This window comes from Nocardiopsis sp. SBT366 (assembly GCF_001083815.1).
GTDB classification, from domain to species: Bacteria; Actinomycetota; Actinomycetes; order Streptosporangiales; family Streptosporangiaceae; genus Nocardiopsis; species Nocardiopsis prasina.
Genome location: NZ_LAVM01000037.1, coordinates 1 through 55,903, shown reverse-complemented (window position 1 = coordinate 55,903; position 55,903 = coordinate 1). Strand labels below are relative to the sequence as shown.

Here is a 55,903-nt window from a genome sequence, read left to right as displayed (position 1 = left end):
GCGCACAGCAGCACGCAGGAGTGCTCGTCCACCGCCTCGATGACGCCGTGACGCGCGGCGGGGCCCTCCATGGCCGTCTCGGCGGACACCCCCAGTCGCACACGCGCCTTGATCGGCCACATGTGCAGGTTCATCCGGTCGGCGAGATAGGCGGCCACCCCACGCTCCGGTGGGTCGCGCGGCGGCACCCGCGGGCCGGTGGGAGTGAGCGGGCGCATGCGGTCCAGCCTGAAGGTGCGCCAGTCGTCGCGGTCGGTGTCCCAGGAAACCAGGTACCAGCGGCGCCCATGGGAGACCAGGCGGTGCGGCTCCACGATCCGACGTCCGGTCGACCCGTCGTGGCGTTCGTAGTCGAAGCGCAGCAGCTCGCTGTCACGGCAGGCCGAGGCCACCAGGGTGAGGGTCGCGGAGTCGACCGAGGGGCCCTCGCCCGGCATCGGGACAGTGAAGGTCCCCAGCGCGTCCACACGGCGGCGCAAACGGGAGGGAAGTACCTGAAGGAGCTTGGCCAGGGCCCGCACCGAGGTCTCCTCGATCCCCGAGACCCCGCCCTGCGCGGCGGTGCGCAGGCCCACAGCGACCGCCACCGCCTCGTCGTCGTCCAGGAGGAGCGGTGGCAGGGCCGCACCCGCTCCCAGCTGGTATCCGCCACCGGTGCCCATGGTCGCCTGGATGGGGTAGCCCAGGTCGCGGAGGCGGTCCACGTCGCGCCGGATGGTACGCGGGCTGACCTCGAGGCGATCGGCGAGGTCGGCCCCCGGCCAGTCCTTACGGGTCTGGAGGAGGGACAGGAGCTGGAGCAGCCGGGCCGATGTCGACTTCATGCCCCGAGTCTGCCAGGAGTGGAGGTCCGTTCCTGGCCTCCACCTGCCAGGCCGAACGCCCGGACCGTCACGGCAGCCGCCGCCGCGACCCGCGCCGTTGCGCCTCCTGGGGCGGGGGGGTAGCGGCGGACAGGGCCCGTGACCGGGCACGGTCAGACCCCGACCCCGGCACTCCACGGCTCGGGCAGTTCCAGGCCCAGGTGGTCCGGGGAAAGGGACCGCAACAGGTCCCCGGCGTCGAAGAGGGCTCCGGGTGCGTGTACTCCGGCGCCGGCGCGGACCCGTCCGTCGATGGCCCGAAGGGTGGCCTCCGCGACCAGGGGAGCGGTGACCGCGTAGATGTCACGGCCAAAGGCCCGCGCCCTCCTCCGCTCCCCGCCCCGGTGCACGACCGCGTCCACGACGAAGGTCTGCGCCGAGCGTCCGCTGTCGTCTGCCGCCTCGGGCGCCGGTGTGGCCGGGTCCCGAACGTCCCGCAGGGGCGCCAGGTTCATGTGCGCGCGCACGTCGGGCGTGCGCACGTGCCGGGAGATGGTGACCTGGTCGGCGGTGGGGAACTCGGTGACCTCCGTGAGGCCCAGCGGCTGGGGGAACTCCCAGGTGGTCACCTCGGCCTGCCTCGAAGGCGCGTGGAACCGGCCACCGGAGTACACCATGTGGCGCCCGGCGTTGCGCCTGCCGGTGAGCCGGGTCCCCGAGGTCGGTTCCCACCCGTCCAGGCCGTAGGCGAGGTCGACCGCGTCCGCCTCGGATGCGGCACCCATCGCCGTGGTCGCCAACAGATCGCCGAGCCCGCCGAAGAAGGCCAGGGACGGGACAACCGTCACCCCCGCGGCGCGGGCGGGCTCCTGCCAGTCCTGGAAGATCTCCAGGGCCACGGCCTGTTCCGCGCCCACGTCCAGGTAGGGGACGCGGGCTCGCAGGGCGGCGTCGAGCACGGCGGGCGCGGTGTCGGCGAAGGGACCCGCGCAGTTGATCACCGCCGCCGTCCCGGTGAGGGCGCGGTCCAGGGAGAGCGGGTCGTCGACCGAGGCCACTCGGATCGGGGAGTCGGGGTGGTCGGTCGCCAAAGTTCGCAGGCGGTCAGGGTCACGGCCCACAAGGACCGGGAGGAGGCCCCGTCGACGGAGTTCGGAGAGGACGAAGACGGCGGTGTGCCCGTAGGCCCCGAAGACGGCGACCGCTCGGTGAGGGAGGTTCATGAGTCCATGGTCGAGGTCGCCGAAGGGGAACACGAGTGCCGGAAACGACCACATGCGTACAGTTTCGGACATGACTTCGACTGTGAGGCTGGCGCTGTACGACGGAGCGATGCCGTTCGAGGCCGCTGCCGCCCTGGAGGTGTTCGGGGTCGACCGAGGGTTGGCGGACCCCTGGTACGACTTCGGCGTCTGCTGCCCTCGCCCGACGCGGCTCGGCGCGTGGTTGCGCGTCGAGGCCACGGACGGGTACGACGCCCTCGCCGAGGCCGACACCGTGATCGTCGCGGCCTTCGACGACGTCGGGGCCCATCCGCCCGCCGACCTCGTCCACGCCGTGCGCGCGGCCCACGGCCGAGGGGCCAGGATCGTGTCGCTCTGCACCGGGGCGTTCGTGCTGGCGGCCGCGGGACTCCTGGACGGGCGCCGCGCGACCACCCACTGGATGCACACCGACGCCCTGGCCGACCGGTACCCCCGGGTCCGGGTGGAACCGGACGTCCTCTACACCGATGAGGGCACGGTGCTGACCTCGGCTGGCAAGGCGGCCGGAATGGACCTGTGCCTGCACATCGTCCGTACCGACCACGGCGCCGGGGTCGCCAACGCCCTCGCTCGCCGCCTCGTCGTGCCACCGCACCGGGAGGGTGGTCAGGCCCAGTTCGTCACGGCACCGGCAGCCGTTCAGCCAGGCCACGCCCTCACCGAACTCCTCCAGTGGGCGGCTGGCCGACTGGACCAGCCGTTGACCGTCGCGGACCTGGCGCGACGTTCCAGCACGAGCCCCCGCAACCTCACCCGACGCTTCGTGGCGGTCACGGGTGTGACCCCGCTGCGCTGGCTGAACGACCAGCGTGTGCGCCGCGCCCAGGAACTCCTCGAGACCACCGACGATTCGGTGGAGGTCATCGCCTCCCGTACCGGGACGGGCACCGCCGCCACGCTGCGCAGGCACTTCCGGCGCGCCCTCGGGGTGCCGCCGGACACCTACCGGCGCACCTTCCGCGCGGCCCGCCCCGACCGTTTGCCGGGGCGGGGCGCGTGAGGGCAGGCGCACCTCCCGCGCCGGTCAGGCGGACGGGGACGCGGGGCGGTCGGGGATCAGCACGCTCAGGCAGGTCACGCAGGCCTCCAACTTCTCGAACTCGGAGATGTCGACCGGCAGTACCCGCCAGTGGTCCGCGGTCAGCTGGTGGATGGTCTCGTGCGCGGCGGCACTGACCAGCACGTCACGACCGCCCAGGGGCAGCACGTGCGCGCCCGGTTCCTCGGGGGCCTGGCGGATCGGTGGCAGGCCGCTGGCATCGATCAACTCGGGCAGGCCGACCAAAGTGCCGTCCGGCAGGGCGGTCACGGCCGACTTCAGGTGCAGGGCCCGACCCAGCGCGATCCTGCGGACCTTGCGGCCCAGCGGGGCCAGATGCTGTTCGAGCTGGTCGGCGCCGTCCTCGTTGGTCCGCCCGCCGACCCCCACGTACACGGTCTCCCCGACCTGGAGGACGTCACCGCCGTCGAGGGTCCCGGGATCCTCGATCCGCACCACCCTCAACCCCAGGGCGCTGACCGTGGCCTCCACCCCCGCCACCTCGCCCCGCCGCTCCGTCGCCCCCGAACGGGTCAGGACCGCCAGATCCTCGCACACCACCAACGGGTCCTCCACGAACACCGAGTCCGGGTGCTCCGGGGCCGGATCCACCTCGTGCACCCGCCAACCGGCCGAGGCCACCGTCTCCTGGTAGATGGTGAACTGACGGGCGGCCAGCACCGGATCCACCGAGGCCCGCTCGATGTGCGTGACGATGCCGTCGGCCAGGCGAGGGCTGGGGCGACGCATCAGGGCGACCCCGAAATAGGTGTAACCGTCCATACGACCTCCAGGAAAGGAAAGGGGAAGGGGGCCGGGCTCCGTCAAGGAAAGCCGCAGCGTATCGCGACTCCCTACCCCGTTTCGCGGACCGGCACGCGGGGCGAACGGCTTGTCCGTCGGCGCGGGTGGCGGCAGGGTGGACGTATGGACGTGATCGTTGTCGGCGGCGGGGTCGTGGGGGCCAGCGCGGCCTTCCACCTGACGAAGAAGGGTGTGTCCACGGCTCTGGTGGACGCCTCCCACCTGGGACAGGCCACTGCGGCCGGGACGGGGGTGGTGTTCCCGTGGCCGTTCCCCTGGGACGCGCCACCGGTGTGGGACTTCAAGGCCCGCGCCGCCGAGCACTACCCGGGGCTCATGGCGGAGCTGGCCGAGGACGGGCAGACCACCGGATACGAGGTGGTCGGTGGGATGTCGGTGGACCGCGAGGGCGGCGACGCGGGCTTCGAGCTCCTGCGCACGCTCTCCGAGCGCCCCGAGTTCGCCACCATGGGCCGTGTGGAGCGGTTGGCGGAGGGGGAGCCCCGGCGCCACTTCCCGCTGCTGCCCGAACCCTACGCGGGCGTGCACATCGGCGGCATGGCCCGGATCGACGGGCGCCGTGTCCGGTCCGCCCTGTTCACCGCCGCGGGGGAGCGCGGACTGCACTACTACAAGGGCGACTCCAGCCTGCTGTGGAACGGCCACCGCGTCACCGGTGTACGGGTGGGCAACGAGGACCTGGAGGCGCCGATCGTGATCGTGGCGGCCGGGGCCTGGTCCGCGGGTCTGCTGTCGGTCGCCGGGGTCGAGCTGGGGGTGCACCCGGTGCGCGGTCAGATGACCCACTTCGCACTCCCGGAGCGGGACACCCGCTCCTGGCCGGTGGTGCGGTTCGGGGAATGCGACTACTACGTGAGCGCCTTCGCGCCCAACCGGGTGGTCACCGGGGGCACGACCGAGCCCGAGGCGGGGTTCGACCGCAGGGTGACCGCGGCCGGGCTCTCGCACAACCTGTCCACCGCGCTGGAACTGCTCCCGGAGCTGGCCGAGGCCAGCGTGGTCGAGACGCGTGTGGGGTTCCGTCCCGGCACCCACGACGGCCAGCAGCTGCTCGGTCCCATCGAGCGGCTGCCCGGCGTGCTGGTGGCCACGGGGTTGGGCTCCCAGGGGCTCACCTTCGGCCCGTACCAGGGTGTGGTCGCCGCCCGGCTCGCGATGGGAGAGGACCCCGGGGTGGACCTGTCCGCCTTCGTTCCCGACCGGAGCCAGACCCCCTCCGTGGACTGACCCCGGGCCGGAGCGGGGACGAGGGCCTCGGTGAGGGCGCTGCGGAGCGCGCGGCGCCCACCGGGCCCGGTCAGGCGTTGGGCGGCAGGTCGGTTCCGGCCCCCCGCTGGCGGGTCCGCAGCAGGTCGTGGCGCTCGCCCGGAAGGGTCGGCTCGCCCGCGTCCTGCACCACGAACCCGGCGTCCGCGATCATCTCCAGGTCGTCCCGGCCCGCCTGTCCCTCGCTGGTGAGGTAGTCGCCGAGGAAGATCGAGTTGGCGATGTGCAGGGCCAGGGGCTGGAGGGAGCGCAGGTGGATCTCGCGCCCGCCGGCCAGGCGCACCTCCACGTCCGGGAAGACGAAGCGGGTGGCGGCCAGCACGCGCAGGCAACGCTGCGGGGTCAGTTCCCAGGTGCCCTCCAGGGGCGTGCCGTCGAACGGCATGAGGAAGTTGACCGGGACCGAGTCCGGGGCCAGCTCACGCAGCGCGAACAGGGCGTCGACGAGGTCGTCGTCGCTCTCGCGCATGCCCGCGATCAGCCCCGAGCAGGGGGACAACCCGGCGTGCTTGGCCCGTTGGACCGTGTCGACCCGGTCGGCGAACTCGTGTGTGGTGCAGATGTCGGAGTAGCGCTCCTCCGAGGTGTTGAGGTTGTGGTTGTAGGCGTCGACCCCGGCCTCGCGGAGCCTGTCGGCCTGTCCCTCGGAGAGCAGGCCGAGGCAGGCGCACACCTCCACTCCGGGGTGTTCCTCCTTGATCCCGGCCACGGCGGGGGCAAGGCGGTCCACGTCGCGGTCGGTGGGTCCGCGCCCGCTGGCCACCAGGCACACGCGGCTGGCCCCGGCCTTCACCCCGTGCGAGACGGCCTCTCGGGTCTGGTCGGGCTTGAGCCACGTGTACTTGACGATCTCGGCCTGGGACCCGAGCCGCTGGGAGCAGTAGAAGCAGTCCTCCGGGCACAGGCCGCTCTTCATGTTGACGAGGTAGTTGAGCTTGACCCGGCGGCCGAAGTAGCGACGGCGGACCCGCGAGGCGGCGGCGACCAGGTCCATCAGGTCGTCGTCGGAGCTGTTCAACACCTTCAGGAGTTCGTCGCGGGTGGGGGTCTCACGGCGCAGGGCCTTCTCGGACAGTGCGTGGAGGCAAGCGTGGAAAGTCGTCACGGGAATGATCCTGGGGGCTGGGGGCACGTTCACGCAGTGCCGGAACCCGCCAAGAAACCGATCGAAGTCTTGTGTGCCGTGGCAGGGCCGCAGTGGCTCAACTCGGCCGGTGAGCGGTCTCGTCCGCTCCCGTCCACCGGCCCATGGGCGGCAGCGGGTCGTCCGTGACCGGAAGCGGAGTGAACCCGGCGGCGCGGAAGAACGCGAGCCTTCCCTCCACGCCCTCACCGCCCTCCGGCAGTAGGAACACCCACCTGACCCCGGCCTCGCGCGCCCTGTGCACGTACCGGTCCAGCAGGGCGCACCCGATCCCACGCCTGCGTCGCTCGGGGTCCACGACGACCGCGAGCACGTACCCGTGGGGCGGGGGAGCGGGCGCGCCGGGACCCGTGTACGCCCAGTCGAGCACGGCCTCCAACCAGCCGACGACTCGACCCTCCTCCTCCGCGACGAGGACCACCATCCCGGGAGGCAGGAGCTGCTCCGGGTAGCCCTTCGTGTCGAAATGCGGCGCGGCGCGGATCATGAGGTCACTGATCGCGGGCCCGTCGCGGCCGGTGGCGTTCCGGACGATCATCCACCCAGGGTAATGGAAGAGATCGGTTCGTCGTCCGGCAATTCACGCATGAATTCCCTGTTTGAGCTGCTTACGCCGGGTTTCGCGGTCACTTGCTCCTTTCGGGGTGTCGGGTTGCCACGAACACTCCGAGGCCAGGATCATCACGTTCGGTAATTCCCATGGAAAGGTCACGTTCGCATGATCCGAAGTTCGGCAGCACTCGCCCTGCTCCCTTTCGCCGCCGCTCTTATGCTGGCACCCGCCCCCGCGTACGCCGCCCCCACCCCTCTCACTGAGGCGATCGAAGCCCTCACTGTGGCCGAGGAGTCCAGGGACGGGTACGACCGAAGCCTCTTCCCCCACTGGGTCGACGCCGACAGAAACGGCTGCAACACCCGGGCGGAGGTGCTGCTGGAGGAGGCCGTCACCGCGCCCGAGGTCGGCGAGCGGTGCCGCCTGAGCGGAGGCGAGTGGCACTCCTACTACGACGACCGCACCTTCACCGACGCCCGCGGGCTGGACATCGACCACATGGTGCCGCTGGCGGAGGCCTGGGACTCGGGTGCGTCTCAGTGGAGCACCCAGCGCCGTCAGGCCTACGCCAACGACCTGGACGAGCCCGTCGCGCTGGTCGCGGTCAGCGCGGCGTCGAACCGTTCCAAGTCCGACAAGGACCCGGCCCAGTGGCTGCCTCCGGCGGCCGACGCGCACTGCCGCTACGTCACGGAGTGGACCACGGTGAAGACGCGCTGGGGCCTGACCGTGGACGAGGCCGAACGCGCCGCCCTCGACTCCGTCGCGGAGAACTGCCCGGACGCGGTCGTTGAGACCACCCCGGCACCCTGACGCTCCTTCACGAATGACGCGGGCCCCGGAAACACCGGGGCCCGCGTCGTGTTCGGGGGCGGTTTCGGACGATGAGGGAATCGCGTTCGTGTTTCCTTCCGCGACGACGCGTGGGAGCGGTGTTCTGAGTTTCGCCAATGACCATATACAGGGGGAAGGGAGAGCCTTTCGGGTGATCCGTTCCTGGCGGAAGAGATCCGCTTTCGAGCACCCCGAAGGAGAACCCTTCGAGGTGAACCCCTGTCTCACGAGGAACCGGGTGCGCGGTCAACCGTCGCACCGTTCCGTGCACTCGCGCGAATAATGACGAACGAGATAATCCGTCTCGTTTCGTGATTGATCTCGTTCATGTGGGTATCGAGCCTCCGTAGTTCTCGCACCCCCGCTCCCGCGAGGAAAGGACCCCCCCATGAAGTTCCCCCGTTCCGGAGCGCTGTTCAGGCGTCTGAGCACGCTTGTGGCCACGGCCCTGTTGACCGTCGTACTCGTGCCGGTGAGTGCCGTGGCGAGCGAACAGGCAGTAGCCGCGGTCAACCTGCGCACGCCCTTCGACTGCGGTCAGGTCTGGACCGCCAACACCCGCACCAACCACAACCCGCAGCTGGCGGTCGACTTCCAGCGCTCGAACGCCCTGAACCAGAACGTGCGCTCCAGTGCCGCGGGCACCGTGACCACGGTCGCCGACCGGGGAAACACCAGCTACGGCAAGTACATCGTCATCGACCACGGCAGCGGCGTCACCACCCTCTACGCGCACCTCAACTCGCAGTCGGTCTCGGTGGGCACCCGGGTGAGCACCGGAACCGTCATCGGCAAGGTCGGCAGCACCGGTGGCTCGACCGGTCCGCACCTGCACTACGAGCAGCGTGTCAACGGCACCGTGGTGCGCGCGGTGCTCAACGGGGTGTCGATTCGCTACTACGGCAACACCACCATCACCAGCAGCACCGGCTGCTGACACCTCCCGGTTCACGTGCGGCGCGGGTCCCCCAGGGGCCCGCGCCGTTCGTCGGTCGGCTGCCCTGCGTCGTCGTGAGTTGACGGACCCGAACCCCGGTCGACCCCCGCCCCCGTGCGAGGAACGGCCCCGGCACTCCGACGGCGCTCCTCGTGTGGGGTCAGTCGATGGAGCCGGATCGGTCCGGATGCGGTGGCGTCGTCCAGGAGAACGTCCCGGACCCGGTGACCTCCTCGGTGGACGCGTTGCCCGGGGCCGAGTGGATATCGAGTCGTCCCGTGGTGATTTCCAGCTCGTGGAGGTCAGCGTACGGAGCCTTTGGTGGTGAACGGCAGCACGCAGTCATACGGCTCCCTTCCCCGGGCCCCGCCGAGCTGGGCGGGCTCGCCTCCGGTTTCGGCCTCTCCCGTGCGCGCCCCAGCCACGGGGTCCCGCGGACGTCGTGCGAACTGTTCCGGTGTTTCGGGGCTCGAAACCGAATGTCGGACGGCCTGATCCCGGTAGCGTCGCCAAGGCGCGCCCGCCCGACGAGCGCGCGCTTGGACACCACTCTCAGAAAGCAGCGACCATGCGCGTATCCGTGATCGGCTGTGGCCACCTCGGCGCCCCCCACGCCGCCGCGATGGCGGAACTGGGCCATGACGTCGTCGGCGTGGAACTCAACGCCGACGCGGTCAAGACTCTCAACAGCGGCCAGTCGGCCTTCTTTGAGGACCGCCTGGGCGAACTGCTGGAGCGCCACACCGCCTCGGGACGGCTGCGGTTCACCACCAGCCTCGCCGAAGCCGCCGAGTTCGCCGACCTGCACTTCGTGTGCGTGGGCACCCCCCTGCGCGAGGACCGCAGGGGATACGACGTCTCCCAGGTCCTGGGCGCCGTGCGTGCCCTGGCCAAGCTGCTCACGGGCCCGGCCACGGTCGTGGGCAAGTCCACGGTGACCGTGGGTACCGCCGCCCGCCTGGAGCGCATCCTCTCCGGACACGCGCCCGAAGCCCACCTGGCGTGGAACCCGGAGTTCCTGCGCGAGGGCCACGCCATCCACGACTCCCTCTACCCGGACCGGATCGTGGCCGGGGTGTCCTCCAAGGAGGCCGAACTGGCCGTGCGCGAGGTGTACGCGCCGATCCTGGACCGTGGCACACCCATGATCGTCACCACCCCGGCCACCGCCGAGGTTCTCAAGTCCGCCGCCAACGCGTTCCTGGCCACGAAGATCTCCTTCATCAACGCCATGAGCCAGGTCGCCGACCACACGGGCGCCGACGTCAACGCCATCGCCCACGCGCTCGGCCTGGACGAGCGGATCGGCCCCAAGGGGATGCGGCCCGGCATCGGGTTCGGTGGCGGGTGCCTGCCCAAGGACGTGGCCGCCTTCACCCACCGCATCAACGAACTTGGCGCCCACCAGGCCGCCGCGATGCTGGGTGCGGTCCAGGACGTCAACACCGCGCAGCTGCACTCCGCGCAGGCGCTGGTGGAGGCCGCCAACCAGGGTCCGGTGGACGGCGCCCGCATCGGCGTGCTCGGCGCCTCCTTCAAGGCCGGAACCTCCGACGTCCGCAGCAGTCCGGCGCTGCGGCTGGCCGGGTTGCTCCACCAGGACGGCGCGCAGGTACGCATCCACGACCCCGAGTCGGTGGCGGCCGCGCGGCGCCTGCACCCGGAGTACTCCTACGCGGCCACCGCGGCCGAGGCGGCCACCGACGCCGACCTGCTCGTCATCGGTACCGAATGGCCCCAGTTCACCCAGGACGCGGACCTGCCACGCGAACTGGCGGAGGTCGTCGCACGTCGTGTCGTGGTCGACGTGCGCAACGCCATCGACGTTCCCGTCTGGCAGGCGGCCGGTTGGCAGGTGCGCCAGCTCGGCCGCCCGACCCAACACCCCACCGCCTAGAGGTCCACGAACGGTGTGGCCCCGGGATTCCCTGTGGAGGCGTGGATGGACGGCTGGTTCGATCCAGCCACACGGGCCGGGCGAGCGGCGCGGACGCCCCACTCCGTTAGAGCGGGTCGCTGATCACCACGGACCCGGGGAGACCGACGCAGTGGCCGGGGAACCGCCGGGTACGCCGACTCCTCGGGGGATCCAGAACGGGATGTGCTCGACGACCTCGGCCGCCATCAAGCGGATCAGCCCCCGCTCAGGGTGAGCATGAGAGCGCCTTGCGGTCGACCACCGAACACGGGAGCTGACCCGTCCCCGGAACGCGGCGCAGAGCGGTCCCCTCGTTACGGTGGGGGACCGCTCTCTTGACCAGAGGAGAATCCCATGGCCGACACCGACCCTGCCGGATGCGTCGTAGTGATCACCAACGGGCGCGGCCAGGTGCTGCTCCAGCTTCGTGACGACATCGAGGGCATCTGCTGGCCCGGTCACTGGAGCCTGCCCGGCGGGCACCGGGAAGCAGGCGAGTCCTGGGAGCAGACAGCTCGCCGGGAGGTGGCCGAGGAGACGGGGATCCTCCTCGACCTCGTGAGCGAGGTGAGCGTGGACGAACACCCCGGCGGGCAGGACAGGGTGTTCCACGCGGACTGGGACGGTCCCGAGCGGGACCTGGTGCTGGGGGAGGGGCAGGCCCTGCGGTTCTGCGATCCTGACCGTCTTCCCGCGCCGGTCCCCCCACACATCGCGCACTTCATCCGGCAAACCGCCGAATCGAAGCGCACCGTGTGACCAGGGACTGCTGGCCGGGTCACTGATCCCGGGCGCGGCTGGCGGGGGGAGCGAAGCGGCCCCGCCCGCTGCTGGATCCCGCGCTGCCGCCTGACCCCCTCCTCCAGCACCGAGTCGAGAGTCGACCACTTGGCGTGTATGGCCTCTCGCCGCCCGCCGGATCGGGCCCCGGACGTTCACATCGGCTTGCTCCGGTCCGGGCTCGGATGGGAGAAACGTGGGAGAGGCAGTAGTTGGCGAGGTGCCTCCAACCGCGGTCCGGTGCGTTCCCGGTTCGCGTTGCGCTCCGGGACCGGAGGGCGCTGATCTGTCACTGTGGAGCACGGGCGCACTACCCATGTACGCCTGTGAACTGGGAAGAGGCAGATGTGAGCGATACCGGAGCATCTCCGGCGGGGGCCGGTGACGCGAACCTGGCCCACGTGACCATGATCGCGTCCGCGGCCGCGATGGGTGGCTTCTTGTTTGGTTACGACAGCGCCGTGATCAACGGTGCGGTCGACGCCATCCAGCAGCGGTTCGAGGTGGGACCCGGGATCCTGGGATTCACCGTCGCCTCCGCGCTGCTGGGCTGTGTGGTGGGCGCGGCGGCGGCGGGCAACCTCGCCGACCGGCTCGGCCGCATCCGGGCCATGCAGATCGCCGGTGTGCTCTTCGCGGTGAGCGCCATCGGTTCGGCCCTGCCGTTCTCCATCTGGGACCTGACCTTCTGGCGGATCATCGGCGGCGTGGCGATCGGTATGGCCTCGGTGATCGCGCCGACCTACATCGCCGAGGTCTCGCCCGCCGCCTACCGGGGCCGCCTGGCCTCCCTGCAACAGCTCGCCATCGTGCTGGGAATCGCCTGTTCCCAGTTGGTGAACTACGCGATCGCCCAGGAGGCGAACGGCAGCGCGCACAACATGCTCGGGCCGGTCCAGGCGTGGCAGTGGATGCTGGCCGTGGAGGCGTTGCCCGCGCTGGTCTACCTCGGGTTGAGCCTGATCATCCCCGAGTCGCCCCGATATCTGGTGCGGGTGGGGCGCGTGGACCGGGCCCGGACCATCCTGAGCGAGGTCGAGGGCGGCGGGACCGCCCGGATCGACCGGCGGATCGGGGAGATCAAGGAGGCCCTGGGGTCGGAGGTACGCCCCAGCCTGCGTGACCTCACCGGGAAGTACGGCCTGCTGCCCATCGTGTGGATCGGTATGGCGGTCTCCGCCTTCCAACAGCTGGTGGGCATCAACGTCATCTTCTACTACTCCAGCTCCCTGTGGCAGTCGGTGGGTGTGGCCGAGACCGACTCGCTGCTGCTGAGCCTGTTCACCTCCCTGGTGAACATCGTGGGCACGGTGATCGCGATCATGCTGGTGGACCGGGTGGGGCGCAAGCCGCTGCTGCTGGCGGGGTCGGCGGGCATGACCGTGGCACTGGGCCTGGCCGCCTTCGCGTTCAGCCACGCCACCGGATCCGGCGAAGAGGTCACGCTCCCCTTCATGTGGGGCGTGGTGGCGTTGGTCGCGGCCAGTTCGTTCGTGCTGTTCTTCGCCCTGTCGTGGGGCGCGGTCGTGTGGGTGCTGCTGGGAGAGATGTTCCCGCTGCGGATCCGCGCCGCCGCCATGGGCGTGGCCACCGCCACCCAGTGGCTGGCCAACTGGCTGATCACCGTGAGCTTCCCGAGCCTGCGGGACTGGAGCCTGCCCGGCTCCTACACGATCTACGCGGCCTTCGCCCTGCTGTCCTTCTTCTTCGTGCTCAAGTTCGTGCAGGAGACCAAGGGCAAGACCCTGGAGGAGATGCGGGGTTAGCCCAGATCTGCCCCCGGAAGCCTTCGGCTTCGGCCTCTGGGGGCAGATGGGGGCACGGATGGGAGCTAGGCTGGAAGCGTGGACGGCAGGGAACGGGGCCACACCTGGGACTTCGCGGTGGCGGCCCCCGACAGCGCTCCCGGGGTGGCCGCGATGGTCGGCTACCGCAACCGCGACGCGCCCGACTCCGTCCACCTCGGTCTGCCGTCGGCGACCCTGACCCTCATCCTCAGCCTGGACGACGGGGTCGAGGCCGCTGACACCCCGGACCGGTTGGCCGACGCCCGCCCCAGCCCGGTGCTGTTGGGCGGACTCCACATCCGGGCGACCCACGTGAACCAGCGGCCGGGGCAGTCCGGGGTCCAGGTCTCGGTGCACCCCCTCGCCTCCCGCGCGCTCTTCGGCGTACCGGGGTCGGAACTGGCCGTGGGCGACTCCGACGGGTTCGACGCCTCGGAGATGCTGGGACGTCCCGCCACCGAGGTCCACGAGCGGCTGACCGAGGCACCCGGGTGGGACGCGTCGTTCACGCTGGTCCGTCACTACCTCGTTGCGCGCCACCGCGACCTGGGCGCGGTGGCGCCGAGGAGTGAGGTCGTGCACGCCTGGGAGCTGCTGGCCCGTAGCCGCGGACGATTCCCCGTTGCCGAGCTCGCTCGCGAGGTGGGCCTGAGCGCGCGCCACCTTGGCACTCTTTTCCACCGCGAGGTCGGGCGGTCACCCAAGACGGTGGCGACCCTGATGCGCTTCGAGTACGCACGCACCCTGATCACCCAGGACGTTCGCCTGCACGGCCGGGTCCGGCTCGCCGAGGTGGCCACCGAAGCCGGGTACAGCGACCAGGCCCACCTGAACAGGGAGTTCGTGCGCTTCACCGGGCTCTCCCCGGGGTCCTGGCTGGTCAGGGAGTTCCGAAACATCCAAGACGTGGCCCGCGCCCCACACGAAGAATGGACACCATGAGCAACACGAATCCCACCGTCTGGAGCACGCTCCAGGCCGTGGACGCACCCAGACTGATCGACTACTACGTCGAGACCTTCGGCTTCGTGCTCGCGGCGCGTCACGACGACGGCGACACCGTGGCCCATGCCGAACTGCTGTGGCCCGAGGGCAGCGGCGGTCTCATGCTCGGCACCCACAAGCCCGGAGGCGAGTGGTCACGCCAGCCCGGGACGGCGGGGACCTACGTGGTCACCACCGACCCGGACGCCCTGTACGAGCGGGTGACCGCCCGGGGCGCGGACGTCACCCGCCCCCTCGCGGACACCGACTACGGCTCCCGTGAGTTCGGGGTGCGCGACCCGGAGGGCAACCTCTGGTCGTTCGGCACCTACCCCGGCGCGTCCGCCCCCTGAGGAGCTGACCCCGCCGGAGCCGCCGAGGGGGTCACCGTTCGTCCGGTGCGCCGGTGAACAGCTCGCGCACCTCCTCGGCGGTGGTCTCCCGCAGCTCCTCGTCGAGCAGCAGCCAGCGGGTGATCCCGATGGACTCCAGGAAACGCAGGTCGTGGCTGGCGACCAGCAACGCCCCCTGGTAGGCCTCCAGGGCGTTGGTCAACTGCCGCACGCTGGACAGGTCCAGGTTGTTGGTGGGCTCGTCCAGCATCAACAACTGCGGGGCCGGGGAGGCCAGCATGGTCGCCGCCAGGGCGGCCCGGAAGCGTTCGCCGCCGGACAGCGTCCCCGCGACCTGCGCGGCCCGGTTCCCCTTGAACAGGAACCGTGCCAGCTGGGCGCGGATGTGTTGGGCGCTGACGCCCGGAGCGGCGTCGGAGACGTTCTCCGCGACGCTCAGGGACTCGTCCAGCACGTCCAGCCGCTGTGGCAGGAACCGTACGGGCACGGACACGTCGACCTCGCCCTCCACGGGGCTCTCCTGCCCGGCCACGGCGCGCAACAGCGTGGTCTTGCCCGCTCCGTTGCGTCCCACCAGGGCGATCCGCTCCGGTCCGCGTACCAGTAGGTCGCCCGAGACCAGACGGCCGAACCGGGGGCGCACCCCGCGCAGACTGAGCACGTCACGGCCGTTGGGAACCTCGGTGTGGGGCAGCTCCACCCGGATCTCCGCGTCGTCACGCACCGCGTCGGCCGCCTCTTCGCGGCGTTCGCGCGCCTCGTCGAGCCGGTCCTCGTGGGTGCCCCGGAGCTTGCCCGCGGACTCCTGGGCGGCCCGCTTGAGCGCGCCCTGGACGATCTTCGGGATTCCTCCGTCGATGGCCGCCTTCTTGGCGGTGCGCTGGCGTCGGGCCAGTTTGACCTGGGTCTCCTCCAGTTCCCTTTTCTGTCGGCGCACGTCGGCGTCGGCCGCGCGCAGGGTCCGTTCGGCCGCCTCCTGCTGCACGGCCAGCGCCTCCTGGTAGGCGGTCCAGCCGCCGCCGTAGACGGTCACCGAGCCGGTCCGCAGCTCCGCGATCCGGTCCACCCGTTCCAGGAGTTCCAGGTCGTGGCTGACCACCACCAGGGAGCCCGACCGCCAGGTCTCCACCGTCTCGTAGAGTCGGCAGCGTGCGACGAGGTCCAGGTTGTTGGTGGGTTCGTCGAGCAGGAGCACGTCGGGGCGCTCCAGCAGGACCGTGGCCAGGCGAAGCAGGACGGTCTCGCCGCCGGAGAGCTGGCCGACGCTGCGGTCCAGGCCGATCCCGCCCAGCCCCAGCGAACCCAGGGTCGCCAGGGTGCGCTCCTCGATGTCCCAGTCGTCACCGACCGTCTCGAAGTGCTGTTCGGAGGCGTCTCCTGCCTCGATGGCGTGCAGGGCGGTGCGTTTGTCGGCGATGCCCATCGCCTGGTCGACCCGCGTGCCGGTGTCGAGCGTGACGTTCTGCGGCAGGTAGGCCAGGCTCCCGCCGACGGTCACCGAACCCCTTGCGGGACGCAGTTGACCGGCCAGGAGCCGTAGCAGGGTGGACTTGCCAGCGCCGTTGGTGCCGACCAGTCCGGTACGGCCCCGGCCGAGGGTGAGGGACAGTCCGTCGAACACGACGGTGCCGTCCTTCCACTGGAAGGCCAGGTCAGAACAGGCGACGGCGGCACTCGTGGTGGTGCTGGTCTTGGACATGGGTGTTCTCGCAGTCAGAAGCGGTGTGGAAAGGGCTTCGTGTGCGAGCACCACGCGGCGTTGCGCCGTGAGGGAAGGCGAGGGGGTCCTGGTCGAGTCAGGGACGGCTCCTACACCGAGGTTCCATGCACGCGTCGGACAGCCGGAGACCGGCGCCGTACCGCGTGATGATCGCGAACCTCAGATGCGCAACGTCCACCTCGATCGTAGACAACAGGACGAGGAGAACTGTACCCACTCGGCCCTGAGTGTCAATCAGCCAGCGCGTGTGACGTGAGTCTCCGAGGGCTCAGAACTCCTCGAGGTCGATCTTGCGCTGGAGGTACTCCTCGCGGCTGATCTCACCTCGGGCGTAGCGCAGGCGCAGCTCCTGGGTGGCGGCGTCCGTGGCCGGGGGAGGAGCGATCGACGGCCCGGTGCGGCGCCGCGTGAGCAGCTGGCCGACCTCGGTGACGGTGAGCACGAAGAAGAAGGCCAGGCCCAGCACGACCACGATCGCGACCACGGCGACGAAGACGTTCACGGCGTCCCTACCTTCGACAGTGAGCGGACCGGCGTGCCCGCGGTTCCTCCTGTCTACAGCCTGCCCGGTCCCATCACCAGGGCTGGCGATCCTTGAACCACCCAGAAAGGCGTAATCTGGGACATCGCGATCCAACGGCCGGTCCCAGAAAGGGCGGGATGCGCGTTCTCCTCGTGGACAACCACGACTCTTATACGTACAACCTGTTCCAGCTCCTCGCCGAGGTGCTCGGCACGGAGCCCCTGGTTCTGACCAACGACGACCCCCGCTGGGCCGAGTTCGACCCCGCCACCGTGGACGCGGTCGTGGTGTCACCGGGACCGGGCCGCCCGCAGAACGCCCGCGACCTGGGACACGTCACGGAACTCCTCGCGCACACGGACCTGCCGGTCCTCGGGGTGTGCCTGGGGCACCAGGCCATCGCGCACCTGGCCGGAGCCGAGGTGAACGCGGCGCCCCAGCCCCGCCACGGACACCTGACCCGGGTCCGGCACGACGGCACCGGGCTCTTCTCAGGGGTGCCGCAGGACTTCACCGCCGTGCGCTATCACTCCCTCGCCGTGTCCGAGCCCCTGCCCGGGAACCTCGTGGCCACCGCCTGGGCCGAGGACGGCGTGGTCATGGGGCTGAGCCACCGCGACCTGCCGCGCTGGGGCGTGCAGTTCCACCCCGAGTCCATCGCCAGCGAGCACGGAGCCGACCTGGTCGCCAACTTCCTGGCACTGGCCCGCGACCACCAAGGAGCGTCCTCCGCTCACAACGCCCAGGGGCCGACCACCAGGAACGACACCGAGAGCGGACCCTCGATCCGCTCCGAGTCGCTCCCCTACGCGGTGGACACCGAGCGCGCCTTCGCCCACCTGTACGGCGACTCCGAACACGCCTTCTGGCTGGACAGCTCCCGCCCCGATGGGCCCGCCCGTTTCTCCTTCCTCGGAGACTCCTCCGAGGTCCTCACCTACGACGTCGGCGACACGGGCGTGCGTGTGCACACCACCGACGGGACCCGTGAGGAGCCCGGTGACGTGTTCGGGGCACTGGAACGGCGCACCCGCCACACACCCCGCCCGACCGGACTGCCGTTCGGGTTCACCGGCGGCTACGTGGGCTACTTCGGCTACGAACTCAAGGCCGACTGCGGGGCCGCCCAGGCCCACACGGCCGACACCCCGGACGCCGTGTGGATGCGCTGCGACCGCTTCGTCGCCGTCGACCACCATGAGGGCCGCACCCATGTGGTCTGCGCGGACGATGAGCCAGACGCGGACGAGTGGGTCCGGAACACGCTCGCGGCCCTGGGCGACCTCCCCCCGCTGCCCGAGCCCGCGCCCTCGCTCACGCCAGTCGACCTGGCCTCGCTCCTGGAACAGTCCCGCGACGCCTACGTGGACGACGTCAAGACGTGTCTGGGCCACCTGACCGACGGCGAGAGCTACGAGATCTGCCTGACCAACCGGGTCCGTCTGCCCGACCTCGGCGACGGTGGCGACCTGGACTTCTACCGCCGCCTGCGCGCCGCCAGCCCCGCCCCCTACGCCGCGTTCCTCCGGGCCCGGGGAGTGACCGTGCTCAGCGCCTCACCCGAGCGCTTCCTGCGCGTGGATGCGGAGCGTGTTGCCGAGAGCCGCCCCATCAAGGGCACCGCGCCCCGCCACGCCGATCCGGCAACGGACGCCCGCATCGCCTCCGAGCTGCGCACCGGCGCCAAGACACGCGCCGAGAACCTCATGATCGTGGACCTGCTCCGCAACGACCTCGGCCGAGTGTGTGAGGTCGGCAGCGTGGAGGTGCCCGCCTTCATGTACACGGAGTCGTACGCGACCGTGCACCAGCTGGTCTCGACCATCCGAGGACGGCTGCGCCCGGAGGTGTCGACGCTGGAGGCGGTCCGCGCCTGCTTCCCGGGCGGTTCGATGACCGGTGCGCCGAAGCTGCGCACAATGGAGCTCATCGACCGGCTGGAGTCCTCAGCCAGAGGTGTGTACTCCGGGGCGCTGGGCTACGTCTCGTACACCGGCGAGGCGGACCTCAGCATCGTCATCCGCACGGCCGTGCACGCCAACGGTGGGGTCACCGTGGGCGCTGGCGGGGCGATCGTGCTGGACTCCGACCCCGAGGACGAGTACGAGGAGATGCTCCTCAAAGCCGAGGTCCCAGCCCGAGGCCGGTAGGAGCGCGCTCCGTTCGAGCGAGTGTCCTTGCCTCGTTGCGTCAGGGATCAGTCGCAGTGGTCGTCGTGGGTTTCCTTCGGCCCGTCGTCAGCGGGCTCGGGCTCGGGTGGGTCAGGGTCTTCGTGGGGGCGAGAGCCCATGCCCGTGACTGGAGCAGGACACCCCTGCGCCGCAGGCGGTCACCCCGGCCTGATGCGGCCCATCCTCGCGTGCGGGGAACACTTCCATCTGGAGTGGATCTGGAGTGAGCGACTGGACCATCCCCGCGTGCGCGGGGAGCACACCTACAGCAACTACGCGCAGGCCAGGAGGGCGGGACCATCCCCGCGTGCGCGGGGAGCACCCTTTTTCACGTGCGAACTTACCGGCGGCAAGGGCCTGTTTTTGTAAGTTCTCCAGAAACAGACAAATCCGGCGCAGCCTTTCCAGTTCTCCCGCCTCATTGTCCTCCATGACCAGGACGATCTTCCCCGTGGTCCGGCCGGTCTCGCCCAGCGAGTGGGCTTCGCCGCCTCGGACAGCGGGACATCGCCTTCACGTGCACCTTCAGGACTCCCTCGTCCACAAGTCCGGCGATCGCTTCCACTCCGGCGTGGTCGTCCTCGTCCAGCATCGCCACCGCTCGGATGTCGCGTTGGTGAGGCCCACTCGACCACCTCTCCGGAAAGGGGTAGCAGGCACCTGGTCCGCTCCGACCACGGGCAGCGAGCTCGCGAACCGGGTGGCGCGAACCTGGCGCGACGGCGGCCAGGCCCCCTGTCTGACCTGGCCGAACACGCACACATGAGCCTGAGGACCTTCATCCGCAGGTTCAACGAGGAGGTCGGGACGAGCCCGGGGCGGTGGTTGATCCACCAGAGGGTCCTGGGGGCGCGTCACCTGTTGGAGACCACGGACCTCCCGGTGGACGAGATCGCGGGACGGGTCGGGTTCGCCACCGGCACCTCCCTGCGCCAGCACCTGCGGGCCGCGATCGGGGTGTCCCCACTCACCTACCGGCGCACCTTCCGGGGCCCGGAGGTGGCTGTTTCCTGAGGTCAGCGGCGCGGGGAGCCGGACGAACCCCGACTGCGGACACAGGGTGTTCCGGTGGAACATGATTGCCCTGGCCACTAGTGTCGGCGGCACCATCCAGGCGGAACTCAGCTGCGGAGTGATCCAGTATGTCCACGATCCTGTTCCTGATGACCGGCGCCGACCACTGGACTCTGGCGGACGGCACCCGGCACCCCACCGGTTTCTGGGCGGAGGAGGCTGTCGCCCCCTACGAAGCGTTCAGGGACGCCGGACACGAGATCGTCGTCGCGACTCCCGGCGGGGTCGTGCCTCCCGTTGACCGGGGCAGCCTGGAGGCGGGCGCCAACGGCGGCCAGGAGAACGCCGACCGGGTCTCCGCCCTTTTGGACTCCTTCACCGAACTCCACTCGCCGCTCAGTCTGGAGGAGGTCGACCTCGGCGACTACGACGCGGTGTACCTGCCCGGAGGGCACGGTCCCATGGAGGACCTGGCGGTGGACACCGTCTCCGGTGACCTGCTCACCACCGCTCTGGAGACGGGCAAGCTGCTCGGCGTGGTCTGCCATGCCCCCGCGGCGATGCTGGCCGCCGAGCGACCGGACGGGGCGAACCCGTTCGCCGGTTACCAGGTGAGCGCGTTCACCAACACGGAGGAGACCCAGGCGGGGCTCGCTGACAAGGCCGCGTGGCTGCTCCAGGACCGCCTGGTGGAGGCCGGGGTGGACTTCCAGGAGGGCGAGCCCTGGTCCCCCAAGGTCGTGGTGGACCGCAACCTGGTCACCGGCCAGAACCCCGCGTCCTCCGCCCCGCTGGCCCAGGAGATGCTCAGGCTGATGGGCTGAGGCCCCCGCGCTGGCCAGCGGAAAACCGGTTGCCGCGCCCGCTGGTCAGCGCCACTGTGGTCTCCCATGAGCATCCCCCCGTTCCAGATCAGGGCCAGGTACACCGACACGACGGTCACCGTCTACCAGGCCTACGCCCCCGCGATCGGCGTCCCCGCCGCGTGTGAGGGCCGCTTCCCGGCGTCGTGGAAGCGGGAGCGGATGACCTGGATCAAGCCGTCGATCCTCTGGATGATGTACCGCTGCGGGTGGGGGCGGAAGGCGAACCAGGAGACGGTGCTGGCGGTGGAGATCACCCGCGAGGGGTTCGAGTGGGCCCTGCGCCGCTCCGCCCTGTCGCACTACAGGCCCGGTCTGCACTCCGACCGAGACGCCTGGAAACGGGAACTGCGCACGGCCCCGGCGCGTGTCCAGTGGGATCCCGAACGCGATCTTCGCATGAACCCGCTCGCGTACCGCTCCCTCCAGCTGGGGCTGTCCGGCGAGGCGTCCCGCCGCTACGCGGACGAGTGGACGGTGTCGATCACCGACGTCACACCCCTGGCCCACGAGCTGCGCGAGCTGGTGAGCCGAGGTGAGCTGGACACGGCCGCCGCGCTGCTGCCGCGGGAACGCCCGTATCCGATCGCGGACCGGGCCATCGCACACCTGCGACCAGCCCAGAGCCGGATCTAGCCGTGCCCTCGACCCCTTGACGGGGCGGGACGTCCGGCGTCCTGCGGGTGGGCGGGCGTTCACGAGAGACAGGTCCTAGAGGCACCGTGCCTTAGGGGGCTAACCGGCCGGTTCGGCGCGGGCTCGCATACCGTCGCGCGTGTACATCCAGGCGGTCCCGCAGGTGAAGGGGACCTCGGTACAGCCCTTGGACAGACAGGGTTCCCAGGCTCCGCAGCGCTCCGTCCTCGTGGTGGCACCACCGCGCGGGTCGGGTTCGTCGGGGCCCAGGGTCGCCAGCAGTGCGTGGGCCTCCTCCGTCCCGAACGCGGAGACGGCCAGCCCCCGCAGCTCGCGTTCCCTGACCGGGTCGAGGCCGTCGCGGAACACCAGCACATCGGACAGCGTGCGCCGGGCCATGTGCACCACCTCGCGCTGCGCCGCGCTGAGATGGGGGTGGGCGCGTTCGTAGCGCCGCAGGTGCTCCAGCCACAGGTCACGGCGGGCGCGGGGAGGGAGCTCGGCGAAGACGAGGCGGCGGTGGACCAGAGGGTGCGTGGTGAACGCGTCGTAGTCCCTGGGGAGGCGGTCACGGTTGGCCTCCACCCACTCGCGAGCCAGACCGTGGTCGGAACGGGCCAGTGCCGGGGTACGGCCCGCCAGCGCGAGGGTCATGATGACGAACCAGCCCGCGCGCAGCCTCTGCAACCGGGGCCGCACCGAGGCTCCGGGGGAGGACACCCGGGACCGCTCCCAGGGGGCGCGGCGGCGTTGGCGGCTGAGTTCGCCCAGGGCCTCGACGACCCGCAGAGCGGCCTGCGCGCCCAGGCCCCGCAGGAGCGGCCGGACCATGGAGACCCCGCTCCAGCAGCGGACCTCGGTTCCTCGGTGCCGGACCAGCGTGGGGACCCAGGGGGCGTTGGGCCCCCACTGACGGACCCGCCACTCGCGCACCTCCGGGTGGGTGAGCGGAAGTGTCTCCAGCCGACCACCCGACACGGACTCCACCGTCGTGGAGATGTCCGCGCACCTGTCACACGAGGAGTCGAAGGCCAACACGTACCGAACCCGAATGTCCCTCATGATCTCCCTTCCCCCGCTGCCGCATCCCAGTGTCAAGGGGAGTTCTTCGCCGTGGGTCAGGTTTTCGGAACTTGGTACCTCCAATCGATGGTCCACGAGGGCAATATCGGCGCGAACACGGATGAAACCGCGTTCGCGCCGCTGGTCGGCGCTCTTTTTGGTGGTCACTTGGGTGACGTATCGGGCTGGCCGGGGGACCCGGAACCACGCGGTGTTCCCCGAGGTCAGGTGCGTTCTCCGGGGCAGGAGCCGAAAGGAGCAGGAACAGCGGCACTCGGAGACGACGCGCGAACTCGTCGGTGTCACCACCGAACCGTTCCCGCTCCGGGGCGCACTCGCGGAGCGCCGTTGGTGGGCGCCCCGCGTGGGCGGCCACGAAAACGCGGTGGATCCGCTCGGCGGCCCCTGCTCTCCTCGGCAACGGAGTGGAGGCACCGAGACGAACGACGCACAGGCGGAGATCGCGCGAGCCGTCGAGGGCGAACCGCGCCTGCACCGGCCCGAGGTGCGCGCCTCCCCACAGGCGGCCGGGGAGCTCCTGGACCCGGAGTTCGTCGGGGTGGGGCAGCCATGGCGCAGATGGGACCGGGCGTCGATGCTCACGGATCTGCCCTCGATGACTCCCGGGGACTCGGGGCCGGCGATCCGGGTCGAGGACATGCGCGGAACCCGGCTCGCCCCGGGACTGGTGCACCTGACCTGTGCCGCCGTGGTCGACGGCCACAGGGCTCTGCGCAGCGCCCTGTGGTGGCGCGACGGGCACGGTCGGTGGCGGACGCTCCACCACCAGGGGACGCCCTGTCCGCAGACGCGCGGGTCAGGCCACCAGGACGGGGGCGAGCCGTTCCAACTCGGTGACGGCGGCGGCGATCGAGGGACGTTCTCGGGCTCCGGCGCGGGTGAAGGTGAGCAGTGAGCGGGCCGGGACCGGAGAGCCCTCCAGCCGCACGCGGGTGACCGGTAGGTCGGGGGACAGGTCCGCTGACCTCGGCACCAGCGCCACCCCCAGGTCGTGGGCGACCAGAGCCGCCACGGAGCTCCACTCCAGCGCCTGGTGACGGCCCTGCGGGGTGAACCCGACCGCCGCGCAGGCGGTCATGGCGTGCGCGTGACAGGTCGTGTCCGGCCTCGGCAGCACCCAGGCCTCCCGCGCGGCCTCGACCAGCGGCACGCTCGTTCGCCCGGCGAAGCGGTGCCCTTGGGCGACCAGGAGGTCGAAGGGGTCCTCGAACAGGGGCGCCTGGTCGAAGCGGGTGTCGTCCAGCGTGGGGGTACCGGGGGCGGACTCCACGATGGACAGGTCGATGTCACCCCGGAAGAGCAGGTCGAGGCTGTCTCCGGGCTCGGATTCGATGATCCGTACGTCCAGGCGCGGATACGCCGTGCGCAGAGCAGCAGCCATGGGCGCCAGCAGCCGGGTCAGCACGACGGGGAAACCCGCCACCCACAGCGGCCCGGCCGGTTCCGCGTCCAGCCCGCGCATCTCGATCTCCGCCCGCTCCCAGCGGGCCTGGATGGCGTCCGCGTGCTCCAACAGACTTCGCGCGGCCGGCGTCAGCCGCACACCGCGCCCCTGGGGTTCCAGCAGCGGCACCTCCAGCTCCTTGGCGAGCAGCCGGATCTGCTGCGAGGCCGCCGAAGGCGTGAAGTGCAGCGACTCGGCGGCGGCGGTCACCGTTCCGTGGTGGGCCACCGCCCTGAGGATGCGCAGTCGACGAAGATCGATCATGTAGTTGATTCTTCAGAGTGTCATCCAGAAAATCAACCTGGACCGCGAGGGTCCCCGGGCGTGATGCTGGATCGCGGAAGACGACGGCGAACCTGAGGTGCTCGATGAACAGTGTCTGCCCCCACTGCGGATGGCCGGACGAACAGCCCTTCGCGGTGCTCTCCCAGCATCGGACCGGCACGGGGCTGACCGTGTGGTCGCGCTGTGTCTGCGGCTCGACCCAGGTCCGCGAGATCGGTCTCGCGGGCACGCGGATCGTCTCCCGGGGGCGGCCCACCAAGGACCCTCGCGCACCCGGCTGCAACGCCTGAGCGACCCACCGGAAGTGTGACGGGGGTTCGTCCCCAGGAACAGTGCGGAAATCGTGGTCGGGGAGCGGTCCGCGATACGGTTACGGGCATGGGGAACACACCGGCGCGACCGTCCACTTCGGCCGAGGACTACGTGAAGGTCATCTATGACCTCCAGGAGCGCGGAACCGGACCGGTGACGATCTCCGGGATGGCCGAGCGACTGTCGGTGTCCAATTCGTCGGTGTCCGGGATGCTCCGCAAGCTCAACGAACTCGGCTTCGTGGAGCACCAGCGGTACGGCAACGTCAGCCTCACAGAGACCGGCACCAAAGCGGCCCTGGCGGTCCTGCGCCGCCACCGGTTGCTGGAGACCTACCTGGTGGCCGAGCTGGGCTACTCCTGGGACGAGGTGCACGACGAGGCCGAGATCCTCGAACACGTCGTTTCGGACAAGTTCGTCGACCGTATCGCCGCCCACCTGGGAAACCCGGTGGTGGACCCGCACGGCGACCCCATCCCCACCCGTGAGGGCGTCATTGTCGAGCGCGAGTCCGTGCTGCTCTCCGAGGCCGAGGCCGGTACGACCGGCGTGATCGCCCGGGTCAACGACACCGACCCCGAACTCCTGCGCTACCTCGCCGACATCGACATCGGTATCGGCATGCGGGTGGAGGTCGTGGAGCGGCTGCCCTTCGCCGGTTCCATCCAGATCGCGGTCCGCCCGGAGAAGGGCGAGGAGGAGCGCGAGCAGGCCCTGGGGCTGGTCGCCGCCGAGGCCCTCTGGCTCAGCCCCGAGGAGTAGCGGACCCGGCACCACACCGAGGTGGGGTGCCGGGCGGGCTGCTCCTAGGCCAGGGGCCGGACGCCGGGACGACCGGCATCGATGACGAACCGGGCCCGGTCACGGATGGGCGCGCCAGGCCTGCTCACGTAGTCCACCACCCGGTAGTCGGCGGTCCACTCCGTGGGCGTGACGGTGTTGCGCACGTAGCCGCGGCGGCGGTTGATGAACTTGATGTGCGGGTTCTCGGCCAGCTGGACCGCGTCGCCCGGGTTCTGTTCGGCGCCGTCCTGACCGCTCGTGAAGGAGGTCCCCACCAGTTCGGTGGCCACCGTCCTTGATCCCGGGTCGTCGAAGTCGGCCTTGACGTCCACCACGTAGTTGGCGTGCACGTCGCCGGTGAGCACGACCGGATTCGACACCCCGGCGATCTCGTCCCGGACGCTGTCCCGCTCGACCCGGTAGTTGTCCCAGGCGTCGTCACTGAAACTGGTCGAGTCTCCCTCGGCGAAGTCGCGCTGGGAGAAGAACACCTGCTGCGCCAGGACGTTCCACCTGGCCTTGGAGTCCGACAGTCCTCTGGACAGCCACCGGCGCTGGTCGGCGCCGAGCAGGGTGCGCCCGGGGTCGTCGCGCTCGGAGTCCTCCACCTGCACGTCCCGGTACTGGCGGGTGTCCAACAGGTGCATGTCCACCAGGTTGCCGAAGGTCAGCCTGCGGTACAGGTGCAGGTCGGGCCCGGCCGGGCGCTGGGCGGCGCGCAGCGGCATGTGCTCGTAGTAGGCCTTGAGCGCGTGCTCGCGCCGGAGCAGGAACTCCTCCGGGGGAATGTCCTCCTCGTAGGAGGTGTCGTCGGCCCAGTTGTTCTCCAGTTCGTGGTCATCGAAGACCACCGCCCACGGGAAGGCCGCGTGGGCGGCCTGGAGGTCGCGGTCGGTCTTGTACTGGGCGTGCCGCAGCCGGTACTCGGCCAGGGAGCGGATCTCCACCTCGGGGACGTGGCCGCGACCGATACTGCCCTGGTCGGGGGTCTCGTAGATGTAGTCGCCGAGGAAGGCGACCAGGTCCAGGTCCTCCTCCGCCAGGTGCGCCTGGGCGGTGTAGTGGCCGTGGGTGTAGCTCTGGCAGCTGGCGAACGCGAAGTCGAACCTGTTCACGCGGGCGCCCGGAACAGGCGCGGTGCGGGTGCGGCCGACCGGGCTGATCTCGTTGCCGACCCGGAAGCGGTAGAAGTAGTCCGCTCTGGGGCGCAGGCGCTCCAGCTCCACGTGGACCGAGTGGGCCTGGTCGGGGCGGGTCTCGACGCTTCCGGACGCGGCGAGGGTGCCGAAGTTCTCGCTGTGGGAGACCTGCCACTCCACCTCGACGGCTCGGTTGGGCATGCCGCCCAGGCCGTCTTCGGCCAGGGGGTTCGGGGCGAGCCGGGTCCACAGGACCACGCCGTTGTGGAGGGGGTCACCGGAGGCGACGCCCAGGGTGAAGGGGTCGGAGATCGCGGGGTTTCGGGGGATCGAGGTGGCCGCGAGCGCGGAGGGGGTCCCGAGGGAGGTGCCCAGTGCGGCGGCTCCCAGCGTGACGGCTCCACCGACCAACGCCTGGCGGCGGGTGGCTGCGGGCCCCGGGAACAGCGTGGGGGACTGATCGGGGGATGCGGGTGTACCCGGCATGTACGGTCTCCTGGGTTCGAGCGGCGGACCGCCCCGGAGTGCCCGGGACGGGAGCAACCGTGGTCCATCCGGCCATGGAAAGTGGTACGACCCAACGCCTACGCGGTGAACATTACCTCCGCTTCGGTGACGGCAAGGTTACTGAGGGTCGCAGCCTGGGTGTTTCGTCGACCCTGGGATATTACGATCGCTTACGTTCTGGCCCCACCCCCTCAAGAGGTCCGCATGGGTTACGTTCTCGAAGCCGTGATCGCTCCGCCGTCGCTCCTGCGGGCGGGCGGCCCGGACCTCCTCGAGGTCGGGTTCGTCACTCTGAGTGAGGGGCTCGCGTTGGTGCCCGTCACCGAGGCGCTGGCCTCCATGGACGACCAGGCGGCCGAGGCCCCCTCCGGTTTCGTCCGCCTCACGGTCCCTCTGGTGGAGCGCGTCACCGCGTGGTCGGCTCGGGGGCCGCTCGCCTACGTCGAGGCCGACTTCTTCGGCGGCACGGGCTCCCAGAGGGCGGTCGTGTGGGACCGGGGAGTGGTGGACCTGGGTCCACTCCATCAATCAGAGGGCGAGCCCACCCCGGAGGAGGGGACCCCGATCTCCCGGGCCCTGCGCCGGCTGGGGGTGGGTGTCGGCCCCGACGAGCGCGACGAGTTCGACACCGCCGGGCTGGGTGCGCACCGCTCCACGGATGCCTGGGCACGGCAGGCGACGCCACTCGGGGCGTAGGCGCGGCGCCGGGGGAGTGGACGGCTCCACAGCTACGGCTCCACAGCTCTCGGCCCGCGACTCGGACCCGGGTGCATGGAGGACCCGCCGAGCCGGGCCCGACGGGCGGCCCGGCTCAGGTCAGGCGGACGACGTGTTTGCCCCGCACGCCACCGGCCTCCAGCGCGCGGTGGGCCTCGGCGATGTCGGCCAGTTCGTGCACCGTGTCCACGACCGGGCGCACCTCTCCGCGCTCGACGTACCCGGCCAGGTCCCGGAAGAGCGGCGTCTTCGGGTTGCCGCTGAAAAACATGGTCCGGCGAGACCGCAGGAGTGTCGCGCCCGCCAGGCGCACCGCCGAGGAGAGCGACCCGACGGACACCGCCACCAGACGCCCCCTCCGGGTCAGGAGCCGTTGGTAGTCGGGCAGGTCGGTGGCGACGATGTCGATGATCACGTCGAACCCCTCCAGCCCGGCCAGCTCGGCGGGGCCGGTGGAGGCGTAGTCGTACGCCTCATGGGCTCCCAGGCCGCGGACGAAGTCCAGGTTGCGCGCCGCGGCCAGCCCGGTGACGTGCGCGCCCATGGCCCTGGCCAGCTGGACGACCGCGCTGCCCACCCCTCCGCTGGCGCCGCGCACGAGGACGCGTTCACCCGGTCTGACCCGTGCCATGTCCCGCAGCGCGGTGATCCCCGTGGTACCACCGGCCAGCAGCGAGACCGCCTCGACCGAGTCGAGACCGGCCGGGCTGAGCGAGACCCGTCGGGGACGCACGGCCACGTACTCCGAGGTCGCGCTACCTCCGGCTCGGCCCTGGACACCCCACACCCGGTCTCCCACGGCGGGCCCCCTCACCCGCGCGCCCGCCTCCACGACCTCCCCGGCGAAGTCGATGCCCATCCCCTTGGGGAAGCGCCTGCCGGTCACCAGCGCGAGCCGTCCGGAGCGCACCAGCAGTTCCCCGCCGTTCACGCTGCTGGCGTGCACCCGCACCAGGATCTGGTCGGGGCCAGCCACCGGACGGGGGACGCGCCCCTCATAGAGCACCTCGGGCCCTCCGTAGCCGTCGTATCGGGCCGCACGCATCTCCATCGTCTTCTCCGTCCGTTCCGGTCCTGGGGGGAGGGTGGCAACGGTCCCGCCCCGCCTACGCTCCAGGTAAGCATCGAAACGGAGGGGACACTCCGTTTAGCGGTAAAATGAGAGGCATGCCGAACGAATCCTCTCGGAAGCCGCGCTCGGACGCGCTGCACAACCGCCGACGCATCCTCGACACCGCCCGGGCCGCCTTCCTGGAGGGCGGGATCGAGGTGTCGATGACCGAGATCGCCCGCCGCGCGGGGCTCGGCATCGCCACGCTCTACCGGCACTTCCCCCACAAGGACAGCCTGGTCCACGAGGTGTTCCGGGGGCAGCTCGACGTCTGTCTGGCGGGCCTGGAAGAGGCCGCCTCCGACCCCGACCCCTGGCGGGGCTTCCGCTGGTTCATCGAGGAGCTGTGCGCGATGCAGGCCCTCGACCGGGGCTTCAACGAGGTCTTCCGAGCGGCCTTCGTCGGCGGGGCGGTGTTCGACGAGGCGCGGATCAGGGCAGAGAACACCTTCGCCGACCTCGCCCTCCGCGCCAAGGCCGCAGGGAAGCTGCGCCCCGACTTCGTCCGCGACGATCTCACCCTGGTGATCATGGCCAACAGCGGCGTCAGCGCCGGCTCCGAGGAGGACGCCGTGGCCGCCTCCCGCAGGCTCGCCGCCTACCTGATCCAGGCGTTCCAGGCCACACCCGAACATCGGCCGCTGCCACCCGTACCGAGGCTGGGCCCGCACCCGGCGCTGCGCGAAGCACGCTGACCCCGACCCCGAGGGCCGTCTCCCCATACTGAGCGCGTGAAGCGACGACATCAGGTCCTGGCTCCGGCCGAGGCCGGTCCGAGACGGGGCCCCGGGCACCACCGGGTGGCCGCCATCCCCGGTGTCCGGGTCCGTCCGACCACGGCGCGGGCACCTGCTCCCCGCGTTCAGGAGCTGAGCGCCTCCGGGTCAGCGGGTTGACGTGAGCGGGGCAGCGTGTCGAGCACAAGACGGTAGGACTCGGTCACCAGCTCCTCGACCAGCTTCGTGTCGATCGAGTCGCCAGGAGCCAGCGTGATCCAGTGCCGCTTGTTCATGTGGTATCCGGCGACGATGTCCGCGTACGCCTCCCGGAGCGTTTTCGCGTCGCTCGGATCGGCCTTGACGATCACGACGGGCTGACCGGCCACGACCCGCGCGTCCCGCACGCGGGAATGCCGCGGAACCTCGGTCATCAACATGAACCATCTCTCGTGGACTCTGAAGGCCTCCCAACCGGGCTCGAACGAGTACACCGTGGTCTCCGGCAGGTTCTGGGCACACTCTTCCGCCGCCTCCTGCAGGGCCTTTCCGTCCACCGTCGGGACCTCCTCATCAACACGGGGCAGCAAGCTCGGGCGCCGAACCCCGAGCGAGCCGAATCGCGCCCGGCGTTCCCGCGCATGATCCGTACTTACCCCTGCTGAACAGGCGCGATTCCGGCTCCAGGTACATGGCCCAGCACCTGCGCACCGGCACGGTGAGCTCCTCGGCGGCCACCGCCCCCGCGAACTCGCCCGCACCGGTGGTTCGACCAAGGGTGGTGTCCCCGTAACCCAGCAGAGGCCGCCGAGCACCGCATCGTGCCCGAGACCGAAGTGATCGGGGGCCGCGCAGATCAACGACGCCCACGAGCGTGTTCTGGCCTCCGACGTGCGGTACCGGTTCGTCATCGACCCCTCGGCCTTCGCCTGAGTCGTCGCCGGGTGGCCCCGCTGCATCGCTGTACTGGGGCCCCGGAACTGTTCGCCCCAGTACTCGGCCCGAGGATCACACCGACCTGTCCGGCGACGAAACCCGCCGCCAGCGGGACCTCCTCGGTGTGGGAGGGGAACCGGCCCTGGCTGGAAGAACTTCAGCCTGAGCGCGAAGCCGGGCCCGGTCGCGCCGTTCCTGTCGCGATCAGGGCCGGTCGCCCACCGAGGGTCCACTGGTCACCCGGTTGTTCGGGGGCCAGTCCTGGCGCATGCGGGGGTACTCCCGGACCACGACGGTCAGTGGGGGAGGGCGCCTTCGATCCGTCGGCACCTCCGACTGACCCGGCGAGCGAACTCCTGGCCGATCCCCCGGCCGACCTGGCGATCCCAAGCGAACCAGCCGCTCCGAGGTGCGTCTCCACCTGTGCCGGGGCCCGAGGCCCGGGCCCTGGCGCGGCGGGGACTGGTTCCGCCGCGTCGCGTCGTCTGCCCGAGGACGGTGGGTCACGAAGTTCGGGCCGTAGGTGACGAGGAACCACCTGCGGCCCGACCGCTTTCCCACGCCCCCTGTTCATCCCCTTGCGTCCGTGAATAGCATCGTTTGTTGTGACACACCAGACGACGGACACCGCGAACAGCGAAGGCCCGCGTCTCGCGTCCGTGCGCGGGATCAGCGTCAGTTACGACGACCGCGGCGCAGGATGCCCCGTCCTGTTCGTCCACGGTCACCCCTTCGACAGGACCATGTGGGAACCCCAGGTCAGAGCACTGGCCGGGCGCGGTTACCGCACCATCGCCCCCGACCTGCGCGGATACGGACGCAGCACCGTGGTACCCGGGGTGACCTCGATGGACACCCTCGCCCGTGACCTCGCCGCCCTCCTCGACCACCTCGAACTCGACGTGGTCAACGTGGTCGGCCTGTCCATGGGCGGGCAGGTCGCCCTGGAGCTGTACCGGCTCTTCCCGGACCGCGTGGACTCTCTGGCCCTGGCCGCGACCAACCCTCTGCCCGAGACCGAGACCGGCAGGGCCAAACGCAGGGCGATGGCCGCCCGCCTGCGCGCGGAGGGCATGCGCGGCTACACCGACGAGATGCTGGTCGGCATGATGACCGCCGCGAACGTGCGGGACCAGCCCGCCGTGGCCGACCACGTGCGCGCCATGATGTACGCCGCCCCGCCCGAGGGCGTGGCCGCCGCTCAGCTGGGCCGGGCCGAACGACCCGACCACACCATGCTGCTCAGGCACATCTCGGCGCCCACTCTGCTGGTGGTGGGCCAGCACGACGGCTTCACCCCGCCCGGGGGCGCCGAGCTCATGCACGTGCGCATCGCGGACTCGGTGGTGGAGATCATCGAGGGCGCGGGACACCTGCCCAACCTCGAACGCCCGGGACGCTTCAACGAGGTCCTGCGCCGCTTCCTGGAGCAGGCCCGGACCCGCCCCCGCGACCGCTGAACACGCCGTGACCCGGTGTGGGGGTCACGGCGGCGTACTCGTGGTTCAGGCGGGGGTCCGCTCGACGGGGAGCCACAGCTCCCCCGAGGCGAGGTCTCCGTCGTACTCCACGCTCAGCAGTTCGGGGCCGTGCCGGTACCGGTAGGCCGGGTTGGAGGGGAACCACTCGCTGGCGGCGTACACCCAGAGGTGCTGGATCGCTTCGGGGAAGCCGAGCCGCTCGAAGGGGAACACGACCCAGGTCCCCTCGGGCACGTCCACGGCACGCATCCCCTCCGGGGTCCCCGACGCCGACGTCGCGGCGGCCAGGTGGAAGTCGACGTCGCTGCCCTCGCGCCGGTCGGGGTCGTGCGCGACTGTGACCGAGAGGGCGCCGCGCGGTTCCTGGTCGGACAGCTCCGCCAACCTCTCGTACACCTCGTCGCCCAGACCCAGGACGAACTCGGTCATGGGCTGGTTGACGCCCTCCTGGACGAGCGGAACCCGGATTCCGGGACCGACCAGGCGGAAGGCGCCCTTGTCGACGATGCGGTAGCGCATGGTGGTGTTCCCTTCGATGGTGAGGCGGAAGGCCAGCCGTGACTGGGAGTTGAGCGCCGCGCCCGTGCGCCGGGCCTCGCCCGGGCTCATCCCGTGCATCGCCCGGAACGCCCGTCCGAAGGCCTCCGCGGACCCGTAGCCGTAGCGGACCGCGATGTCGAGCAGGGTGTTTCGACCCTCGATCACCTCCGCCCCGGCCAGGGTGAGGCGGCGCCGACGCACGTACTCTGACAGCGGCATCCCGGACAGCGCCGAGAACATCCGCCGGAAGTGGTGCTCGGAGGTGAGCGCGGTCCGCGCCATGGCGGCCACGTCCACGGGTTCGCCCGGATCCTCCTCGACCCGTTCGAGCGCCTCGTTCAACCGGTCCAGCACGTGTGCCTCCCTCTTCCACCACCGACGTTAGGGACCCGGCCCCGCCCCGACCCGACAGTCGCCGTTCACCTCCGGTCAGGTCCACCGAGGCGCCCCTCTGCTGGCAGGAGAACCTTCTGTCACCACCGCCTGCCACGCTCTACGGTGCCACTCCGAGCCCCCCACCCCCTTCGGAAGGTCACATGTCCCAGAACGTCCCGCACAAGGTCCCGGACGAACACGGCCGCCGCGCACCGTTGGGCGCACGCTTCCACCAACTCCTGGGTGCGGTGGGGCTGGGCAACCTGGGCGACGGGATCGCGGTGGTGGCACTGCCCTGGTACGCCACCACGCTCACCGATGACGCCCTCCTGGTCGCGCTGGTGGGTGCGGCCACCCGGCTGCCGTGGTTGTTCCTGGCGCTGGTCGCCGGGGTGGTGGGCGACCGAACGGACCGGCGTCGCCTCATGGTGCGCGCCGGTGCGGCCAAGGCGGTGCTGCTGGTGCTCCTGACCGCCGTGGTGGTCCTGGGTGTCGGTTCGATCCCCCTACTGGTCCTGATCGCGCTGCTGGTGGGCACGTGCGAGGTGTTCTTCGACAACACCGCGCAGTCGATGGTGCCCTCGGTGGTGTCGCGTCCGCAGCTGGAGCGGGCCAACGGGCTCCTCCAGGTCGTGGAGCGCGTCCTCAACAAGTTCCTGGGCGCGCCGCTCGCCGGGGCGCTGCTGGCAGTCTCCACCGCCTGGGCCTTCGGTGCCCAGGCCGCCCTGGTCCTGCTCGCGGTCGTGTGCCTGGTCGGCATGCGCGGCGACTTCCGTCCGGCGGCGGAGGACACGCCCGGGGAGTCTGCGGACCGGCGGTCCTCGGTCGGAGCGATGCTGCGCGAGGGGCTGGTGTGGCTGTGGCGGCACCCGGTCCTTCGGCCGCTCGCGCTGGTCTCGGGGGCCTCCAACCTGGCGGCGGCGATGAACGGGGCCGTGCTGGTGCTCTTCGCCCAGGAGGTGCTGGGGGTGGGTGCGCAGGGCTACGGTCTGCTGATGACCGTCACCGCCTTCGGAGCGGTCACGGGCGCGCTCGTCGTTCCCTCCCTCACGGGCCGGATCCACCCCTCCAGCGCCATGGTGGTGGTCCTGACGGTCCTGGGGGCGACCGCGCTGGCCGTGGGCCTCCTGCGCTCCGTACCGGTCTTCGTGGTCTGTTACTTCCTCACTGGGTTCGTCTCCACCTGGTGGAACATCACCCTGATCTCCCTCATCCAGAGACTGACCCCCGACCGCCTGCGGTCCCGGATCTTCAGCGCGCACCGCACCGTCTCCTGGGGGCTGCTGTCGGTGGGGATGGGCCTGGGCGGAGCCCTGGTCTCCGTGTCCGAGGGGCCGTTGGGTCGCGAGTGGGCGCTGGCCGCCCCCTTCGTCACGGCGGGGCTGATCGGCCTGGCGCTGGCGTTGGTCGCCCGTCTGGTGCTCGGTCCGGCGCTTGTCGACCGTGCCCTGTCCGACGCCGAGGCACGGGGCGAGCCCGGGTCCGGCTCACGGCAAGACTGACCCCCGGAAAGGGATGATCGGGAAAAACCTGGAAATCTTCGGGCAACATCCGTGTCTGGATCGACGCGGCGCCCTTCCAACCCGCACCATGGCCCCACAAGATGGCCCGCAGGCCGACCCCGAGAAGGAGGTGGGCGGGGCGGGGTACACACGCCCCGCGGACTCTATGGACCTTGGTTTTCTGCGACCTCTGTACGAAAGCGACGGCCCGGTGGCCTCGGTGCACCTCGACACCAGTCGGGACACCACGGACGCCGACAAGAAGATCGAACTGCGCTGGCGCCACCTGCGCGAGGAACTGGAGGCGCTCGGCACCGACGCGGCCACCCTCGACGTTCTGGAGGAGGCCGTCGGAGAGGGCAACTCCCGCGCTTTCGGTGACCACGGACAGGCACTCTACGCCTCCGAGGGAAGGCTCCTGGGGGCGCACACCCTCGCTGTGCCGCCCTCACAGGACCGGGCCTCGTTCCTGCCCGTCCCGGACACCCTCCCACTGGCGATCGACCGCGGCCGCCGCCTCCCCTACGTCCTCGTGGCCCTGGACCGGGTCAACGCCAAGGTGTTCGCCTACCCCAGCCACCCCACGCGCGGCCCCGTCATGGAGGCCGCCAACGAGGGTGAGAACATGCAGAACATCGACGGGGCCAGCCGTATCTTCCCCGGTCAACGCGGTGACGCCGGGGGACGCCGCGCCGACACCGGCACCGCGCAGGACCGGTGGCGGGGCAACGCGGCCCAGGTGGCGGACCTGGTCCGCGAGGCGGTGCGCAGGGTGGACGCGGCCGTGATCATCGCCGGTGGAGACGACGAGGCCATCGCCTACCTGCGCGACAACCTCGGCCCGCGCCAACTCACCATCCCCATCAAGGTGGTCTCCGGCGGGCGCGGCGGCACCGACGCCGAGGAACGCCTGCACGAGAACGCGGAGGAGTGCCTGCGCGAGCTCATCCACGAGGAGCGGACCCGGGTCTACTCCGACTACCAGCGCAAGCTCGCGCACGACCAGGCGGTCAAGGGCACCAGCTCCATCCTGCCGATGCTGTCGGAGGCCCGGGTGGAGACGCTCCTGCTGGGAGCCGACCGGGAGAACGAACCCCAGCTGTGGGGCTCCTACCACTCGCCGGTCCTGGTGGACACCTCACCGCGCGGCCTGGACGACCCCAACGCCGGGTTCCAGGCACCGGCCAGCGCGCTCATGCTGCGGGCGGCGGTGATGTCCGACGCCGACTTCACCGAGCTGCCCGTGCCCGCACAGAGCGTGGACACCCGCACCGACCGCGAGACCCCGGACTCGGACGCCGGGGCCACGCTGCGCTTCCCCAAGCAGTAGCGTCCCGCGCCCCGCTCCTGCTCCCGCAGGGGCGGGGCGTTCTCACGCCCGGGTTCAGGAGTCCGCGAACACCCCCAGTTCGTTCCCGCTGGGGTCGGCGAAGTGGAAGCGCCGCCCACCGGGGAAGTCGTAGGGGCCCTGGAGGACACGGCCGCCCGCGCGTTCCACGTCCGCGACCGTGCGGTCCAGGTCCTCGGAGTAGAGCAGGACGAGTGGGCCGCCGACACGTACCTCACCGGCCGGGTTGAGACCGCCCACTTCCGAGGAGCCGTCAGCCGAGCGGATCCCCGCGTACGCGGGACCGTAGTCGTTGAACCGCCACCCGAAGGCCTCGGTGTAGAACCGCTTGGTCTCCGCCAGGTCGGTGACCGGGATCTCCACGTAGTCGATGGTGTGATGCCGCTGATCGCTCATACCCGGCATTGTCCTCGACGGGGCCGACAGAACGGGGCATCGTCCGACGGGTGTCGGAACTCCCCGCTCCACGGCCCCGACCCTGCGGTCAACCCCACCCCACCTCGGCGGACCGCCCCATGGCCGGGCCGGGGCACCGGTTCCTCACGTTGTGGACGACACCTCTGACCCGGCCCGGACAGCCGTCCACCGGACCTCGACGCCGGTGCGAGCCCCCCGTACCGGTTGCTTCCTGGCCGAGGCGGCGGACCGCCCGGGGTTGAAGCCGGAGCTCTCTGCCCGCTCCGTCGTGGCCGGTGCGTGACAGGCCACGAGCGGTGCCGCCGTTGCGCCCGAACGCCTGGTGGGAGGCGTGAACCCGCTTGGCCAGCCCGGATGGCGCGGTTGGTGGCCGGCCTACGTGGGATCGGCCGCCAACGACATGATGAAGCGCTCGGCCGCGGCGTCGACCTCGGCGTCGGGGGTCAGCAGCCCCTGGAGCAACAGACCCCGCAGACACGAGATCGCGATCAGGCTCCGCTGCCTCGCGTCCGTCGGCGTGGATCCGTCGCGAAGAGCCGCCTCTTCGAGCAGGCGCGCCAGGTCGTCGATGTCGGCGACGAACTCCTGGAACGCGTCGGGCTCGTAGACCGCCAGTCCGACCAGGTGGAAGAAGGCACGGGTTCGATCCTCGTGTGCGGCGTTCGAGTAGTAGTTCCAGATGGCCCTGCACAGGGGAACGAACCCGAGTTCGTTGTCGGCCGCGGCAATGACGAGGTTGTCGCGGCGGCGCGCCTCGGACAGTACGGCTCCCAGAAGACCAGGTCGCGATCCGAAGTGATAGGTCAGCAGCGTGTGGTGCACATCGAGCCGCTCCGCTATCTGACGCATCGACAGGTTCGAGCTGGGGCCGCTCTCGCCGAACTCACTGAACAGCGCCTCCAGGAGGCGCTCCTTCCCTTCCCCGACCGGCGATCTCACGCTACCTCCGTTGACATCTTCACCACTGTTGAGTACATTATCGCACATCGAATTCACCAGTGTTTAGGACAGTGGGCGCAGCCTCCACGAGGAGGTGCCATGGCCATTCATGGTCCGTCGGCGGCACGGTCGCGGACGGATCGGTCACCGAGTCGACCGCGGTCGACTCGGGCCTGGCGGTCGGCACTGTCACGGCGATGCTCGGCCGCCGAGCTCACCGCCGACATCTTCGCCACCGCGGCCCTCAGCCTCGACGCGGACCTCCTGTGCGGTGTCAGCCCCGCGGGCGCGGCTGCGACGGTGCCCCCGGGGCACACCAGGCGCCGTGTGTCACGGGCCGCGTCGTGGGGGGAGACGACCGTCGCAGAACGCGGTCGGCAGGGTCGTCCGGCGGCGGGACCCACTCCAGGACGCAACGGTGTTCACCGAACCGGACATGACCGCCCTCGACGTGAGGGCGACCGCATCGCGAAAGGAGAAGCTCGATGAGCGAGATGTTGCACGGCTGCCTCGCAGACACGGAGTACCTGGAGGTCACGGCGGAGTCGGGGCACAGCTACGGCGTCTGGGTGACCACACCCCCTGGCTACGCGGACTCCACGGATCCCCTGCCGTTGGTCTACGTGATGGACGGCAACTACGCCGTGGGCCTCACCGCGCCCCTCATCGTCACCCAGGCGGACCCGTATCTCGCGATCGCCCCGTACATCCAGGTCAGCGTCGGCTACGCCGGCGAGGAGGCCGCACAGTGGGCACACCTTCGCAACCGCGATCTCGTGCCACCTGGAGAACCCGTCGGCGGCGAGACACTGACGACCCTCGCGGCGGCTCGCGACTCGGGTGCGATGACCCAGGCTCAGGTGGACGCCTACCTCGCGGAACTGTCGGACACCCACGCCGACGTCTTCCTCGACTTCCTCGCCAACGAACTCCACCCTCGTCTGCGGTCGCGGCTGCGCGTCAGCGAGTCCGGGCACGGACTCTTCGGCTACTCCTACGGAGGTCTCTTCACCCTCTACGCATGGCTGCGCGGGACGGCCCCGTTCACGACCTTCGGTGCGGGCAGCCCCGGTGTCGTGGGGCCGGACAGCCAGGTGTTCGACCTGGTCGAGGCCCTGACCGAGCGGGGTGCGGACTCGGCCGCTCCACGGTTGCACGTCACGCTGAACGAACTCGAACTGCTGGGAGACGTTCCGATCTATCGCGGGCTGGCCCGCAACGTCCTCTCGGTCGTGGAAGCGCTACACAGCAAGGGACGATCGCAGGACGTCTCGAGCGCGATGTTGCAGGAAACGCACGTCACCGGCCTACAGGCATCGTTCCTGAGCTACCTGAAGACGTGCTTCACGCGCTGAGCCGACGGTGAGCAGGGCGCCCACCCACACGAGGCCGCCCACGTCTGCGGCCCGAACCGAACGACCAGGTAGGCGCCCGACCCCGGCGGGGCGGGCGGGTACGCGACGACGTCCGCGCCGGGTGTTCTCGGCGTGGACGTCGCGCCCAGCCACCAGCGGGGCGGCCGCGAAGCAGGCACCGTCGGAGTTGCTCCCGCACCTCGGAGGCGGGGAAGCGTCGCGACTCCCGCCGAGTACGCGACTCCCGCCGAGTACGCGGGTCCTGCCGGGGAGCGGCGGGGTACCCCCCTTGATGGCGAGCCCAGCCCAACCTAGGGTCGGTGGTCACGCCCTCACTCACAGTGAGACCCCCACTCCGACACGGAGGTCTGCCCCGTGCCCACCCCCCGCACCCGACGCCTGTCCCTCTGTCTGGCCGCCGCAGGAGCGGTCGCGCTGACGGCCTCGGCACTGCCCGCGCACGCCGAGCCCGTCCGAGCCGACGTCCGGGTCTCGGACGCCCCCGCCCTGGAGGAGGCCCTGGCCAACGCCCAGCCGGGACAGACCATCACTCTGGACAGCGGTGAGTACGTCGGCTCCTTTGTCGCCACCACCCCCGGGACCAGCGGCGCCCCCATCACCCTGACCGGCCCCTCCGACGCCGTCCTGGTCAACGACGAACCCATCTCGGGCAGCGGCTGCCCCGCCCCCGACACCCACAGCAGCGGCTACGGCCTGTGGTTCCACGAGGCCGACCACTGGAACGTGCGGGGCCTCACCGTCGCCGACTCCAAGAAGGGGGTCGTGATCGACCGCTCCGACCACGTCCACCTGAGCGACCTGGCGGTGCGCGGCACGGACGACGAGGGCGTGCACTTTCGCAGCTCCAGCTCGGACGGTTCCGTCCGCGACTCCCGCATCACCGACACCGGCCGCGTGCAGCCGGGCTTCGGTGAGGGCGTCTACCTGGGGTCGGCGCACAGCAACTGGGGCTGCTTCGGGGGCGACGACGGCGTGGACCGCAGCGACCGCACCGAGGTCACCGGCAACCACTTCGGTCCCGACGTCCGAGGAGAGCACCTCGACATCAAGGAGGGCACCCGCGACGGCCTCATCTCAGGGAACACCTTCGACGGACGGGGCATCTCCGGCCAGAACTTCGCGGACAGCTGGGTGGACGTCAAGGGCAACGGCTACGTGTTCGAGCACAACACCGGGACCTTCGAGCGGCCCGGGGTGTTCGCGCACGGCTACACCAGCACGCAGCAGGTCGACGGCGCGGGCTGCGGCAACGTCTTCCGCGACAACCACTCGGACCTGGGCGGGGTGGGCGGCTTCGCGATCGCTCTGTGGAGCCAGTCCGACTGCGCGGGTGAGCCCAACGTGGTGCACGCCTCCAACACCGTCAGCGACGCCACCCGTGGGCTGACCAACATCGAGGTCACCCCCTGACGACCGACGCGAGGCGCCCCCGTCCGAGTGGGACGGGGGCGCCTCGCGATCACGGCGACCGGCGGGGGATCAGCCCTGCTCGGCGACCAGCTTCTCGGCACCGACCAGGCGCACACACACGGCCAGAGCCTCGATGGCCTCCTCCAGCGCGTCCAGCTCCGGGAAGGAGGGCGCGATGCGGATGGTGCGGTCCTGCGGGTCCTCACCGTAGGGGTGGGTGGCACCGGCGGGGGTGAGCGCGATCCCGGCCTCGGCCGCCCGGCGCACCACCTCACGGGCGCAGCCGTCCAGCACGTCCAGGCGCACGAAGTAGCCGCCCTTGGGGGTGGACCAGGTCGCCAGACCGGTGCCGCCGAGGCTCTTGGTGAGGATGCGCTCCACGGTCTCGAACTTGGGCTCCAGCAGCTCGCGGTGGCGGCGCATGTGCGCGCGCACGCCCTCGGCGTCACCCAGGAACATGGCGTGCCGCAGCTGGTTGATCTTGTCCGGGCCGATGGAGCGCTTCCCGGCGAGCCCCTGGTACCAGCTCACGTTCGCGGGTGAGGAGCCCAGGAAGGCCACCCCGGCACCGGCGAAGGTGACCTTGGAGGTGGACCCGAAGACCAGGGCGCGGTCGGGGTTGCCGCTCTCGGCGCAGGCACCGAGGAGGTCGGCGATCTCCACCTCCTCGTCGGTCAGGTGGTGCACCGCGTAGGCGTTGTCCCAGAAGATCCGGAAGTCCGGGGCGGCGGTGGGCATCGCGGCCAGGCGTCGCACGACCTCGTCGGAGTAGGAGACACCGTCGGGGTTGCTGTACTTGGGCACGCACCAGATGCCCTTGATGTCGGCGTCGGTGCTCACCAGACGCTCGACCACGTCCATGTCGGGGCCCTGGTCGGTCATCGGCACCGGGATCATCTCGATGCCGAAGCGCTCGCACAGCGCGAAGTGCCGGTCGTATCCGGGGACCGGGCACAGGAACGCGACCCGCTCGGCGTCCGCCCAGCGTCCGGTCCCGCCGGGAACCGTGCCCAGGAAGGCGTTGGCCAGGCAGTCGTGCATGAGCTCGAGGCTGGCGTTGCCCGCCGCGATCAGCTGCTCGACCGGGACCTGGAGGAGGTCCGCGAAGATCTCCCGCAGCTCCAGCAGGCCCTGGGGGGCGCCCGCGTAGTTGCGGCAGTCGGTGCCGTCTGCGGCGGTGTAGCGGCCTCGGGGCAGTTCGAGCAGTTCGGCGGACAGGTCCAGCTGGCGCGCGGACGGCTTGCCCCGGGTCAGGTTCAGGGAGAGTCCACGCTCGACCAGGGCGGCGTGGTCGCGCCGGGCCGACTCAAGGAGCTCGGCGGGCGGTGTGGGGCTGCTTGCGGTGGTCACGGGATGTTCCTTCCGATGGGACGCCCCCGGTGCGACGCGCGTCGTGGAACGGGGCGCACGGGGTTTCGCACAGGAATTGTCCCAGATGACGGCGGCGCAGTCCCGGTCAGGTCGTCACCCTCGGTTCTGGCGGGCGCGTCGGGCGGCGCGCTCCTCCAGATGGTCGGTGTCCAGGGCGGGGTCGCAGAAGGGTCCGCCGACGCGGTCGTGGGGCGGCCGGGTCGGGTCGGGTTCGTCTCCTTCGGCCCCCAGGAGCGCGGCCGCGTGGGCCTCGGCGTCGTCCCGGGGTTCGTAACCGAGCTCACGCGCCCCCTCCAACGACCACCAGCGGCGGGTGTTGTCCGACACCCCCCACACCAGGCGGAAGCCCGGGGCGGGGTGGGCGATGACCGCCTCCATCAGGCGGGCGCAGTCGTCGGGGGAGAGCCAGGTCGCCAGCATGCGGGTGTCGGTGGGGAGCGGCTGGCACGACCCGATCCGCACGCACACCGTGTCCAGCCCGTAACGGTCGTGGTAGAGCCGCGCCAGGGCCTCCCCAGCGACCTTGCCCACCCCGTAGTGGGTGTCGGGGCGGGGGAAGGCGAACTCCCCGGGGTCACCGTCACCGCGAGGGTGGAAGCCCACCGCGTGGTTGGAACTGGCGAAGACCACCCGGGGGCCGCCCGCACGGCGGGCCGCCTCCAGGACCTGCCGGGTCCCGTGGACGTTCACCTCCAGGATGTCCTCCCAGCGCTCCTCCAGGCTGAACCCGGCCAGGTGGATGACGGTGTGGGCGCCCTCGAAGGCGGAGGTCATCGCGTCCAGGTCCGTGACGTCGGCGCGGACCGTTTCCACGGCCTCGCCCTCGGCGGCGGGCGGGGGTTCGACGATGTCCACGAGCCGCAGGAGTCGCCCCGGGCGGACCAGGCGCGGGCGCAGGAGGGTGCCCACGACCCCTGCGGCGCCGGTGATCACGACGGTCTGGAGTGGGTCGGCGGTCCTGTTCATGTCCGGTGTCGCCTCCGTCCGGTGTTCCCTCGGGTGGGGGAGGCGGGGTCCTCCTCGCCCGGCGTTCCCGTGCCCGGAGGGTTCACAGGGAGGTGACGCCGAGGCGGCCCATGAGCTCGGGTTCGGTGATGATGTCGATGCTCTGGCCCTTGGCGATGTAGGCCTCGGCCTGCTTGTGCTTGGAGGTCTTGCCTCCGTGGTCGCTGTCGGCCACCACCAGGACGTCGGTCTTCTTGGTGACGTTCTTGGCGGGTTGGCCACCGGCCTCGGCGATGCGCTTCCACACCTCGGGCTTGTCCATGGCGCGCAGGTCACCGGAGACGCACACCGTACGGCCGTAGAGCGGTCCGGCCGGGTCGGCGTCGGCGGACGGTTGGGGGAGCGGGGTCTGCGCGGCCCGCTGCCAGCGACCGAACCGGTCCTCGCGGGCGGGGGCCTCCACCACGGCGGTGATCAGCGGGACGGCCGCCGGAGCGGGCGTGGCACTGACCGCCTCCAGACGGCCCAGGCGCAGCCCGCTGACACGGCTGAGTTCGGGCAGCGTGCCGGTGCCGTGGCGTCGCATGGCCGCGATCATGATGTGCGCGGCCGCCTCGGCATCGGCGTCGGCCCGGTGGTGTCGGGTGATCGTGTGGCCCACGTGCGCGGAGACCGTGGGAAGGCGGTGGTCGGGCAGGTCCCAGGTGCGCCGGGACAGCGCCAGCGTGCAGGCGTAGTCGAAGGCGGGCAGCGCCAGCCCGGTGTGGGCGCAGGCCTGGCGTAGCGCCCCCATGTCGAAGGGGGCGTTGTGCGCCACCAGCGCCCCGCCCCTGGCGAACTCGATCACCTGGTCTCGCACCCTCTCCCAGGTGGGCGCGTGGGCGACGTCCGCGGCGGTGATGCCGTGCACGGCGGTGTTGTGCCGGGAGAAGAACGAGACCGGCTCCGGTGGGCGGATGAGAGTGGTGAACCGGTCGACCACCCGCCCCTCGCTCACCCGGACCAGACCCACGGCGCAGACGCTGCCGCGGTCCTGGTTGGCGGTCTCGAAGTCGATCGCGGTCCAGGTGTGGGACACCCCCGCTACCTCCCTTGTACTCGCGTTGGAACGGGTCGAGCGTACCGGGGCCGTCGCACCACCGAGGTCAGAACGGATCGAAGGAGGAGATCGCCTGCTCCCGTAGCGAGGTGTCCTCGGCCCAGACGTCCTCACCGGAGGACCAGGCCAGCGTGTAGAACTCGCCCTCGGTGGCGTTGATGTTGCGGGCCAGCAGGCGCCAGGCGCCCTCGCCCCGGTCCCAGCTGAACTCCCAGTCGGCCGCCGAGACGAAGGAGGTCCGGGACGTGACGTCCTCCACTCTGATCCGTTCGTACCCGGGCAGCCGGTTCTCCGCGACGGAGTTGCTCTCCTGCTCCAGCACGTGCTCGTACTCGTCCTCGATCGAGTGGGGGGTGCGGTCGATCTGGAGGTAGGCCTTGGACGTGGGGGAGTCGTAGAAGACGCTGGCGCCGTCCGTGCGGCGCTCCCAGCCGTCGGGGACCAGCAGGGCGAACCCCTCGGGGTCCTCTGTCCAGGTCATACCCTCCGCGGAGGGGACCTCGTCCTCCTCTGTGACCGGGGCGGTGGGGTCCCCCGCGTCGGTGGGGACACCGGCCTCGTGGCTCGGCGAACCCTCCTGGCCGGATCCGCCCCAGCGGTCGACGACGACCAGGGAGGCGGTGATCAGCAGGGCGGCCAGGCCCAGGGTGAGCACCACCACGGGCCAGGTCAGGCGTCGTGGGCGCCGTGCGGCGGTGGCCTCGTCAGGCGTGGCGGGGGTGGGTTCGGAGGCGGTCGGGGGCCCGAAGGCGGCCGTCGTCCCCACGGGCCCGGTCGCGCCCGGAAAGCCGGTCGTCCCCGGTGGGGTGGAGTCACTCGCGCCCGGCGCGGCCGGGGGGAGGTGTGCCACGGTCAGGGCCGAGGTCCCGGTCTCTCCCCGAGCGGCGGCACTCAGCAGCTCGCGACAGCCCCGCGCGTCCAGTCGGCGGTCGGGGTCCTTGACCAGCAGTCCGCGAACGGCATCGCCCAGCGGACCGGGCAGGATCTCGGGCGGGTCCGCGCTGAGCACCGCGTGCAGGGTCGCCGGGACGCCCTCACGCAGGAAGGGGGACACCCCCGTGACCGCGTGGTACAGGGTGGCGCCCAGGGACCACAGGTCGCTGGCGGGGGTGGCGGGCCGGGAGTTGAGCCGTTCGGGTGCCACGTAGGCGGCGGAGCCCATCACCCCGGAGGTCTGGGTGACGGCGGCGGTGTCCACGATCGTGGCGATCCCGAAGTCGGTGAGCACCACCCGGCCCGCCGCGGTGACCATGACGTTCTCGGGTTTGACGTCGCGGTGGGTGATGCCCTGGCCGTGGGCGGTCTCGAGCGCGTCGAGCAGGCCCAGCCCCCAGGCTGCTGCCCGCTGTGGCGGGACCGGGCCGCGCTCACGCATCAGGCGCATCAGGGAGTCGCCGTCCAGCAGCTCCATGACGATCCACGGGCGACCGTCGTCCTCGACGATGTCGTACACGGTCACGATGTTGGGGTGCTGGCCCATCGCGGTGGCCTGGGCCTCCCGGCGTGCCCGGGCGGCCACCCGAGCGCGTTCCTCCTCGTCCAGGCCCGGCCCCAGCAGGATCTCCTTGACCGCCACGGTCCGGTTGAGTCCGGTGTCGTGCGCCCGCCAGACCCGGCCCATTCCTCCTCGCCCGACCTCGGAGTGCAGTTCGTAGCGCTCACGCAGTGTGCGGTGGGGAAGGACCACCTGGGACTCCTGTGGGACGGGGGCCGAAGGTACGGGCGACGTGACGGCCGCGGGGGCGGGGCGGGAGTTCACACGTCAAGTCGCCCATTCTAGGAAGGATCGGACCTCGGGGCGCACATCGGCCGACGGCTCAGGTGTCAGCTTCGGCCAGGAAGTCCCTGACAAGGCGGTTCACCGTATGGGGTGACTGACGGTTGACCCAGTGCCCCTGGCCCGCGAGGAGTTCGAGGCGGGCTCCGGGCACCGCCTTGGCGGCGGCGACGGTGGTGGCGGGCTTGACGCCCATGTCCTTGTCACCCTGGACGAACAGGGCCGGGCAGCGGATCTCACCCAGGCGTGGACGCAGGTCCACGTTCATCCGCCAAGGGCCGATGGAGGCGTTCTGCCAGTCCGAGGATCCCGCGCCGTGGGCGTCCATCTCGGCCATGACCTCGTCGACGACCTCGTCCTGGTCGGGGGCGGGTCCGGCGAACAGTGCCGTGCGGACGAAGGCCTCGGTCCGCTTCCTGTTGCCGACCATCATCGCGGGCAGGGAGGTGTTGAGCAGGCGGCTCCGGGAGACGAGCCACAGGAGCTGGTGGTAGACGGGCGGAAAGGACAGGGTGCCCCCGGGAGCGATGGCCACGAGGCGTTCGACGCGGTCGGGGTGGTCGATGGCGGTGGCGAGGGTCATCGCGCCGCCCTGGGACATCCCGACGACGGCGGCCCGCTCGACGCCGTACTGGTCCAGGGTCGCGAGCACGCAGCGTTGGAGGGCGGCGTGGTCGGCGAATCCGTTCCACGGGGTACTCAGCCCCTGTTTGGGCCAGTCCGGGGCGATGACCCGGTGGTCCCGGGCGAGGTCGGGGATGAGGTGGCGCCAGCTCATGGTGGCGCTGTCCACTCCCGCGCCGCTCAGCAGCAGCACCGGCGGGGCGTCCTCGGGGCCCTCGACGATGACGCTCAGGCGCCCCTCGGGAAGGGCCACGTGCTCTCGGTGGAAGTCGGGGCCGCTCATGTGTGGTCCTCACGTCGGTCGCGCCAGCGCTGGAGCATGGCGGGGAGTTCGGTCTCCAGGAACCCGTAGAGCTCGTGGACGTTGGCCAGGCGCTCGCGGCGCTCGGGTGGGGCGTCCTCCAGGGCCCTGAGTCCGCGTTCGGTGACCTGACGGAAGCTGGTGGCCAGGGCGTAGCGGCGCTCCAGCATGCGGCTCCAGCCGTCGGCGGCGATCCGGAAGTACTCCTGGCGCTCGCCGCGTTTGCGCACCCCCTCGACCAGACCGCTGGGGGTGAGCATGCGGGTCGCGCTGCTGATGGAGCTGCGGCTGACCTGGAGCACCTCGGCCAGGCGTGCGGCGCTCTGCTCGGGCGGGTCGCTGATCAGCAGCCAGCCGATGACCCGGCCGGAGATCAGCGGCAGGCCCTCGCGTTCGAAGAACACGGCGACGTCGTCGACGAAGGCCAGTTCGTCCTCGGTGGGTTCGTTCATGCGGGCAGATTACAGCCATTGCAGTCATGACTGCAATGGCTGTAACGGGGTTGCCGTCGGCCCGAAAGGAACACCCGCAGGCGGGAACTCCGCGTTCGGTCGCGTCCCGTCCCCGTCAAGCGGTCGCGCTCCGCTCCTGGAACGGGGGGTGCGCGTGGCAGGGGTCCGCGGTGCGGAGCGGACCCCTGCCAGCTGGGTCGGCCCGGGAACCCCCGGGATGGAACGGACGCCGGTTACCGGTCACCGTTCCCTCGGCTTCTCTCAGCCCTGCGCCCTGGCTACGGGACGGAGTCGAATGACGGGGATCGTGCGGTCGGTGTCCTGCTCGTACTGGGCGAACGCCGGGGAGACCGTGGTGATCTGGTTCCAGGTGCGGTCGCGTTCGTCCCCGGCCAGCTCCTCGGCCGTGACGGGGAACTCGGCTCCGGCGACCACCACCCGCACTCGATCGGGGGCCGCGGCCAGGTTGCGGTACCACAGCGGCTGCTTGGCGGACCCGGCCGCGGAGGCGACGATGACGTAGGAGCCGTCGCCCAGCGGGAAGTAGGCGACCGGCGTGTGGCGTTCCTCCCCGGACCTGCGGCCGATCGTGGTCAGCACCAGGGCGTTCATTCCCTCGGGGCCGCTGCCGCCGGCCCGGATGTCGGCGATCACCCCGGCGTTCATCTGCCGCATCTGCTCAGCGGGCGGCATCTGGACGCCACGGGTGCCGTTGGGTGTGTCGAAGCTCAAGAGGTCTCCTCGTGGGGCTCGGGCCGTTCAGGACCGGCCGGTGTCGACGGCGAGGCTGTTGTGGGACGGGCCGTTGGACGTGCCCTGGTTGCGGGCGAAGGCCACCGGTTCGGATCGCAGCACCCCGCCCGGTGCCCCCGGTTCGGGACGGTGGTCAGAGGGTGATTTTCCCTCGCCCACCACCCGAGCCCCTCACGCCCCGACCTGCTCGGCGAGTTGGTCGGCGACGCCCCGGGGTTCACGGCCGAGGAGTTCGGCCAGCAGCGGGTCCGGTTGCGCGAAGTACCCCTCGCGGGTCGCGCGGAACATGGTGAGCATGAAGCGGGCCGCCTGCTCCGGATCACCGTTCGCCGTCTGGTCGGCGACCCACTGTTCGTCGTCCACGACGACGCGTTCGGCGGGGTGCCCGCCGAGTTCGGAGGCGATCGCCGCGAAGTCCTCGAGAGTGACGGCCTCTCCGGCGATCAGGGTGGCGGCCCCGTCGAGGGAGCGCTCACCGGAGAGAACGACCGCCGTGGCCTCGGACAGGTCGGCGGGGGAGGTCCATGGGACGGGCCCGTCGGCCGGTGCCGTGATCACCCCGGTCTCCCGCCACGGCCCGAGCATGGAGGCGAAGCTGTGGGCGAAGAAGCCGTAGCGCAGGGAGGTCCATGCGACACCGGAATCGGCGAGGATCGCCTCGGTGGCGGCGTGAACGGCCGCCGGAGGGTAGGGGCCGTCGATCGCGGCACCATGCTGGCTGGTGTACAGGATCCTCCGGGCGCCGGCCGCGACGGCTGCCTCGATCGCGTTGCGGTGCAGACCCACCATGTCGGCGGTCGGGTCGTTCCCGGACACCAGGAGCACTTGGTCGGCACCAGCGAAGGAGTCCCGCAGGGCGGCCGGTTCCTCGTAGGAGCCCTGACGCACGCGCACGCCGCGGTCCGCGAAGAGCTGGGCTCTGGAGACGTCGCGCACGCTGACACCGATCCGGTCGGCGGGCACGCGTTCGAGGAGGTGTTCGACGGTGGCCCCGTTGAGGGTGCCGGTGGCGCCGGTGACAACGATCATGCTGGTGGCCTTTCGCTGTGTGCCCGCAGTGTGTGCCCGCACTGGAGGTGGTCCAGTGGCACCGTTTCCCTCAAGTTGACCAGCGGGGTCAGTTTCACGTTGGCAACGACGCTAGATAACCTGACCAACGCAGTCAAGTTACGGTCGGAGCAGCGGGGAGCGGTGGGAACCATGAGCGGTGCGGCATCCGAGAGGCCCCGGCTGCGCGCCGATGCCCAGCGCAACACCGAGCAGATCCGTCACGCCGCGATCGGTGCGTTCCGGGGGCGAGGCCTGAGCGTGCCGCTGGAAGAGGTGGCCAGGGCCGCGGGGGTGAGCAAGGCGACGATCTTCAACAGGTTCGGCGGCCGGATCGGACTCATCGAAGCCGTCATCGAAGAGGTCGTCGCGCGTGAGCTCCGTGCCGTGATCGACCACGCTCGGGCACTCGACGACGCGGGGGAGCGGATCGCGTACTACGTCACCGCGATCCGCGACCTCCAGTACCGCCAACCCACCGCCAACGACGTCCTGCTTCAGGAGTACCCCCACTCCCAGCAGCTCATGGACATATGCCGGGTCGCGGGCGAGATCTACGACGAACTCGTCTCCGCTGGTCACGCCGCCGGAGTCCTGCGACCGGAGTTCACGACGGATGACCTCCACGCGCTCATCGTCGACACCGCGCTCGCACTCAAACACGGCGCCCGCCCGCCCCGCGACGCCTACGACCGCCGCACCACCTTCCTCCTCGACGGAATCCGTGAGCACCAGGGGCCTACCGGCGAATGAGGGCAGACGGGCCGCGGAGCGGTGACGGTGGGTCGACGGACCGACCAGTCACCCCTCCCCAGGCGGCCCGTCCACCCACGAGCCAAAGCAGCCAACCGACCAGGGCGCAGGAAAGCCCCGCCGGTCCCCCGGCGGAGCGGAGTCGCCCAGAAGCGGATCGCGACCGGTCGCCTGGAACGGTCGGACTCACTGCCTGGCGGCGCCAAGGCTGCGACCCTGGCCATCGCATCGTTCCGAAGCAACCAGGTCCTGGCCTCCTCGAACTGACCCGCGTCCTCCAGCAGCCTCCCGAGGGTGACCATCGCCTCGGCGTGGCCCGGGTCGGCAGCCCGACGCAACCGGTCTTCGGCCTTACTCATCCGACCTGACACGGCCAGGGATGCCCCGAAGAGGAACATCGCCGAGGCGCCGCCTTGGTCTGCGGCCCGGCGCCACCAGTCCCGGGCCCTCCTCCTCCGACCCGTGTTGAACATCAGGCCCCCGAGGGTGACGATCGCCCGTGTGGCCCTGCTTGGCCATCGGGGTCCAGGCCCTTTCGGCGACGGCGGCCCGGTTGGCGTCGTGAGCGGCCCCCGCGCCTTGCGACTTCGACGATCTACGGCAAGCTCCCCGATGCGCAGTTTGACCCGCTTGTGGTAAAAGTTAGGCGTGCCGAACTTTAGAGATGGGTTCTCTTCAAACACCTGGTCCACCGTGATCCCCGGGGTCACACTGGCCCTGGCTCTCAGCGCCTGTTCCACCTCCGCCGGAACCGACCGCGACGACGACCGCCTCGTCGTCCTCACCACCTTTACCGTCATCGCCGACATGGCGGAGAATGTCGCCGCCGACCGCGTCGAGGTCGCCTCCCTCACCCGACCCGGCGCGGAGATCCACGGCTACGAACCCACCCCCGACGACCTCGTGCGCGGCCAGGACGCCGACCTCATCCTGGAGAACGGCCTGGGCCTGGAGGCATGGTTCCAGCAGTTCACCGAACGCGTGGACGCCCCCACCGCCGTGCTGAGCGAGGGCATCGAGACCATCCCCGTCTCCTCGGGCGGCTACGAGGGCGAACCCAACCCGCACGCCTGGATGTCCCCCGACAACGCCCTGGTCTACGTCGACAACATCCGCGACGCCCTCACCGACCTCGACCCCGAAGGAGAGGCGGTCTACGCCGAGGCCGCCGAGGGCTACAAGGAGGAGATCGCCGAGGTCGGCACCTACCTGGAGACCGAACTCGCGGAGGTACCCGAGTCCTCCCGAGCCCTGGTGACCTGTGAGGGGGCCTTCTCCTACCTCGCCCGCGACGCCGGACTCGCCGAGCAGTACCTGTGGCCGGTCAACGCCGAACGCGAGGGCACCCCCCAACAGATCGCCGCCGTGTCCGAGTTCGTCCGCGACAACGACGTGCCCACAGTGTTCTGTGAGAGCACGGTCAACGACAGCGCCCAACGCTCCGTGATCCGCGAGACCGGCGCCGCCATGGGTCAGACGCTCTACGTCGACTCGCTCTCCGAGTCCGACGGCCCCGTTCCCACCTACCTCGACCTGCTCCGCCACGACGCGGAGGCCATCGTCGCCGGCCTGACCGGCGAGTGAGGAAGGAGACCGCCATGAGGGAGCAGAACCGGTGACCGCCGCCATCGAGGTGACCGGAGCCACCGTTCACTACGGCGAGGTCCTCGCCCTGGACGACGTCCACCTGTCCGTGGAGCCCGGCCGGGTGTGCGGGCTGCTCGGCATGAACGGCTCCGGCAAGTCCACCCTGTTCAAGGCCGTGCTCGGCCTGGTCCCCGTCGACCACGGGCGGGTCCGTCTTTTGGGCATGGGCAACGCCGCCGCCCGCCGCAAGGGCCTGGTCGGCTACGTCCCCCAGTCCGAGCAGGTGGACTGGGCCTTCCCCGTGCGGGTGCGGGACGTGGTCATGATGGGCCGCTACGGGCACATGGGCCGCAGGCGCCGCCCCCGCGCCGCCGACCGCGAGGCCGTGGACCACGCGCTGGCCCGCACCGACCTCACCCACCTGGCCGACCGTCAGATCGGGGCACTCTCCGGAGGTCAGCGCAAACGCGCCTTCGTCGCGCGCGCCATCGCCCAGGACGCCGACGTGCTGCTCCTGGACGAACCCTTCGCGGGCGTGGACAAACGCTCGGAGGCCACCATCACCGACCTGCTCCTGCAACTGCGCCAGACCGGGCACACCCTGCTGGTGTCCACCCATGACCTGGCCCAGGTACCGGCCCTGTGCGACGAGGCCGTCCTGCTCCAACAGCGCGTGATCGCGCACGGTCCACCCGAGAAGGTCCTGCTACCGGACGTGCTCCTCGAGGCGTTCGGCATCCACCCCAGTGAGGAGCGACGTTCGTGGACGTCCTGATCGCGCTCGTGGAATGGTTCACGGTGCCGATGCGGTTCGAGTTCGTGCAGCGGGCGCTGCTGGTGAGCGTCGTGGCGGGCGTGGTCTGCGCCGTGCTCTCCTGCTGGATGACGCTGGTGGGCTGGTCGCTGATGGGCGACGCGGTCTCACACGCGGTCCTGCCCGGAGTGGTGCTCTCCTACATGTTCGGCATGCCCTTCGCCCTGGGCGCCCTGGTGTTCGGGGGCGGCTCTGTGGCGCTGATCGGAGTGATCAACCGCACCTCACGGGTGAAGGAGGACGCCGTGATCGGCGTGGTCTTCACCGCCATGTTCGCCCTGGGCCTGGTGATGATCTCGCGGGTGCCCAGCCAGACCGACCTCAGCCACATCCTGTTCGGCAACGTGCTGGGGGTCTCCGACTCCGACATCCTCCAGGTGCTGGTCCTGGCCGCGGTGGTGCTCGTCGTGGTCTGGTACAAGCACCGCGACCTGACCATGTACGCCTTCGACCCGGTCCACGCCCACGCCATCGGCGTCAACCCGCGCCTGCTGGAGACCCTGCTGCTGGGACTGCTGTCGGTGACGGTGGTGGTCGCGCTCCAGGCGGTGGGGATCATCCTGGTCGTGGCCATGGTGATCATCCCCGGAGCGACCGCCTACCTGCTCACCGACCGCTTCGAGCGGATGCTCCTGATCTCGGCGGCCGTGGCTGTGGCCGCCGCCGTGGTGGGCGTGTTCACCAGCTTCCACCTGAACGTGTCCACCGGCGGCTGCATCGTGCTGGCCCAGGCGATCGCGTTCACCCTGGCCTACCTGTTCTCCCCCCGACAGGGGCTGGTGTGGAAGGGGCGTGCGGTCCGCGCGCTTCGGGCTCGCGGCCGCGGAACCGGCGTCCTCGGCTGACCAGTCGATGAACATTCTGTTTTGAACATTATGTTGACAACTTTTCGTTGTCAACGCATAGTGATGGCATGGAGAACCCACAGGAGACCTTCACCCGGCCCGACCCCGAGCAGGCCCGACGCAAGCGCGTCCACGAGGCCCTCTTCCGCATCACCGAACGCCACGCCACCGGCGAGGACCGCCTCCGCTGGGACCGGACACGCATGCCCATGTCCCCGCATGAGGCCATCCGCCGCGTCAGCGACCTGGCCGCGGGCAGCGCCCTCCCTGATGAGGGCGCCCCTTCCGTGGACCAGGACGACCTGACCGCGGCGCTGACCCTGGTGCCATGGGCCCGAGCCGAGTTCGACCAGCTGGAGTCGGGGCTGCTCACCATGTCCAAGGGGCGGGGCATGACCTGGCAGGAGATCGCCTTCGGTCTGGGGCTGGGCACCGCCCAGGCCGCCCGACAGCGCCAGGAGCGCCTCACCCGTCGCACCGAGGAGGGGTAGGCCCCGTAGCGGCCAAAGCGGTGTCCTGCTCAACGCATGCGGGGGACAGGGAGAGGCTTCACCATCGCCGAGCGGGTCACGAGCCCGCTCGGCGCGGGGATGCTCCGGAACGCGTCCCATCTGCAACTGCGGCACGCGGACCGCGCCCATGTACCCAACAGGTACGTCAGGTGAGGCCGACCACGGTCCAGGGGCCCGGGTTCTCCTCCGTCACGACCACGGCTCCGGGTACCGCGACCAGACGAGGAGCGTCGGGAAGAGTCGTGGCGCTGCCCTCGGACCTGATCCACCACTCCTCGTTCCGGGTCATGTCCGCGTTCAGAACAGCGGGTTCGCTCTCGGAGTCCCAGCGCGCGAACTCGACGTTCATCGATCCCCGGTCCAGGTCGGGGTCGGTCAGGTAGTCCGGCCGGAGCACACCTTCCCCGAGAAGCAGCCCGCGGTCGATGTCACCCTCGGCCGGGCGCTGGGAGGTCTCCAGGTGGGCCAGTTCCTCACCCTCGAAGGACATGCGCCAGTACCCGACCGTGCCTTCGTCATAGTCGATGGCCATCTCGGCGTAGCCGTCATCGAGCAAACCGACGGGGTGTCGGTCCCGGTTCTGGTAGGCCGCGCCCCTGATCTCCTCGCCCGTCTGGGGGTCGATCAGGACTTCGTGTCGTTGGTTTCCGGTCCCGACCTCCAGGAAGAGCGCTTCGGCTCCGGGGGAGAGTTCGTGATTGGCGACGCGTCGGCTGTCATCGGCGAACTCCTGGTCCACCTCCCAGAGGACCTCACCGGTTTCCCCCTCGAGGCCGACCGCGAGCATTCCCTGCTCGTGTAGGTCGACGGAGTCGTCTTCGAAGCTGCCGTCGTTGTAGGCCGCGATGACCACCACGGTTTCCCCGGCACTGAGCACGTTCTCGACCGTGACCCCGGTGCCGGCCTCGGGCGCGGGCGGCTCATAGGTCCAGACCCGCTCGCCTCCGAGCAGGGAGAAGGCCTCCACGGAACCGCCCTCCTGGGCGGGGTCCGTGACCGCGACGTGCGAGGTGAGCGCGGAGGCACGGGCGAGGTTCCTGCCCGGGTCACCCTCGTGTTCCGCGATCAGTCGCCCGGTGCCCGCGTCGAGCAGTACCGCGGTGTCCGGTTCACTGACAGGCAGGGTCAGCAGGACCTCCTGCCCATCAGGTGTCGTCCGGGCGCTGCGGAGACCCCCGCTTTCGAGCCGGTAACTCCACAACTCCTCACCCGAGGCCCCGTCCAGGCCGACGGCACCGTCGCCCGTCACTATCACGGGCCCGGACACACCGGGCAGCACATCGATGAGGCTGGTCTCCCGATCACCCGTGCTCCACTGCCAGGCCACCTGCGACACCTCAGCCGGTATCGGGTGTGACGGGGCCTTGCCATCGTGGACACGATGCTCGACGGCCGCCGGACCAACATCTCCGGAAGGTGCGCACCCGGACGCGCACAGCAGGAGGGGAAGAGAAAGCACCATCGCACCGGTGGTGATCGAGTTATCCATTACCACCACTCACGGCACCGAGTGGCACCCGCGCTCTTTCCGCATTCGTACCCAACTGCGATCCACCTCGAGCAAAGCAATGAAATCCGCAAACCTGCTCCACACTTCTACCATCAGGACTTCCGGGCAGATCCGAGGGAAGGGTTCGAACCAGGTGTCTTCCAGGACGTTGCAGATCCTGGGCCTGCCACCCGTGGATCCATGAGCCTCACCAGGCGGTGGGCGGTAGGAGGCGGGCACCCGGGACACGACGAACCCGAAGAGCACTCCCACGAACTCTGTTACCGCCCTCTGATGGAAGCGGCGGCCGTGGGCAAGGCTGCCCCAGGGGCGCTTCCGCTGCGAAGAGCCCCGCGACGGAAGAGGACGTCGCGGGGCGGGAACTCACAGGAGCATGGCGAGCTGGCGCGCCTGGGCGACCAGGGTGCCCTCGCTGTCCCAGATTTCCATGTCCTCCTCGTGGAGGCCGTTGGATACGTGCTTGGTGGAGACCCGACAGGCCAGCCAGCCGGGAGCGGGCCGGGCGCGCACGTGGGAGGTCAGCTCCACCGTGATCGTGCTGAACTCGCCGATGTCGAGTACTGCGGGAACAGCGAAGTCGACCATGGCGGGCAGCGAGTGCACGTCGGCGTCACGGCCGTCGGCGAAACGCATCCAGAAGTCGGTCCGGGGCTGGCCGTCCTTCTTCCCGTCCAGCCACCCCGGGCGCTCGGGGTAGCGGTAGTCGATGCGGTGGGCGATCGTGATGCCCTCCGGCCTGCCCGCGAATTCCGGGGGCACGTAGCAGTCCTCGGGGGCGGGCAGCTCCGGCGGCCCGTCCAGATGCAGCTCACGACCCTCCGCCGTGAGGTCGCCGTAGGTGGCGGTGGCGCGCAGGATCTCCTTGCCGCCCTGTTCGGCGACGACGGCGCCGGTGGCCGTGCGGCGCCCCTCACGGATGGTCTCGGTGCGCAGAACGGCCTGGCCCGGGGCGGCGGGACGCAGGTAGAAGGCGGAGACCACGAGGGGGTCGGGCTGGGTGAGGGTCTGGCTCAGGGCGTTGAGGGCCGTCCCCAGGACGTAGCCGCCGTTGGGGTGCGAGGTGAACGTGGTCCAGCCGTCGGTGAGGGTGGCTGTGAACTCGCCGTCGGCACGCTTGTCGACCCGGGTGTCCTGGTCGAACTCGTAGCCTTCGGCGGGGTGGTCAAGGCTCATGATGCAATGTTACCGACCGGTAGAACCCCTGGCCACACCTGAACCGAACCGGGTTCGGTTCTGTGGGCGAGGACACTCGAGGACCCCGAGAACCGCCCGACCCTGACGCCAAGTCGGGCCCCACGTTCGTCACCACGACAGACGCTACCCGCCGCCACAAACCAGAACGAGGCACATCGTGGGCCACACGAACGCCTCACCGCCCAGCATCGACGCCCACGGCGGGGGCTGAACTGGCGCCCTCAGGCGTTCGCAGCCAACGCCACGCGTCCCTGGGACCGACAGGCGGAGGCCGCGGGAAATACTCCGCGGGGAAGGCACGGGCACGCGGGGTGTCCCTCCTCGAGGCGTCTTGCGTCGCGAGGCCCAGGGAGCTTCGGTGGGTGTGTCCGCGAGGTTACGGACCGCCCACGACAATCGGACACCGCCACCCCGGCTTCCGGCTCCCACCCGACCGCTTCGAGTGAAGGGCCCCGGCCCCGGCACTGGCAGAATGGGCCGCCC

Annotated in this window: 53 protein-coding genes (1 of these 53 cut by a window edge); 27 read left to right on the top strand and 26 right to left on the bottom strand. The window is 70.6% G+C overall.

Features of this window, described 5'->3' with window-relative positions:
- Both ADX84_RS13440 and ADX84_RS13435 read right to left on the bottom strand, forming a co-directional pair.
- Positions 1-824, bottom strand: partial view of a YafY family protein gene (locus ADX84_RS13440; RefSeq protein WP_049573163.1) — the 5' portion only. Its footprint begins 154 nt before the window's first position; the window shows 824 of its 978 coding nt (coding positions 1-824); the start codon lies at positions 822-824; the stop codon falls past the left edge of the window.
- Positions 825-976: 152 nt separating this feature from the next.
- A complete protein-coding gene (locus tag ADX84_RS13435; RefSeq protein ID WP_369801078.1) occupies positions 977-2,098 on the bottom strand; it encodes a trans-acting enoyl reductase family protein in 1,122 nt (373 codons plus the stop codon).
- Between ADX84_RS13435 and ADX84_RS13430 the strand changes: the two genes are divergently transcribed.
- Positions 2,097-3,068: a helix-turn-helix domain-containing protein gene (locus ADX84_RS13430; RefSeq protein ID WP_049573161.1), complete on the top strand. Its 972-nt coding sequence runs from the start codon at positions 2,097-2,099 to the stop codon at positions 3,066-3,068. The two genes, ADX84_RS13435 and ADX84_RS13430, sit on opposite strands and share 2 nt — an antisense overlap.
- Positions 3,069-3,092: 24 nt before the next feature.
- Here ADX84_RS13430 and ddaH read toward each other — a convergent pair whose 3' ends face one another.
- On the bottom strand, positions 3,093-3,890 hold the full coding sequence (ddaH, locus tag ADX84_RS13425; RefSeq protein ID WP_049573155.1) for a dimethylargininase: 798 nt from the start codon (positions 3,888-3,890) through the stop codon (positions 3,093-3,095).
- Between the two features lie 144 nt (positions 3,891-4,034).
- On the opposite strand from ddaH, the gene ADX84_RS13420 reads away from it, so the two are divergent.
- Positions 4,035-5,159 carry an FAD-binding oxidoreductase gene (locus tag ADX84_RS13420; protein WP_049573152.1) on the top strand — a complete coding sequence of 375 codons (1,125 nt, stop codon included), beginning with the start codon at positions 4,035-4,037 and terminating at the stop codon, positions 5,157-5,159.
- A gap of 70 nt (positions 5,160-5,229) precedes the next feature.
- Here ADX84_RS13420 and bioB read toward each other — a convergent pair whose 3' ends face one another.
- On the bottom strand, positions 5,230-6,303 hold the full coding sequence (gene bioB / locus ADX84_RS13415) for a biotin synthase BioB (protein ID WP_049573147.1): 1,074 nt from the start codon (positions 6,301-6,303) through the stop codon (positions 5,230-5,232).
- Between the two features lie 97 nt (positions 6,304-6,400).
- A complete protein-coding gene (locus ADX84_RS13410; RefSeq protein WP_049573145.1) occupies positions 6,401-6,880 on the bottom strand; it encodes a GNAT family N-acetyltransferase in 480 nt (159 codons plus the stop codon).
- Between the two features lie 180 nt (positions 6,881-7,060).
- Between ADX84_RS13410 and ADX84_RS13405 the strand changes: the two genes are divergently transcribed.
- From ADX84_RS13405 to ADX84_RS13375, 7 genes are all read left to right on the top strand, one after another.
- On the top strand, positions 7,061-7,708 hold the full coding sequence (locus ADX84_RS13405) for an HNH endonuclease family protein (protein WP_049573142.1): 648 nt from the start codon (positions 7,061-7,063) through the stop codon (positions 7,706-7,708).
- A gap of 409 nt (positions 7,709-8,117) precedes the next feature.
- On the top strand, positions 8,118-8,666 hold the full coding sequence (locus ADX84_RS13400; RefSeq protein ID WP_049573132.1) for a M23 family metallopeptidase: 549 nt from the start codon (positions 8,118-8,120) through the stop codon (positions 8,664-8,666).
- Between the two features lie 568 nt (positions 8,667-9,234).
- Positions 9,235-10,563, top strand: coding sequence for a UDP-glucose/GDP-mannose dehydrogenase family protein (locus ADX84_RS13395; protein ID WP_049573130.1), 1,329 nt, complete (start codon positions 9,235-9,237; stop codon positions 10,561-10,563).
- A 375-nt stretch (positions 10,564-10,938) separates the two neighbouring features.
- Positions 10,939-11,343, top strand: a complete 405-nt coding sequence (locus tag ADX84_RS13390) for an NUDIX domain-containing protein (protein WP_049573126.1) — start codon at positions 10,939-10,941, stop codon at positions 11,341-11,343.
- 368 nt (positions 11,344-11,711) lie between these two features.
- The gene (locus ADX84_RS13385) at positions 11,712-13,130 is read left to right on the top strand and encodes a sugar porter family MFS transporter (RefSeq protein ID WP_049573124.1); all 1,419 of its coding nucleotides are present in this window, start codon (positions 11,712-11,714) and stop codon (positions 13,128-13,130) included.
- A gap of 78 nt (positions 13,131-13,208) precedes the next feature.
- Complete coding sequence (locus ADX84_RS13380) at positions 13,209-14,093, top strand: AraC family transcriptional regulator (protein ID WP_156208076.1); 885 nt, start codon at positions 13,209-13,211, stop codon at positions 14,091-14,093.
- Positions 14,090-14,488 carry a VOC family protein gene (locus ADX84_RS13375; RefSeq protein WP_049573178.1) on the top strand — a complete coding sequence of 133 codons (399 nt, stop codon included), beginning with the start codon at positions 14,090-14,092 and terminating at the stop codon, positions 14,486-14,488. Before ADX84_RS13380 ends, ADX84_RS13375 begins: the two co-directional genes overlap by 4 nt.
- Positions 14,489-14,519: 31 nt before the next feature.
- On the opposite strand, the gene ADX84_RS13370 is transcribed toward ADX84_RS13375, so the two are convergent.
- On the bottom strand, positions 14,520-16,187 hold the full coding sequence (locus tag ADX84_RS13370; protein ID WP_049573113.1) for an ABC-F family ATP-binding cassette domain-containing protein: 1,668 nt from the start codon (positions 16,185-16,187) through the stop codon (positions 14,520-14,522).
- A 289-nt stretch (positions 16,188-16,476) separates the two neighbouring features.
- Positions 16,477-16,710 carry an SHOCT domain-containing protein gene (locus ADX84_RS13365; protein WP_049573111.1) on the bottom strand — a complete coding sequence of 78 codons (234 nt, stop codon included), beginning with the start codon at positions 16,708-16,710 and terminating at the stop codon, positions 16,477-16,479.
- 158 nt (positions 16,711-16,868) lie between these two features.
- Between ADX84_RS13365 and pabB the strand changes: the two genes are divergently transcribed.
- The 4 genes from pabB to ADX84_RS13345 all read left to right on the top strand — a co-directional run bounded on the left by pabB (position 16,869) and on the right by ADX84_RS13345 (position 21,415).
- Positions 16,869-18,881 carry an aminodeoxychorismate synthase component I gene (gene pabB, locus ADX84_RS13360; RefSeq protein WP_049573103.1) on the top strand — a complete coding sequence of 671 codons (2,013 nt, stop codon included), beginning with the start codon at positions 16,869-16,871 and terminating at the stop codon, positions 18,879-18,881.
- A 498-nt stretch (positions 18,882-19,379) separates the two neighbouring features.
- A complete protein-coding gene (locus ADX84_RS13355; protein ID WP_369801077.1) occupies positions 19,380-19,916 on the top strand; it encodes a helix-turn-helix domain-containing protein in 537 nt (178 codons plus the stop codon).
- Positions 19,917-20,044: 128 nt separating this feature from the next.
- A complete protein-coding gene (locus ADX84_RS13350; protein WP_049573101.1) occupies positions 20,045-20,740 on the top strand; it encodes a type 1 glutamine amidotransferase domain-containing protein in 696 nt (231 codons plus the stop codon).
- A gap of 66 nt (positions 20,741-20,806) precedes the next feature.
- On the top strand, positions 20,807-21,415 hold the full coding sequence (locus tag ADX84_RS13345) for a DUF4291 domain-containing protein (RefSeq protein ID WP_049573098.1): 609 nt from the start codon (positions 20,807-20,809) through the stop codon (positions 21,413-21,415).
- Positions 21,416-21,514: 99 nt separating this feature from the next.
- Here ADX84_RS13345 and ADX84_RS13340 read toward each other — a convergent pair whose 3' ends face one another.
- On the bottom strand, positions 21,515-22,477 hold the full coding sequence (locus ADX84_RS13340) for a bacteriocin fulvocin C-related protein (protein ID WP_049573095.1): 963 nt from the start codon (positions 22,475-22,477) through the stop codon (positions 21,515-21,517).
- Positions 22,478-23,294: 817 nt separating this feature from the next.
- Entirely contained in the window at positions 23,295-24,206 is a 912-nt protein-coding gene (locus ADX84_RS13335) for a LysR family transcriptional regulator (RefSeq protein WP_082206481.1), read from the bottom strand.
- A gap of 104 nt (positions 24,207-24,310) precedes the next feature.
- Here ADX84_RS13335 and ADX84_RS13330 point away from each other — a divergent pair, with 104 nt between their 5' ends.
- Together ADX84_RS13330 and ADX84_RS13325 are read left to right on the top strand one after the other, a co-directional pair.
- On the top strand, positions 24,311-24,517 hold the full coding sequence (locus ADX84_RS13330) for a hypothetical protein (RefSeq protein ID WP_049573091.1): 207 nt from the start codon (positions 24,311-24,313) through the stop codon (positions 24,515-24,517).
- An 88-nt stretch (positions 24,518-24,605) separates the two neighbouring features.
- Entirely contained in the window at positions 24,606-25,301 is a 696-nt protein-coding gene (locus tag ADX84_RS13325) for a metal-dependent transcriptional regulator (RefSeq protein ID WP_049573080.1), read from the top strand.
- Between the two features lie 44 nt (positions 25,302-25,345).
- Here ADX84_RS13325 and ADX84_RS13320 read toward each other — a convergent pair whose 3' ends face one another.
- Positions 25,346-26,947, bottom strand: a complete 1,602-nt coding sequence (locus ADX84_RS13320; protein ID WP_049573078.1) for an alkaline phosphatase — start codon at positions 26,945-26,947, stop codon at positions 25,346-25,348.
- A 225-nt stretch (positions 26,948-27,172) separates the two neighbouring features.
- Between ADX84_RS13320 and ADX84_RS13315 the strand changes: the two genes are divergently transcribed.
- Positions 27,173-27,664 (top strand): hypothetical protein, encoded by a 492-nt coding sequence (locus ADX84_RS13315; RefSeq protein ID WP_053107288.1) that lies wholly within the window; start codon positions 27,173-27,175, stop codon positions 27,662-27,664.
- Between the two features lie 115 nt (positions 27,665-27,779).
- On the opposite strand, the gene ADX84_RS13310 is transcribed toward ADX84_RS13315, so the two are convergent.
- Entirely contained in the window at positions 27,780-28,730 is a 951-nt protein-coding gene (locus tag ADX84_RS13310) for an NAD(P)-dependent alcohol dehydrogenase (RefSeq protein ID WP_082206483.1), read from the bottom strand.
- 122 nt (positions 28,731-28,852) lie between these two features.
- On the opposite strand from ADX84_RS13310, the gene ADX84_RS13305 reads away from it, so the two are divergent.
- The gene (locus ADX84_RS13305; RefSeq protein WP_049573073.1) at positions 28,853-29,491 is read left to right on the top strand and encodes a TetR/AcrR family transcriptional regulator; all 639 of its coding nucleotides are present in this window, start codon (positions 28,853-28,855) and stop codon (positions 29,489-29,491) included.
- 167 nt (positions 29,492-29,658) lie between these two features.
- Here the strand turns inward: ADX84_RS13305 and ADX84_RS26640 are convergent, their stop codons facing one another.
- A complete protein-coding gene (locus ADX84_RS26640) occupies positions 29,659-30,423 on the bottom strand; it encodes an MmcQ/YjbR family DNA-binding protein (RefSeq protein ID WP_234003954.1) in 765 nt (254 codons plus the stop codon).
- A gap of 630 nt (positions 30,424-31,053) precedes the next feature.
- Here ADX84_RS26640 and ADX84_RS13295 point away from each other — a divergent pair.
- Complete coding sequence (locus ADX84_RS13295; RefSeq protein ID WP_049573069.1) at positions 31,054-31,908, top strand: alpha/beta fold hydrolase; 855 nt, start codon at positions 31,054-31,056, stop codon at positions 31,906-31,908.
- Between the two features lie 45 nt (positions 31,909-31,953).
- Here the strand turns inward: ADX84_RS13295 and ADX84_RS13290 are convergent, their stop codons facing one another.
- On the bottom strand, positions 31,954-32,823 hold the full coding sequence (locus ADX84_RS13290; RefSeq protein ID WP_049573067.1) for an AraC family transcriptional regulator: 870 nt from the start codon (positions 32,821-32,823) through the stop codon (positions 31,954-31,956).
- 182 nt (positions 32,824-33,005) lie between these two features.
- On the opposite strand from ADX84_RS13290, the gene ADX84_RS13285 reads away from it, so the two are divergent.
- Together ADX84_RS13285 and ADX84_RS13280 are read left to right on the top strand one after the other, a co-directional pair.
- On the top strand, positions 33,006-34,346 hold the full coding sequence (locus ADX84_RS13285; protein ID WP_049573064.1) for an MFS transporter: 1,341 nt from the start codon (positions 33,006-33,008) through the stop codon (positions 34,344-34,346).
- A gap of 166 nt (positions 34,347-34,512) precedes the next feature.
- Positions 34,513-35,676 (top strand): hypothetical protein, encoded by a 1,164-nt coding sequence (locus tag ADX84_RS13280; RefSeq protein WP_049573062.1) that lies wholly within the window; start codon positions 34,513-34,515, stop codon positions 35,674-35,676.
- 54 nt (positions 35,677-35,730) lie between these two features.
- On the opposite strand, the gene ADX84_RS13275 is transcribed toward ADX84_RS13280, so the two are convergent.
- Together ADX84_RS13275 and ADX84_RS13270 are read right to left on the bottom strand one after the other, a co-directional pair.
- Positions 35,731-36,090 (bottom strand): VOC family protein, encoded by a 360-nt coding sequence (locus ADX84_RS13275; RefSeq protein WP_049573059.1) that lies wholly within the window; start codon positions 36,088-36,090, stop codon positions 35,731-35,733.
- Positions 36,091-36,486: 396 nt separating this feature from the next.
- Positions 36,487-37,050: a TetR/AcrR family transcriptional regulator gene (locus tag ADX84_RS13270; protein WP_049573058.1), complete on the bottom strand. Its 564-nt coding sequence runs from the start codon at positions 37,048-37,050 to the stop codon at positions 36,487-36,489.
- 485 nt (positions 37,051-37,535) lie between these two features.
- Between ADX84_RS13270 and ADX84_RS13265 the strand changes: the two genes are divergently transcribed.
- Together ADX84_RS13265 and ADX84_RS13260 are read left to right on the top strand one after the other, a co-directional pair.
- Positions 37,536-38,405 carry an alpha/beta hydrolase gene (locus ADX84_RS13265; protein ID WP_049573055.1) on the top strand — a complete coding sequence of 290 codons (870 nt, stop codon included), beginning with the start codon at positions 37,536-37,538 and terminating at the stop codon, positions 38,403-38,405.
- Between the two features lie 375 nt (positions 38,406-38,780).
- On the top strand, positions 38,781-39,836 hold the full coding sequence (locus ADX84_RS13260) for a NosD domain-containing protein (protein WP_199776585.1): 1,056 nt from the start codon (positions 38,781-38,783) through the stop codon (positions 39,834-39,836).
- 69 nt (positions 39,837-39,905) lie between these two features.
- On the opposite strand, the gene ADX84_RS13255 is transcribed toward ADX84_RS13260, so the two are convergent.
- The 8 genes from ADX84_RS13255 to ADX84_RS13220 form a co-directional block, all read right to left on the bottom strand.
- Positions 39,906-41,186, bottom strand: coding sequence for an aminotransferase class I/II-fold pyridoxal phosphate-dependent enzyme (locus ADX84_RS13255; RefSeq protein WP_049573051.1), 1,281 nt, complete (start codon positions 41,184-41,186; stop codon positions 39,906-39,908).
- A gap of 114 nt (positions 41,187-41,300) precedes the next feature.
- Positions 41,301-42,173, bottom strand: coding sequence for an NAD(P)-dependent oxidoreductase (locus tag ADX84_RS13250; RefSeq protein WP_049573047.1), 873 nt, complete (start codon positions 42,171-42,173; stop codon positions 41,301-41,303).
- An 82-nt stretch (positions 42,174-42,255) separates the two neighbouring features.
- Entirely contained in the window at positions 42,256-43,230 is a 975-nt protein-coding gene (locus ADX84_RS13245) for an exonuclease domain-containing protein (protein ID WP_049573044.1), read from the bottom strand.
- A gap of 67 nt (positions 43,231-43,297) precedes the next feature.
- Positions 43,298-44,938, bottom strand: a complete 1,641-nt coding sequence (locus ADX84_RS13240) for a serine/threonine-protein kinase (protein ID WP_049573038.1) — start codon at positions 44,936-44,938, stop codon at positions 43,298-43,300.
- A 130-nt stretch (positions 44,939-45,068) separates the two neighbouring features.
- Positions 45,069-45,935, bottom strand: a complete 867-nt coding sequence (locus tag ADX84_RS13235; RefSeq protein ID WP_049573036.1) for an alpha/beta fold hydrolase — start codon at positions 45,933-45,935, stop codon at positions 45,069-45,071.
- A complete protein-coding gene (locus ADX84_RS13230) occupies positions 45,932-46,405 on the bottom strand; it encodes a GbsR/MarR family transcriptional regulator (protein WP_049573032.1) in 474 nt (157 codons plus the stop codon). The genes ADX84_RS13235 and ADX84_RS13230 overlap by 4 nt, the downstream gene beginning before the upstream one ends.
- 261 nt (positions 46,406-46,666) lie before the next feature.
- Positions 46,667-47,137 carry a nitroreductase/quinone reductase family protein gene (locus ADX84_RS13225; protein ID WP_082206479.1) on the bottom strand — a complete coding sequence of 157 codons (471 nt, stop codon included), beginning with the start codon at positions 47,135-47,137 and terminating at the stop codon, positions 46,667-46,669.
- A 192-nt stretch (positions 47,138-47,329) separates the two neighbouring features.
- The gene (locus ADX84_RS13220) at positions 47,330-48,187 is read right to left on the bottom strand and encodes an NAD(P)H-binding protein (RefSeq protein WP_049573030.1); all 858 of its coding nucleotides are present in this window, start codon (positions 48,185-48,187) and stop codon (positions 47,330-47,332) included.
- A 171-nt stretch (positions 48,188-48,358) separates the two neighbouring features.
- Between ADX84_RS13220 and ADX84_RS13215 the strand changes: the two genes are divergently transcribed.
- Entirely contained in the window at positions 48,359-48,958 is a 600-nt protein-coding gene (locus tag ADX84_RS13215; RefSeq protein ID WP_049573028.1) for a TetR/AcrR family transcriptional regulator, read from the top strand.
- Here ADX84_RS13215 and ADX84_RS27085 read toward each other — a convergent pair.
- Entirely contained in the window at positions 48,892-49,317 is a 426-nt protein-coding gene (locus tag ADX84_RS27085; RefSeq protein WP_369801079.1) for a hypothetical protein, read from the bottom strand. The two genes, ADX84_RS13215 and ADX84_RS27085, sit on opposite strands and share 67 nt — an antisense overlap.
- A gap of 289 nt (positions 49,318-49,606) precedes the next feature.
- On the opposite strand from ADX84_RS27085, the gene ADX84_RS13210 reads away from it, so the two are divergent.
- The 4 genes from ADX84_RS13210 to ADX84_RS13195 all read left to right on the top strand — a co-directional run bounded on the left by ADX84_RS13210 (position 49,607) and on the right by ADX84_RS13195 (position 52,695).
- A complete protein-coding gene (locus tag ADX84_RS13210) occupies positions 49,607-50,542 on the top strand; it encodes a metal ABC transporter substrate-binding protein (RefSeq protein ID WP_049573025.1) in 936 nt (311 codons plus the stop codon).
- A 31-nt stretch (positions 50,543-50,573) separates the two neighbouring features.
- Positions 50,574-51,320: a metal ABC transporter ATP-binding protein gene (locus tag ADX84_RS13205; protein ID WP_049573022.1), complete on the top strand. Its 747-nt coding sequence runs from the start codon at positions 50,574-50,576 to the stop codon at positions 51,318-51,320.
- Positions 51,308-52,204 (top strand): metal ABC transporter permease, encoded by an 897-nt coding sequence (locus ADX84_RS13200; RefSeq protein WP_049573018.1) that lies wholly within the window; start codon positions 51,308-51,310, stop codon positions 52,202-52,204. The genes ADX84_RS13205 and ADX84_RS13200 overlap by 13 nt, the downstream gene beginning before the upstream one ends.
- 68 nt (positions 52,205-52,272) lie before the next feature.
- Positions 52,273-52,695: a hypothetical protein gene (locus ADX84_RS13195; RefSeq protein WP_049573016.1), complete on the top strand. Its 423-nt coding sequence runs from the start codon at positions 52,273-52,275 to the stop codon at positions 52,693-52,695.
- 166 nt (positions 52,696-52,861) lie between these two features.
- Here ADX84_RS13195 and ADX84_RS13190 read toward each other — a convergent pair whose 3' ends face one another.
- A complete protein-coding gene (locus ADX84_RS13190) occupies positions 52,862-54,043 on the bottom strand; it encodes a PQQ-binding-like beta-propeller repeat protein (RefSeq protein WP_234003952.1) in 1,182 nt (393 codons plus the stop codon).
- A gap of 546 nt (positions 54,044-54,589) precedes the next feature.
- Positions 54,590-55,399 carry a thioesterase family protein gene (locus ADX84_RS13185; protein WP_049572999.1) on the bottom strand — a complete coding sequence of 270 codons (810 nt, stop codon included), beginning with the start codon at positions 55,397-55,399 and terminating at the stop codon, positions 54,590-54,592.
- Positions 55,400-55,903 lie beyond the last annotated feature (504 nt).

Excerpts from the sequence above, each read along its gene's own strand:
- ADX84_RS13430 (WP_049573161.1), top strand. The coding sequence starts at position 2,097 with ATGACTTCGACTGTGAGGCTGGCGCTGTACGACGGAGCGATGCCGTTC.
- ADX84_RS13435 (WP_369801078.1), bottom strand. The coding sequence starts at position 2,098 with ATGTCCGAAACTGTACGCATGTGGTCGTTTCCGGCACTCGTGTTCCCC.
- ddaH (WP_049573155.1), bottom strand. The coding sequence starts at position 3,890 with ATGGACGGTTACACCTATTTCGGGGTCGCCCTGATGCGTCGCCCCAGC.
- ADX84_RS13420 (WP_049573152.1), top strand. The coding sequence starts at position 4,035 with ATGGACGTGATCGTTGTCGGCGGCGGGGTCGTGGGGGCCAGCGCGGCC.
- ADX84_RS13410 (WP_049573145.1), bottom strand. The coding sequence starts at position 6,880 with ATGATCGTCCGGAACGCCACCGGCCGCGACGGGCCCGCGATCAGTGAC.
- ADX84_RS13405 (WP_049573142.1), top strand. The coding sequence starts at position 7,061 with ATGATCCGAAGTTCGGCAGCACTCGCCCTGCTCCCTTTCGCCGCCGCT.
- ADX84_RS13400 (WP_049573132.1), top strand. The coding sequence starts at position 8,118 with ATGAAGTTCCCCCGTTCCGGAGCGCTGTTCAGGCGTCTGAGCACGCTT.
- ADX84_RS13395 (WP_049573130.1), top strand. The coding sequence starts at position 9,235 with ATGCGCGTATCCGTGATCGGCTGTGGCCACCTCGGCGCCCCCCACGCC.
- ADX84_RS13390 (WP_049573126.1), top strand. The coding sequence starts at position 10,939 with ATGGCCGACACCGACCCTGCCGGATGCGTCGTAGTGATCACCAACGGG.
- ADX84_RS13375 (WP_049573178.1), top strand. The coding sequence starts at position 14,090 with ATGAGCAACACGAATCCCACCGTCTGGAGCACGCTCCAGGCCGTGGAC.
- ADX84_RS13370 (WP_049573113.1), bottom strand. The coding sequence starts at position 16,187 with ATGTCCAAGACCAGCACCACCACGAGTGCCGCCGTCGCCTGTTCTGAC.
- pabB (WP_049573103.1), top strand. The coding sequence starts at position 16,869 with ATGCGCGTTCTCCTCGTGGACAACCACGACTCTTATACGTACAACCTG.
- ADX84_RS13350 (WP_049573101.1), top strand. The coding sequence starts at position 20,045 with ATGTCCACGATCCTGTTCCTGATGACCGGCGCCGACCACTGGACTCTG.
- ADX84_RS13345 (WP_049573098.1), top strand. The coding sequence starts at position 20,807 with ATGAGCATCCCCCCGTTCCAGATCAGGGCCAGGTACACCGACACGACG.
- ADX84_RS13340 (WP_049573095.1), bottom strand. The coding sequence starts at position 22,477 with ATGAGGGACATTCGGGTTCGGTACGTGTTGGCCTTCGACTCCTCGTGT.
- ADX84_RS13335 (WP_082206481.1), bottom strand. The coding sequence starts at position 24,206 with ATGATCGATCTTCGTCGACTGCGCATCCTCAGGGCGGTGGCCCACCAC.
- ADX84_RS13330 (WP_049573091.1), top strand. The coding sequence starts at position 24,311 with ATGAACAGTGTCTGCCCCCACTGCGGATGGCCGGACGAACAGCCCTTC.
- ADX84_RS13325 (WP_049573080.1), top strand. The coding sequence starts at position 24,606 with ATGGGGAACACACCGGCGCGACCGTCCACTTCGGCCGAGGACTACGTG.
- ADX84_RS13320 (WP_049573078.1), bottom strand. The coding sequence starts at position 26,947 with ATGCCGGGTACACCCGCATCCCCCGATCAGTCCCCCACGCTGTTCCCG.
- ADX84_RS13315 (WP_053107288.1), top strand. The coding sequence starts at position 27,173 with ATGGGTTACGTTCTCGAAGCCGTGATCGCTCCGCCGTCGCTCCTGCGG.
- ADX84_RS13310 (WP_082206483.1), bottom strand. The coding sequence starts at position 28,730 with ATGCGTGCGGCCCGATACGACGGCTACGGAGGGCCCGAGGTGCTCTAT.
- ADX84_RS13305 (WP_049573073.1), top strand. The coding sequence starts at position 28,853 with ATGCCGAACGAATCCTCTCGGAAGCCGCGCTCGGACGCGCTGCACAAC.
- ADX84_RS26640 (WP_234003954.1), bottom strand. The coding sequence starts at position 30,423 with ATGACGAACCGGTACCGCACGTCGGAGGCCAGAACACGCTCGTGGGCG.
- ADX84_RS13285 (WP_049573064.1), top strand. The coding sequence starts at position 33,006 with ATGTCCCAGAACGTCCCGCACAAGGTCCCGGACGAACACGGCCGCCGC.
- ADX84_RS13280 (WP_049573062.1), top strand. The coding sequence starts at position 34,513 with ATGGACCTTGGTTTTCTGCGACCTCTGTACGAAAGCGACGGCCCGGTG.
- ADX84_RS13275 (WP_049573059.1), bottom strand. The coding sequence starts at position 36,090 with ATGAGCGATCAGCGGCATCACACCATCGACTACGTGGAGATCCCGGTC.
- ADX84_RS13265 (WP_049573055.1), top strand. The coding sequence starts at position 37,536 with ATGAGCGAGATGTTGCACGGCTGCCTCGCAGACACGGAGTACCTGGAG.
- ADX84_RS13250 (WP_049573047.1), bottom strand. The coding sequence starts at position 42,173 with ATGAACAGGACCGCCGACCCACTCCAGACCGTCGTGATCACCGGCGCC.
- ADX84_RS13235 (WP_049573036.1), bottom strand. The coding sequence starts at position 45,935 with ATGAGCGGCCCCGACTTCCACCGAGAGCACGTGGCCCTTCCCGAGGGG.
- ADX84_RS13230 (WP_049573032.1), bottom strand. The coding sequence starts at position 46,405 with ATGAACGAACCCACCGAGGACGAACTGGCCTTCGTCGACGACGTCGCC.
- ADX84_RS13220 (WP_049573030.1), bottom strand. The coding sequence starts at position 48,187 with ATGATCGTTGTCACCGGCGCCACCGGCACCCTCAACGGGGCCACCGTC.
- ADX84_RS13215 (WP_049573028.1), top strand. The coding sequence starts at position 48,359 with ATGAGCGGTGCGGCATCCGAGAGGCCCCGGCTGCGCGCCGATGCCCAG.
- ADX84_RS27085 (WP_369801079.1), bottom strand. The coding sequence starts at position 49,317 with ATGAGTAAGGCCGAAGACCGGTTGCGTCGGGCTGCCGACCCGGGCCAC.
- ADX84_RS13195 (WP_049573016.1), top strand. The coding sequence starts at position 52,273 with ATGGAGAACCCACAGGAGACCTTCACCCGGCCCGACCCCGAGCAGGCC.
- ADX84_RS13185 (WP_049572999.1), bottom strand. The coding sequence starts at position 55,399 with ATGAGCCTTGACCACCCCGCCGAAGGCTACGAGTTCGACCAGGACACC.